At 64.4% G+C, this 43029-nt stretch carries 46 protein-coding genes and 2 pseudogenes (1 of these 48 running past the window's edge); 25 read left to right on the plus strand and 23 right to left on the minus strand.

Annotated features, from left to right (window positions below; all coding sequences use genetic code 11):
- Positions 1 to 23, plus strand: the final stretch of a protein-coding gene (locus P0R31_RS24235; RefSeq protein ID WP_036022780.1) for a DUF2735 domain-containing protein. The gene continues 181 nt to the left of window position 1, outside the view; the window shows 23 of its 204 coding nt (coding positions 182-204); its start codon lies off the left edge, out of view; its stop codon occupies positions 21 to 23.
- A gap of 110 nt (positions 24 to 133) precedes the next feature.
- Here P0R31_RS24235 and P0R31_RS24240 read toward each other — a convergent pair whose 3' ends face one another.
- Entirely contained in the window at positions 134 to 460 is a 327-nt protein-coding gene (locus P0R31_RS24240) for an MliC family protein (protein ID WP_275516730.1), read from the minus strand.
- A gap of 70 nt (positions 461 to 530) precedes the next feature.
- Here P0R31_RS24240 and P0R31_RS24245 point away from each other — a divergent pair, with 70 nt between their 5' ends.
- Positions 531 to 1289: a tyrosine-protein phosphatase gene (locus tag P0R31_RS24245; RefSeq protein ID WP_275516731.1), complete on the plus strand. Its 759-nt coding sequence runs from the start codon at positions 531 to 533 to the stop codon at positions 1287 to 1289.
- Here P0R31_RS24245 and P0R31_RS24250 read toward each other — a convergent pair whose 3' ends face one another.
- A complete protein-coding gene (locus tag P0R31_RS24250; RefSeq protein ID WP_275516732.1) occupies positions 1290 to 2027 on the minus strand; it encodes an SGNH/GDSL hydrolase family protein in 738 nt (245 codons plus the stop codon).
- A 119-nt stretch (positions 2028 to 2146) separates the two neighbouring features.
- Here P0R31_RS24250 and P0R31_RS24255 point away from each other — a divergent pair, with 119 nt between their 5' ends.
- The 3 genes from P0R31_RS24255 (at position 2147) to P0R31_RS24265 (ending at position 4007) form a co-directional block, all read left to right on the plus strand.
- Positions 2147 to 2827, plus strand: a complete 681-nt coding sequence (locus P0R31_RS24255; protein WP_275516733.1) for an SDR family oxidoreductase — start codon at positions 2147 to 2149, stop codon at positions 2825 to 2827.
- A gap of 98 nt (positions 2828 to 2925) precedes the next feature.
- Positions 2926 to 3612, plus strand: coding sequence for a DUF2161 domain-containing phosphodiesterase (locus P0R31_RS24260; protein ID WP_275516735.1), 687 nt, complete (start codon positions 2926 to 2928; stop codon positions 3610 to 3612).
- Between the two features lie 95 nt (positions 3613 to 3707).
- The gene (locus P0R31_RS24265; protein ID WP_275516736.1) at positions 3708 to 4007 is read left to right on the plus strand and encodes a hypothetical protein; all 300 of its coding nucleotides are present in this window, start codon (positions 3708 to 3710) and stop codon (positions 4005 to 4007) included.
- An 80-nt stretch (positions 4008 to 4087) separates the two neighbouring features.
- Here P0R31_RS24265 and P0R31_RS24270 read toward each other — a convergent pair whose 3' ends face one another.
- The 7 genes from P0R31_RS24270 to P0R31_RS24300 form a co-directional block, all read right to left on the minus strand.
- Positions 4088 to 4693 (minus strand): GNAT family N-acetyltransferase, encoded by a 606-nt coding sequence (locus P0R31_RS24270; RefSeq protein WP_275516738.1) that lies wholly within the window; start codon positions 4691 to 4693, stop codon positions 4088 to 4090.
- Positions 4694 to 4843: 150 nt separating this feature from the next.
- Positions 4844 to 5242, minus strand: coding sequence for a PaaI family thioesterase (locus P0R31_RS24275; RefSeq protein ID WP_275516739.1), 399 nt, complete (start codon positions 5240 to 5242; stop codon positions 4844 to 4846).
- Between the two features lie 139 nt (positions 5243 to 5381).
- On the minus strand, positions 5382 to 6584 hold the full coding sequence (gene kynU, locus P0R31_RS24280) for a kynureninase (RefSeq protein WP_275516741.1): 1203 nt from the start codon (positions 6582 to 6584) through the stop codon (positions 5382 to 5384).
- 8 nt (positions 6585 to 6592) lie between these two features.
- Entirely contained in the window at positions 6593 to 7432 is an 840-nt protein-coding gene (kynA, locus tag P0R31_RS24285; RefSeq protein ID WP_036033884.1) for a tryptophan 2,3-dioxygenase, read from the minus strand.
- A gap of 31 nt (positions 7433 to 7463) precedes the next feature.
- The gene (locus P0R31_RS24290; RefSeq protein WP_275516743.1) at positions 7464 to 8276 is read right to left on the minus strand and encodes an alpha/beta hydrolase; all 813 of its coding nucleotides are present in this window, start codon (positions 8274 to 8276) and stop codon (positions 7464 to 7466) included.
- A 321-nt stretch (positions 8277 to 8597) separates the two neighbouring features.
- Complete coding sequence (locus P0R31_RS24295; protein WP_275516745.1) at positions 8598 to 9875, minus strand: ArgE/DapE family deacylase; 1278 nt, start codon at positions 9873 to 9875, stop codon at positions 8598 to 8600.
- 54 nt (positions 9876 to 9929) lie between these two features.
- On the minus strand, positions 9930 to 10655 hold the full coding sequence (locus P0R31_RS24300) for a pyridoxamine 5'-phosphate oxidase family protein (RefSeq protein WP_275516746.1): 726 nt from the start codon (positions 10653 to 10655) through the stop codon (positions 9930 to 9932).
- Between the two features lie 74 nt (positions 10656 to 10729).
- Here P0R31_RS24300 and P0R31_RS24305 point away from each other — a divergent pair, with 74 nt between their 5' ends.
- Positions 10730 to 12235: a PLP-dependent aminotransferase family protein gene (locus tag P0R31_RS24305; protein WP_275516747.1), complete on the plus strand. Its 1506-nt coding sequence runs from the start codon at positions 10730 to 10732 to the stop codon at positions 12233 to 12235.
- Between the two features lie 30 nt (positions 12236 to 12265).
- Complete coding sequence (locus P0R31_RS24310; RefSeq protein WP_275516749.1) at positions 12266 to 12511, plus strand: DUF6719 family protein; 246 nt, start codon at positions 12266 to 12268, stop codon at positions 12509 to 12511.
- Positions 12512 to 12523: 12 nt separating this feature from the next.
- Here the strand turns inward: P0R31_RS24310 and P0R31_RS24315 are convergent, their stop codons facing one another.
- Both P0R31_RS24315 and P0R31_RS24320 read right to left on the minus strand, forming a co-directional pair.
- The gene (locus P0R31_RS24315) at positions 12524 to 12886 is read right to left on the minus strand and encodes a hypothetical protein (RefSeq protein ID WP_275516750.1); all 363 of its coding nucleotides are present in this window, start codon (positions 12884 to 12886) and stop codon (positions 12524 to 12526) included.
- Positions 12887 to 12919: 33 nt separating this feature from the next.
- On the minus strand, positions 12920 to 13084 hold the full coding sequence (locus P0R31_RS24320) for a hypothetical protein (protein WP_275516752.1): 165 nt from the start codon (positions 13082 to 13084) through the stop codon (positions 12920 to 12922).
- A 405-nt stretch (positions 13085 to 13489) separates the two neighbouring features.
- On the opposite strand from P0R31_RS24320, the gene P0R31_RS24325 reads away from it, so the two are divergent.
- Positions 13490 to 13708, plus strand: a complete 219-nt coding sequence (locus P0R31_RS24325; protein ID WP_343299336.1) for a hypothetical protein — start codon at positions 13490 to 13492, stop codon at positions 13706 to 13708.
- A gap of 12 nt (positions 13709 to 13720) precedes the next feature.
- On the opposite strand, the gene P0R31_RS24330 is transcribed toward P0R31_RS24325, so the two are convergent.
- A complete protein-coding gene (locus tag P0R31_RS24330; RefSeq protein ID WP_275516754.1) occupies positions 13721 to 14269 on the minus strand; it encodes a CreA family protein in 549 nt (182 codons plus the stop codon).
- A gap of 205 nt (positions 14270 to 14474) precedes the next feature.
- Here P0R31_RS24330 and P0R31_RS24335 point away from each other — a divergent pair, with 205 nt between their 5' ends.
- The 5 genes and pseudogenes from P0R31_RS24335 (at position 14475) to P0R31_RS24355 (ending at position 19802) form a co-directional block, all read left to right on the plus strand.
- A complete protein-coding gene (locus P0R31_RS24335; RefSeq protein WP_275516755.1) occupies positions 14475 to 15998 on the plus strand; it encodes a L,D-transpeptidase in 1524 nt (507 codons plus the stop codon).
- Positions 15999 to 16087: 89 nt separating this feature from the next.
- The gene (locus P0R31_RS24340) at positions 16088 to 16657 is read left to right on the plus strand and encodes a glutathione peroxidase (protein WP_275516757.1); all 570 of its coding nucleotides are present in this window, start codon (positions 16088 to 16090) and stop codon (positions 16655 to 16657) included.
- Positions 16658 to 16822: 165 nt separating this feature from the next.
- Entirely contained in the window at positions 16823 to 17833 is a 1011-nt protein-coding gene (locus P0R31_RS24345; protein ID WP_275516758.1) for a polysaccharide deacetylase family protein, read from the plus strand.
- 9 nt (positions 17834 to 17842) lie between these two features.
- Positions 17843 to 18394: a dihydrofolate reductase gene (locus P0R31_RS24350; protein ID WP_275516760.1), complete on the plus strand. Its 552-nt coding sequence runs from the start codon at positions 17843 to 17845 to the stop codon at positions 18392 to 18394.
- A 291-nt stretch (positions 18395 to 18685) separates the two neighbouring features.
- A pseudogene (locus tag P0R31_RS24355) lies at positions 18686 to 19802 on the plus strand (helix-turn-helix domain-containing protein).
- A gap of 3 nt (positions 19803 to 19805) precedes the next feature.
- On the opposite strand, the gene P0R31_RS24360 reads toward P0R31_RS24355, so the two are convergent.
- Both P0R31_RS24360 and P0R31_RS24365 read right to left on the minus strand, forming a co-directional pair.
- Positions 19806 to 20258, minus strand: a complete 453-nt coding sequence (locus tag P0R31_RS24360; protein WP_275516762.1) for a DoxX family membrane protein — start codon at positions 20256 to 20258, stop codon at positions 19806 to 19808.
- A 270-nt stretch (positions 20259 to 20528) separates the two neighbouring features.
- Positions 20529 to 22838 (minus strand): NADP-dependent malic enzyme, encoded by a 2310-nt coding sequence (locus P0R31_RS24365; RefSeq protein WP_225140286.1) that lies wholly within the window; start codon positions 22836 to 22838, stop codon positions 20529 to 20531.
- Between the two features lie 241 nt (positions 22839 to 23079).
- Here P0R31_RS24365 and P0R31_RS24370 point away from each other — a divergent pair, with 241 nt between their 5' ends.
- Entirely contained in the window at positions 23080 to 25053 is a 1974-nt protein-coding gene (locus P0R31_RS24370; protein ID WP_275516765.1) for a hypothetical protein, read from the plus strand.
- 143 nt (positions 25054 to 25196) lie between these two features.
- Here the strand turns inward: P0R31_RS24370 and aspS are convergent, their stop codons facing one another.
- A complete protein-coding gene (gene aspS / locus P0R31_RS24375; RefSeq protein WP_275516766.1) occupies positions 25197 to 26969 on the minus strand; it encodes an aspartate--tRNA ligase in 1773 nt (590 codons plus the stop codon).
- 196 nt (positions 26970 to 27165) lie between these two features.
- Here aspS and P0R31_RS24380 point away from each other — a divergent pair, with 196 nt between their 5' ends.
- Positions 27166 to 28638, plus strand: coding sequence for a protein adenylyltransferase SelO (locus P0R31_RS24380; RefSeq protein WP_275516767.1), 1473 nt, complete (start codon positions 27166 to 27168; stop codon positions 28636 to 28638).
- A 119-nt stretch (positions 28639 to 28757) separates the two neighbouring features.
- Here P0R31_RS24380 and P0R31_RS24385 read toward each other — a convergent pair whose 3' ends face one another.
- The gene (locus P0R31_RS24385; RefSeq protein WP_275516768.1) at positions 28758 to 29291 is read right to left on the minus strand and encodes an REP-associated tyrosine transposase; all 534 of its coding nucleotides are present in this window, start codon (positions 29289 to 29291) and stop codon (positions 28758 to 28760) included.
- Between the two features lie 188 nt (positions 29292 to 29479).
- Between P0R31_RS24385 and P0R31_RS24390 the strand changes: the two genes are divergently transcribed.
- The 5 genes from P0R31_RS24390 (at position 29480) to rnd (ending at position 35049) form a co-directional block, all read left to right on the plus strand.
- Positions 29480 to 30331 carry a phosphodiesterase gene (locus P0R31_RS24390; RefSeq protein ID WP_275516769.1) on the plus strand — a complete coding sequence of 284 codons (852 nt, stop codon included), beginning with the start codon at positions 29480 to 29482 and terminating at the stop codon, positions 30329 to 30331.
- 1 nt (position 30332) lies between these two features.
- On the plus strand, positions 30333 to 31283 hold the full coding sequence (locus P0R31_RS24395; RefSeq protein ID WP_275516770.1) for a carbohydrate ABC transporter permease: 951 nt from the start codon (positions 30333 to 30335) through the stop codon (positions 31281 to 31283).
- The gene (locus P0R31_RS24400) at positions 31280 to 32149 is read left to right on the plus strand and encodes a carbohydrate ABC transporter permease (protein WP_225140280.1); all 870 of its coding nucleotides are present in this window, start codon (positions 31280 to 31282) and stop codon (positions 32147 to 32149) included. Before P0R31_RS24395 ends, P0R31_RS24400 begins: the two co-directional genes overlap by 4 nt.
- Before the next feature lie 11 nt (positions 32150 to 32160).
- Positions 32161 to 33492 carry an ABC transporter substrate-binding protein gene (locus P0R31_RS24405; RefSeq protein ID WP_275516772.1) on the plus strand — a complete coding sequence of 444 codons (1332 nt, stop codon included), beginning with the start codon at positions 32161 to 32163 and terminating at the stop codon, positions 33490 to 33492.
- A gap of 408 nt (positions 33493 to 33900) precedes the next feature.
- Positions 33901 to 35049, plus strand: a complete 1149-nt coding sequence (gene rnd / locus P0R31_RS24410) for a ribonuclease D (protein WP_036000537.1) — start codon at positions 33901 to 33903, stop codon at positions 35047 to 35049.
- 188 nt (positions 35050 to 35237) lie between these two features.
- Here the strand turns inward: rnd and P0R31_RS24415 are convergent, their stop codons facing one another.
- The 5 genes from P0R31_RS24415 to P0R31_RS24435 form a co-directional block, all read right to left on the minus strand.
- Positions 35238 to 36620: an aspartate aminotransferase family protein gene (locus P0R31_RS24415; protein WP_275516774.1), complete on the minus strand. Its 1383-nt coding sequence runs from the start codon at positions 36618 to 36620 to the stop codon at positions 35238 to 35240.
- Between the two features lie 196 nt (positions 36621 to 36816).
- On the minus strand, positions 36817 to 36987 hold the full coding sequence (locus tag P0R31_RS24420) for a hypothetical protein (RefSeq protein WP_275516776.1): 171 nt from the start codon (positions 36985 to 36987) through the stop codon (positions 36817 to 36819).
- A gap of 30 nt (positions 36988 to 37017) precedes the next feature.
- A complete protein-coding gene (locus P0R31_RS24425) occupies positions 37018 to 37581 on the minus strand; it encodes an isochorismatase family protein (RefSeq protein WP_275516778.1) in 564 nt (187 codons plus the stop codon).
- 25 nt (positions 37582 to 37606) lie between these two features.
- Positions 37607 to 38227 carry a GNAT family N-acetyltransferase gene (locus P0R31_RS24430; RefSeq protein WP_275516779.1) on the minus strand — a complete coding sequence of 207 codons (621 nt, stop codon included), beginning with the start codon at positions 38225 to 38227 and terminating at the stop codon, positions 37607 to 37609.
- On the minus strand, positions 38214 to 38831 hold the full coding sequence (locus P0R31_RS24435) for a hypothetical protein (RefSeq protein ID WP_275516780.1): 618 nt from the start codon (positions 38829 to 38831) through the stop codon (positions 38214 to 38216). Before P0R31_RS24435 ends, P0R31_RS24430 begins: the two co-directional genes overlap by 14 nt.
- Before the next feature lie 71 nt (positions 38832 to 38902).
- Between P0R31_RS24435 and P0R31_RS24440 the strand changes: the two genes are divergently transcribed.
- Positions 38903 to 39943 carry a LysR family transcriptional regulator gene (locus P0R31_RS24440; RefSeq protein WP_275516781.1) on the plus strand — a complete coding sequence of 347 codons (1041 nt, stop codon included), beginning with the start codon at positions 38903 to 38905 and terminating at the stop codon, positions 39941 to 39943.
- A 17-nt stretch (positions 39944 to 39960) separates the two neighbouring features.
- Here P0R31_RS24440 and P0R31_RS24445 read toward each other — a convergent pair whose 3' ends face one another.
- Complete coding sequence (locus P0R31_RS24445; RefSeq protein ID WP_275516782.1) at positions 39961 to 41127, minus strand: autotransporter outer membrane beta-barrel domain-containing protein; 1167 nt, start codon at positions 41125 to 41127, stop codon at positions 39961 to 39963.
- A 378-nt stretch (positions 41128 to 41505) separates the two neighbouring features.
- Between P0R31_RS24445 and P0R31_RS24450 the strand changes: the two genes are divergently transcribed.
- The 4 genes from P0R31_RS24450 (at position 41506) to P0R31_RS41105 (ending at position 42911) form a co-directional block, all read left to right on the plus strand.
- Positions 41506 to 41712: a cold-shock protein gene (locus P0R31_RS24450; RefSeq protein WP_027576280.1), complete on the plus strand. Its 207-nt coding sequence runs from the start codon at positions 41506 to 41508 to the stop codon at positions 41710 to 41712.
- Positions 41713 to 41844: 132 nt separating this feature from the next.
- Complete coding sequence (locus P0R31_RS24455; protein WP_275516783.1) at positions 41845 to 42147, plus strand: hypothetical protein; 303 nt, start codon at positions 41845 to 41847, stop codon at positions 42145 to 42147.
- Entirely contained in the window at positions 42144 to 42560 is a 417-nt protein-coding gene (locus P0R31_RS24460) for a type II toxin-antitoxin system VapC family toxin (RefSeq protein ID WP_275516784.1), read from the plus strand. Before P0R31_RS24455 ends, P0R31_RS24460 begins: the two co-directional genes overlap by 4 nt.
- A 57-nt stretch (positions 42561 to 42617) precedes the next feature.
- Complete coding sequence (locus P0R31_RS41105) at positions 42618 to 42911, plus strand: hypothetical protein (protein WP_430516857.1); 294 nt, start codon at positions 42618 to 42620, stop codon at positions 42909 to 42911.
- A gap of 20 nt (positions 42912 to 42931) precedes the next feature.
- Here the strand turns inward: P0R31_RS41105 and P0R31_RS24465 are convergent.
- Positions 42932 to 43029, minus strand: a pseudogene (locus P0R31_RS24465) (IS5/IS1182 family transposase); the annotation flags it as partial.

The raw sequence follows: 43029 nt of genomic DNA on the forward strand, positions 1-43029 counted from the left end.
CCAAGCCCAAATGGGAACGCTGATGCCAGCTGCTGGTCTGACAGTGCCGGGCTTTCGCAAGCGGCCGGCGGCAGTTTGAAAAAGGGTCGAAACAACGGCGTTTCGGCCCTTTTTGATTCCGGGCGTGCCCGGCCTAGATCCCGGGCTTTTCGACCACCGCGCAGGCCGTAACCGGCCGCTTCAGGTGCTTGACCGTAGCGGGGCCGGTCTTGGGAATCCTCAGTGTGATTCCCGCCCCCGAATAGCGCGTCCCCGAAACCGCCAGCCGCTTCGCGAGCGTGACCGGCTGGCCATCGATCTGGACGAAGGCCCGCTTGTCGTAGTCATAAAAGCCCAGGATGAACTGCGTACCATCGGCGCAGCGGTAGGTTTGGAAGGTCTGCGCATCGGCGTGCCGCGCGCCGAGCATTGCGCCCGCCAGCATACTGACCGTCAAAACAATGGCCTTGTGCCGGCCCATGATCGCCCCCTGTAATAGACCGAAGGACGCCAAACGTGCATCCGGTGGAACCATAACCCAAGCTGATCCCATGCAAGACTCCTCCCCGAAGGACTCCCCTGCCCGTCATCTCGCCCTGCAGGGTGCGAGCAATTTCCGCGACCTCGGCGGCTATCCGACCATGGATGGCCGCACCACGCGCTGGCGGCATATTTTCCGCTCCAACCATCTCGGCCAGCTCACCGCTGCCGACATCGAGGTCGTCCGCGCGCTTGGCGTGCGCAGCGCCTTCGATTTCCGCGGGGTCGAGGAGCGCGCGGCCGGCATCTGCGTCGTGGACGAGATTGCCGTGCATTCGCTGCCGATCGAACCGACTGTCGTGGCCGGGCTGCGCGCCGAGCTCGCGAAGGGCACGCTGACGGCGGCCGTGGCGCTCGAGCTCATGCGCGAGTCCTATCGCAATTATGTTCGCCACAACACGCACAGCTTCCGCGCGCTGTTCGGTCATTTGCTGGAAGATCGCGCGCCGCTCGTGATCCACTGCACCGCCGGCAAGGACCGCACCGGCTTCGCCAGCGCGCTGATCCTGCATGCGCTCGGCGTGGCGGACGAGGTCATCGCCGAGGATTATCTCTTGACCAACCGGCACTACAAGCGCGACCCGTCGAACGTCTCCGATCTGCCCGCCGACGTCCTCGACGCGATCGGCAGCGTCGAGGCCTCGTACCTTGCGGCCGCTTTCGAAGCGGTCGGCAGCGAATATGGCGATCTCGAAACCTATTTGCGCGACGGGCTCAAGCTCGGCACGGCAGAGCGAGACGCGCTGAAGGCGCGCTATCTGCAGGCGTGATCAGGATTTCCATTCGGCAGGCAACCAACTGGCGGCGATCGTTGCATCAACGATCGAATTGCACAGCGCCCTGGACACCTGGAGCGTGCTCCAGTCGCTTTGGTGGAGCTTGTCGCCATCCGTGGGATCAAGGAATTGCTCGAATGTCGCGTTGTTGTTCACGTGCCAATGCCGCATCAGAGCCCAGCGCTGAAATACGCTTATCTTCGCATCGTCCGCAATCCTGCGGATCTCCGAGACCATCTTTTCGGACAGCTCCGCCTTATCGTCGCGAAGCATGGCCGTCACATATTGCGGGTCGATCAGCACGACATCCATCGTGTGCTTGGCAAGCAGACGTACACCCTCGGCAATTTTGTCGACCACCTCGTTGAAGTCGAATTCCTGCTTGCGAAAGACCGCGTTGGTTCCCACCTGCCAAAGCACGACAGTCGGTTTGTCATCGAAGATATCGGCGTCAAAGCGATCCACTTCCTGCGGCGCCTCTTCTCCGCCTTTGCCCCGATTCAAGACGTCGATCCGAACCTTCGGCAAATGCTCGGCGTAGCTCTGCCTTAGATACATCTCGAGGCGAGATGGATAAGGCACGACATCCGCGCGACCGGCGGTCGATGATGACCCCATTGCCACGATCCGAACCGGACCTTCCCTTCGCAATGCCTCGACGAAGTTTCGCAGCGGTTGCTTCAATTTGATGATGTCTCTGGGGAAGTCTACTGCCGGCAGACTCTCGGACATATCGCCCCCTCCCGCCATCCAAGGTTGCAGCGACCATTCAGCCTTGAAGCCGCCGCCATTGCAAGTCCAATTCGGACCGCGCAGTAGTCGGCGCAGTTTTAGACGAACGGAGAAGCACCGTGCAGGGAAAAGTCATCATCGTGACCGGCGCGCTCGGCGCACTCGGCAAGGTCGTTGCCGAGGCCGCGCGGTCGCGCGGCGCGCGGATCGCCGGCATCGATCACGCGCCTTCGCAAGCGCCCGCAAGCGCCGACCGTATCGAGATCGGCGGCGTCGACCTGTCCGACGCAGCGCAAGCGAACAACGCCGTCGATGCGGCCGCAAAGCATTTCGGCCGGCTCGATGCGCTGATCAACATTGCCGGCGGCTTCGCCTTCGAGACCATTGGCGACGGCGACATCAAGACGTGGCAGCGCATGCATGCGCTCAACGTGCTCACCGCGCTCAACGCCTCGCGCGCCGCGCTGCCGCACCTCGCCGCGTCCAAGGCCGGCCGCATCGTCAATATCGGCGCGATGGGCGCGCTCCAGGCGGGCAGCGGCATGGGGCCCTATGCGGCCTCGAAGGCCGGCGTGCATCGCCTCACCGAGGCACTCGCCAACGAATGGAAAGGCAAGGTCACCGTGAATGCCGTGCTGCCCTCGATCATCGACACCGCGGCCAATCGCGCCGACATGCCGAAGGCCGATTTCTCCAAATGGGTGACGCCGCAGGAACTCGCCGAGGTCATCCTGTTCCTCGCCAGCGACGCCGCGAGCGGCGTCACCGGTGCGCTGATTCCGGTAGGTGGTCGGGTGTGATTGCGTTTTGATCGGATCGTCCGAACACCGGCTTGATTCAATCGGAGACGAGAAGGCACTAGACTGGTGCCGCAACTGATTCTCCGATCGGAACCGCCTTGGAAACCGCGCTTTACCTGCCCGTCAAACGCTTCCTCGAAGAGCTCGGCTTCACGGTCAAGGGCGAGATCGGCGGCTGCGATCTCGTCGGCCTCAGCGCCGGCGATCCGCCGGTCGTGGTGATCGGCGAGCTCAAGCTCGCCTTTAATCTCGAGCTGATCCTGCAGGCGGTCGATCGCGCGCCGGCCGGTGACGAGGTCTGGATCGCAGCGAAGATGTCCGCGCGCGGCAAGGGACGCGAGAGCGACGCACGCTATCGCAATCTCTGCCGCCGCCTCGGCTTCGGCATGCTCGGCGTGACCGATCGCGGCCAGGTCGAAGTGCTGGTGAAGCCGCCGACCGCGGCGCCGCGCCGCGAGCCGAAGGTGCGCTCGCGTCTCGTCGCCGAACATCAGCGCCGGCAGGGCGATCCCGTGCTCGGCGGCAGCACCCGCGCACCGATCATGACGGCCTATCGCCAGCAGGCGCTGGCCTGCGCGTCGACCCTTGCCGACGGACCGAAGCCGGTGCGGGAGCTGCGCGAACGCTGCCCCGATGCCGGCAAGATCTTGCTTAACAATGTGTATGGCTGGTTCGAACGCACCGAGCGGGGGATCTATCGGCTCACCGAAGCCGGACACGCCGCCCTGAAGCGTTGGCCTCAGCAACGGGTGGAGGTCGGCGCAGGTGCTGCGTCACCGCTGTGACACCAGACCGGTGCATAGCTGAGATGCCGCACCGATTTCATATTGCAATGCAACATTGGCGGCACTAGGTATCCCGGCATCAAGATGAGGCCGTTATGAGCGCAGACTGGAATACCAAATATGGCACGCGGCGCGTCCGCCACGATCCCCCGACTCTGGACGAGGCGATCTTCGCCGCTGTCGGCATCACCGACGACCAGGCGCAGCAGGCCGAGATCGCCGCAGCCTTGATGGGGATGCCGCTCGACGTCGTCCAGGCCGAGGTGAAGAAGCAGGCCCGCGCCAACAGCCGCATCACCGCCACCCGCGTGATCGCCGGCGAACAGGGCGCGCAGCGCTCCGTCGTGGTCGAACGCCGCGTCGTCCGCCGCTTCGGCGCTAGCACGCGCAGCTGAGCATTCGTTTCATCGCACCGAACACGAAAGCGGACCGGCCTTGCCGGTCCGCTTTGTGATTCCTGTCCGCTATTTCCGGGTTATGCGGCGCGATTGCCGTACATGCTGGAGATGAGCTTCCAGCATGTGCTGTTGAAGCTGAGAAGCGCGCGCCCGGCCGTGAACGGCGAGGCCGCGAGATCAGCAAGCTCGGCCTCGGGCGTCTTGGCGAGGTCGATCGTGCCGGTCGATTCACCGTGGCGGAAAGCCAGGTGGGCTCCGAACTTCCTGGCGAGCGCCCGCATCGCATGATTGTCCGCGCCTGTCGTGATGCGCAGCTGCTTGTAGCCCTTCCAGCGGGCCTCTGCGATCAGGCGGCGGAACAGCACGGTGCCGACGCCCTGGCGGCGTGCGGAGGCTTCCACGCTGAAGGCGACCTCCGGCAAGCAACCGCCCTCCGGCGGGTGCAGCTCGGCCGCGCCGCGCACCATGCCATCGACGATATAGGCAACGATCACGGTGCCGTCCTCGGCGCAGCGGGCGGCGTAACGCTCGATGAAGCTGTCGTCGAGAAAGCCGTTGAAACGGTCATGCCGGCTGCCGGCATCAAGCCTCAGCAGGTGATCGCGCAGGAGCGGCAGTTCCTCCTGCTGGATCAGGGTCCGCACATAGCCGGGAACGGTACGGACGGCGTCTTCAAGTACCACGTCAGAACTCCTCTTGGTGTTCCCTCGAGGAGGCGTTCGAATCCCTAGGCCTCCTATATTGTGCATCGCACCATGATTTTCAAGACGGAGACCTGCCCAAGTTTCGGGCACCGAAGACCAATTCGTTAATAAAATCAAAGTCCCGTAGTTTCACAGGACCAGCTGGGTCTGGATCACCACCGCAACCAATTTGCCGTCCTCGGTTTCCAATCTTGTGGTCCAGACCTGGGTCCGCCGACCCCTGTGCACCGGGGTGGCGGTGGCGATGACCGTGGCCCCCTCCTTGGCCCCGCCGATGAAATTGGTCTTGCTCTCCAGCGTGGTCGTCCCCTTGGCGTCCTCGGGCAGATTGATCACGGTCGCCGCCGCGCCGACGGAATCGGCCAGCGCCATCACGGCCCCGCCGTGGATGGTGTGGTGAAGCGTGCAGAGTTCGGGCCGGACTGTCATCCGCGCCACCACGCGGTCCTTCTCCGCCTCGACAAACTCGACGCCCTTGAGCTCGGCGAACGGCATCTTCATCGCTTTAAGCTTCTCGAGCGGCGTCATCGGATCTCCTCCCAACTTCTTGTTGGCTCAACGTGAATTGCTTCAAGCCACAAAGCAATGACGTCCGAGGTAATGGCGATGCTGACATCGGCGGGCAGAACCGGGAGCGCTGGGCTGCGTCCGGGGCACGAGACCGCCCTCACGTCACTGCATGCACGACCTGATATTCCGGCCGTCGCCACACCTCCCCTGAAATCACCTCCTCGATGATCTCCGCGGCCCGCACGATCTCGCTCTCGCCGATGTACAGCGGCGTAATCCCGAACCTCATGATGTCGGGCGCGCGGAAATCACCGATGACGCCGCGCGCGATCAGGGCCTGCATCGCGGCGTAGCCGCCCTCGAATGCGAAGGAGACTTGCGAGCCGCGCCGCTCATGGTCGCGCGGGGTCACGAGCTTGAGTTGCGGACAACGGCGCTCGACTTCACCGATCAGGAGATCGCCCAGCGCCAGCGAACGCGCACGAACCTCTGCGATATCGACCGTGTCCCAGATATCGAGCGAGGCCTCCAACGCCGCCATGGCGAGCACCGGTGGGGTGCCGACGCGCATGCGCTCGACGCCGCCCGCGGACGCATAGGCAAGCTCGAACGCGAACGGTTTTGCGTGGCCCATCCACCCCGACAGCGCGGCGCGCGCGCCGTCGGAATGGCGCGGTGCGACATAGAGGAAGGCCGGCGCGCCGGGGCCGGCGTTGAGATATTTGTAGGTACATCCCGCCGCGAAATCGGCGCCGCTCCCGGCGAGATCGACCGGCAGCGCGCCGGCGGAATGGGCGAGATCCCAGACCGTGACGATACCGAGCGCATGCGCTTTCGCGGTCAACTTCGCCAGATCGTGGCGGCGGCCGGTGCGGTAGTCGACCTCGGTGATGTAGAGCACCGCAACGTCCTCCGACAATGCGGCCTCGATCTTCTCCGGTGCCACCAGGCGCAATTGATGGCCGCGCCCGAGCGTTTCGATCAGGCCCTCGGCCATGTAGAGGTCAGTCGGGAAGTTACCGGTATCCGACAGGATCACCTTGCGCGAGACGTTCATGTCGAGCGCGGCAGCGAGCGCCTGATAGACCTTGAGCGACAGCGTGTCGCCGACCATCACGGAGCCTTCATCCGCGCCGATCAACCGCGCGATGCGGTCGCCGACATGGCGCGGCTGCACATACCAGCCTGCACTATTCCAGGCGCGGATCAGCTCGTTGCCCCATTCCTCGGTGATCACGCGGTTGACACGCTCGGCAACGCCCAGCGGCAGCGCACCCAGCGAGTTGCCGTCGAGATAGATCACGCCGTCAGGCAAATGGAACAAGGCTCTGGTATCGTCGTAGACGCGAAGCCGGGTCATGGACATCCCTACAGAATCGTACGCACGCGCCAGAGTTCGGGAAACAGTTCGACCTCGAGCATGCGCTTGAGATAACTGACGCCGCCAGTGCCGCCGGTACCACGCTTGAAGCCGATGACGCGCTCGACCGTGGTGACGTGGTTGAAGCGCCAGCGCCGGAAATAGTCCTCGAAATCGACCAGCTTCTCGGCCAGTTCGTAGAGCATCCAGTGGGTTTCCGGCGCCTCGTAGACGATACGCCAGGCCTGCAGCACGCCTTCGTTGAAGCTGTGGGTTTCGCGAACGTCGCGCGCCAGCACCGCAGCAGGCATCTTGAGCCCGTTGCGGTCGGCAAGCCGCAGCACCTCGTCATAGAGGCTGGGCGTTGCGAGCTCGGCTTCGAGCAGCTTGATCGTCTCCGCATCGTGCGCGTGCGGCTTCAGCATGGCGTGGTTGCGGTTGCCGAGCAGAAATTCGATCAGCCGGTATTGCCGCGACTGAAAGCCCGAGGATTGTCCGAGTTGCGAGCGGAAGCGGGTATACTCGCTGGGGGTCATCGTGCGCAGCACGTCCCAGGCGCCGTTGAGCTGCTCGAAGATACGCGACATCCGGGCCAGCATCTTCATCGCGGGTTGCACCTCATCCCGTGAGATCGCACGGCGCGCAGCGGCGAGCTCGTGGATGGCGAGCCGCATCCACAGTTCCGTGGTCTGATGCTGGATGATGAACAGCATCTCGTCATGCGCCTCCGACAGCGGATGCTGCGCGCCGAGGATCGCGTCCAGCGCGAGATAGTCACCGTAGGACATGCGCCGGGTGAAATCGGTCTCGGCGCCTTCGCTTGTGGGATCGTAATCGCTGGACGTCATGGCTGGCCCTCTCGATCGATCGTCCCTGGCCTCATCCGTCGAGGCCGATCAGGCGCGCGGTGATCTGTGACGACGGATCCTTGAGCCCGTCGATCACCGTGAAATGGTTGAGGCCGGGCTCGACGACGAGGTGCGTCGGCACGTCGAAGCCGGTCCAGATATTGGCCATCAGATCGGACTGGCGGATGAATTCGGGCCGCTCGCTGCCGCCGACCCAGGCCGTTACGGGCGAATGCCCCCGCGGCAGATGCAGCGCCGCGCTTTCCAGCGTCGCCTCCTCCATCGTCATGCGCAGCGTCTCGTTCATCGCCGTCTTCAGGAGCGGACGCAAGTCGTGCAGGCCGCTGATCGAGAGCGTACCGGCGATGCGGTTGTAGACGGCGGACTCGAGCCGGCTGTCGCCGCACAGCATACGTGTGACGAGATGGCCGCCGGCGGAGTGGCCGGCGAGCCGGATCGGCCCCGAGACGAGCGATGCCGCTTTGGCGATCGCGGCGGTGATCTCCGCGGTGATATCGGAGATGCGGGCAGCCGGTGCCAGTGTGTAGCTCGGCAGCGCCACCGTCCAGCCATGGTGCCGCGCACCTTCGGCGAGATCGGTCCAGGTCGATTTGTCGAAGCGCATCCAGTAGCCGCCATGGACGAAGACGACGAGACCCTTGCTGTCGCCGTCAGGCAGGATCAGATCGAGCTTCTGGCGCTCGCCGGCGCCGTAGGCGACGTCGGGGCGAAATTCCCTCAGCCCGACGCGGTAGGCCGCCGCCCGCTCCGCCCACAGCGCCGGCAGCTTGTCCGAGCCCGGGATGTGGGCCGAATTCGCGTAAGCGTCATCCCAATCGCGCATCGTTGCTCCCGAGGACTCGTCCGACGAACCGAACGTCAGTCTGCCACCGGTCAGGGCGGCATCCTAGTCTTTCTTTTAAGCTTAAAGGATTGAGGGAGCCGGTGGATTGGGCAGCGACCGCTGTGAGTTAAGTGTCGTAGGATGGGCAAAAGCGGGGCATGCCCACCAGTTCATTCGGGCGAGGAACAAGTGGGCGTCCCTGCCCATCTACAGGACTATCATCCGTCATTGCGAGCGCAGCGAAGCAATCCAGTCTGTCTTCGCGGCAACAGCCTGGATTTGCTTCGTCGCAAGGGCTCCTCGCAATGACGGCGGAGAGGCCTACGCCTCCTCCACCCCGCACCATTCCGCGATGAACAGCGCCATCGCCTTTGTCGTCTTCTTCAATGACTCCAGATCGACGAACTCGTTGAAGCCGTGCATCTCGCCTCCGCTGGCACCAAAGCAGAGGCTCGGGATACCGTGGTTGAGGCCGTAGAAGCGCGTATCGGTCAGTGCCGTGAAGACGAGATCCTCCGGCGTGCCGCCATAGACTCTGTTGAAGGCCTTCCCGAACGCAGCCTCGGGCTCCGCGGCATTGGTCAGCTCATAGCCTTCCGACAGGAAGCCGGACCATTCGACCTCGGGCGGATTGTTGGCGAGGAAGCGGTGGTTGCGCGAAGCGGCGGCGACGCAAGCCATGATCTCCTTCTGGTGATCGGAGATCGACCAGCCCGGCAACACCGCAATCCGACAGTCGACATCGCACCAGGCCGGCACGCTCGAGGCCCAGTCACCGCCCTTGATGATGCCGGCGTTGAAGTTGACGGGATGGTCGAGCGTCTTGAAGTGACGGTCGGCCTTGGCCCGCTCGTTCCATTCGATCTCGAGCTTCTGCAGCGCCTGGATCAGATGATACGCCGCCATGATCGCGTTCGCGCCGGAGCCCGCGAAGGCAACGTGGGTCGGATACCCCTTCACGCGGAGGCGGAACCAGATCACGCCGACCTGGGAGCGGACCATCTTGCCGCCGGTCGGCTCCGGAATGAAGCAGGCGTCCGCGCGATAGCCGCGTTGCAGCGTCGAGAGTGCGCCGACACCGGTGCTCTCCTCCTCGATCACCGATTGGAAATGGATCCGCGCCGTCGGCCTGAAGCCCGCGGCCTTGATCGCGTCCAGCGCATAGAGCGCACCGATCGTCCCGGACTTCATGTCGCAGGCACCGCGGCCGAACATCTTGCCGTCCTTGATGACGGGCGCGAATGGCGGCGTTTCCCACAATTCCAGCGGACCGGCCGGCACCACATCGCAGTGCCCCTGCAGGATCAGCGACTTGCCGCCATTGGTTCGCGGACGATAAGTTCCCACCACGGATCGCGCCTTCGAGAAGTCGTGCTCGATCGGACCGAAGCCGCGCAGATCCTTCAAATCCTCGACGTCGATATGCCAGTCGTCGACCTCGTAGCCGCGTTCGCGCAGGAGATCGCCGATCATGTCCTGGCATGGTCCCTCCGCCCCGCGGGTCGAAGGGATCGCGACGAAATCGCGGGTGGTTGCAAGCTGAGCCTCGAAGCCGCTGTCGACGGCGTCAAGAATCCTCTGCTGCGTTTCGGCATTCATTCGGGCGACTCCAGACATTCCAATGGTCCCAGGGAGCGCGCAAACTAGCCGATTTCAGCCGTTCGGGTACTCCAGAAAATATGCATCCCGCAATGCATCTTCGAGCAGCCGGCCTTCGGAATAGACGTTCAGAGTCGCAGGCCGACTCACACCATCGAGCAGGCGCGGGCACGGTTCGGGGGCGCCGAGCACGGTGCGGACCGGAATGCGCTCCGCATAGATCGGCAGCGCATAGTCCTCGTCGTCGTCGGCGACGCCCTTGGCGCGGATCTTGGCCGAGGCTTCCTCGATTTCCATTGCGATGAAGGACGTCGCCTTGATTTCCTGCGTGGTGCTCTGTCGCAGGCCGGCGGTGCGATCCGGGAAGAAGCGATCGACCATCGCGATCACCGCCCGCTCCTTCTCATCGGGATCGGTGACGAGATAGGCTGTGCCGAACGCCATCACGGCGCGGTAGTCGGCGGAATGGTTGAAGCCGCAGCGTGCCAGCACGAGGCTGTCGAGATGGGCGACCGTCAGGCAGACGCGCTCGCCCTTGCTCTGGTTGCGTAGCATGCGGCTGGCGCTCGATCCGTGCCAGTACAGCCTGGTGCCCTCGCGCCAGAAGAAGGTCGGCGTGCAATAGGGCTGGCCGTCGATTGCGTAGGAGACGTGGCACAGCATCGAGGAATCCAAGATGCGATGAACCGTGTCGTGATCATAGAAGCCGCGGTCGTGCCGGCGCTTCACCTGGTTGCGTGCCGATGTCGGATAGGAATTCGAGGTCTCGGTCTGGCTCACGGCCGCTCCTGTTCGGATGGAAGAAATTCGGAGCAGTTGTAGCGGCGCATTTGGTCTGCGATAGTTCCAATTCCATGCAAAAAATTCCGACCAATTCGTCCTCCCGAACCAAGCCCGAGCTTCCGCTCGACCTCAGCGGCCCTCACGTCACGGCCGGCGCTTCCGCGGCGCACCGGCTCTATCAGGCGCTGTGCGAGATGATCGTCTCCGGCCTGGTCAGGCCGGGCGAGCCGCTGCCGCCATCGCGGACGCTGGCGAGGCAGACCGGCTTCCGCCGCAACGCCATCGTCACCGCCTATGAGCGCCTGATCGCCGACGGCTTTGCCGACGCAACGGTCGGCTCCGGAACGTTCGTCGCGGCGCGTATCCCCAAGCGCGCCGCCGAGCCGAATAAGCCGAAGGTCGTTCTCGAAGCTCCAAAGCAAGGCGCGTTTGCGCTTGGCTGCACCCATATCGACGAACGCGCCGTGCAGAGCTTTCGCGCTTTCGTGGGCCGCCGCATGCGCGCATTCGGGCCCGAGCACCTGCATTATGGCGACCCTCGCGGCAGCCGCGAGCTGCGCGTGGCGATCGCCGACCATCTGTTGTCGGCGCGGGGGCTGCGTTGCGATCCCGACCAGATCATGCTGACCTCGGGCACGCTGCACGCGCTGCGCATCGTGCTGAGCGCGATCCTGAAATCCAGCGACCAGGTCTGGTGCGAGGACCCGGGCTATCCCGCCGCGCGAAAAACCATTGCCCATTGCGGCTATCGCACCGTGCCTGTCGCGGTGGACGAGCACGGGATGCGCGTCGCCAAAGGCCGCATCGCGGCGCCGTCCGCGCGCGCGGCCTACGTTACGCCGTCGCACCAGTTTCCGCTTGGCGTGCAGATGTCGATGCCGCGACGGCTTGAGCTTCTGGACTGGGCCAAACAGGCCGGCGCATTCGTGCTCGAGGACGATTACGACAGCGAGTTCCGCTATGACGGCGCGCCGCTGATGTCACTCGCCGGCATCGATCGCCTCCAGCGCGTGATCTATCTCGGCACCTTTGCCAAGACGCTGTTTCCGGGCCTGCGCATCGGTTATTGCGCCCTGCCCGAACGTCTGATCGCGGACGTGACGGCAGCGCGCGCGGCGCTCGACCGCTTCCCCGGCACGCTGATGGAGGGCGCGGTGGCGGACATGCTCAATTCGGGCGCCTTCGCCGCGAATCTGAAGCGCGTGCGGAAACTCTATCGCGAGGCGCGCGACGTGCTCGCCGAGAGGCTGGAAGTCGCATCCGGTGGCGCGCTTTCGGTGCCGGTGCCCTCACAAGGCCTGCATCTTGTCGCCCGGTTCGATCCTGCCGTCGATCCGGCGGTGGCGGCGCATGCCAAGCAAGCGGCCGGCGCCGAAGGCTGGCTATTGGCCGACACTTATTCGGGCGGGCGTCCCATGCCCGGCTTCGTGCTGGGATTTTCGGGGCATCCCGTGCCGCAGCTCGTGGCCTCTGCGGAACGTCTCGCGAGGGAATCGCGCGCAGCCTTGGCCGCAAAGGAAAACCGGCCCGCCGGGCCTGACGAAGCTTCACTATCAGAATCGCCCGCCGCTCCCTAGATTGCGGCATCGATTCCGGGACCTCACATCATGCTGCTGCGCCGTGCGACCTGCCTCTCGCTGCTGATCTCCATCGCGCTAGCCTCGTCGGCACGCGCCGCCACCATCGGGCGCGAGCAGGACATCGGCGATCTGAAGCTCGGCCAGCGCGTGCTCGTGGATGACGGAACCTGCCCCGCCGGTCAGCTCAGGGAAGTGCGCGGCGCGAAGATGACCGACAAGGGAGTCTCGCGCACGAGCTCCTGCGTGCCGCGGCACGGACCGAAAACGAAGTAAGGATCCGGGAAGCTATTTCGCCGGATCGAACATGCACTGTAAGGTCGGTTTGGCGATCTTGGTGAAGGTCGGGCCGATCTCGCTGTGCTTGGAGGCCGGTACCCAATCGGTCTCGATGGTGGGCACGCCGGTCTCGCTGATGCCGCGCAGCAGCGCTTCGCGCAGATCGCGATCCTCGACGGCCGCGGCGGCGTGATCGTGCAGGCAGCTGCAGACCGCTTCCGGATGCTCCCAGCGCCCGAGCATGCGCGGCGCACACTGGCGCACGAACTCGCCACGCGGATCGGGTAGCCTGGAAGGTGAGCGGACCTGCGCCTGAACGGAGCTGATCGTCAGAAGGGACACGAACGCTGCGGCGCAGAGACGAAGCAACATGATGGGCTTTGCCGGCTGTTTTGTTGTGTGCGGTCAGAAGCGCGCGGCGACCATGATCGGCTGAGCGGCCGGAACCGCAACGGGCGAGCCGCTGTACTGGAAAGTTCCGACTCCAGGGAGATTGCCGTCGGGCACACCCGCCAACGAGGAGCCGGCGAGCACGAAACCGAAAACAAGGATGAAGCTGAGCGCGCGCATGATCTGTGTCCCAATTCGGTGGCCGGCGGTGCGCCGTCGTCGTTATGAGCCTGATAACCATGGGCGGTTTCGCGCGTGATGCGCGAAAAGCTGAAAATGGTTTCGTCTTCGTGAGAATTGTTTCGTCCCGGCCGCGGCGACGAAACAATTCTCGGAAAATGCCAGTTATTTCAGACAGGTCTCGCGGCAGGCCAAAGTCGCCTGCCAAGTTCCGGCGCCGGCACGGATATGCCCCCGCCCGGGCATCGTCACGCGGTCGCCGCGCGCGCTTCACATGCATTTTACGTTTTTCTGCTGAAAGGGCGGCAAAAGAAGGCTGGATCCGGTCGAACCGGAATTGGTTCAACAACGACCCAAGCCATCGAAACCGAGACGCCCGGATCATCGGGCGCATTCACGTGAGGGATGGCCATGATGGCGGGAAATCGCGCAACGCCGCGCGATGAAAATCCACCGACGGAGCGCGCAGATCAACCGATCATTCGCGGCAGCACCGGCGCAATGGCGCTGCAATCGAGCCGCGGCCTCGAGGCGGCGCCGCAGACGTTCGTGCGACTGACCGGATCGCGCCTTGCGACGCCGCGCGATCGCCACCGAGTGAACGCGAACGCGTCGCAGGAGTGAACGCGGAGCGCCTCATTGCGTGAAGAACTCGCCGCACTTCTGGACGTTTGCGTCCGCCGGTCCCCACGGCATGATCGGCACGGTCGAGGTCGAGTTCTTGGGCGAGCCTTCGATCAGCTTGTCTGAATAGACCATGTAGACCAGCACGTTGCGCTTGGCGTCGCAGCCGCGCACGATCTGCATCTTCTTGAAGAACAGCGACCGGCGCTGGCGGAACATGTCGTCGCCCTGCTCCATCTTGTGCTTGAACTTGATCGGACCGACCTGCCGGCAGGCCAGCGAGATGTCCGAGACCTCCTCGGCAAGGCCGAGCCAGCCCTTGAAGCCGCCCTTCTCCGGCACCGTGAAATGACAGGCGACGCCCTCGACTTCGGGATCGTCGAGACCATAGGTCGCGAGCTTGTCGTTCGGGCTCATCCATTTGAACACGGTGGAGCGTCGGAAGATCAGATCGGGCTCGTCGGCCGCAGATGCCGACGCCATTGGCGCGGTCAGGGCCAGGAGGAATAAAGCGAGGCCTTTCAGACGGATGCTGGAAAGACCAGGGAAACGAGATGACATGAAGTTCTCCGGTAACAAGTCCCCGCAATGTAGGAACGCAAGCGGCGCTCAGGAAGGCGGCGGAGGGAGCGGACGCGGCCGCCGTTTACCGCTCCGTGAGGCTTTTTTGCTACGCCTTGGACAAAAGTAGCTGCTGGCAGAACCGCGCTGCTGGTGAACGCGTATCCCCTTTGCGAGACTAACGTCTGATTTGGATTATTCGAGGATGAACAGCGTGAACGGGTGGGGTTCCTCTGCCAAGCCGGCACGGCTGTGGCAGGTCGTCATTTTGACGGCGGCGGGTGCAATCGGCGCGACCAGCGAGGCGAACGCAGCATTTTATTACTGGACGGACTATTCCGACGGATCCTACTACGCCCGGCAGGATCGGCTTCCCGCAATACCGCGCCAGAAGCCGCAAAAGAGCGGCGCCGCAAGCAAGAAGAACGTCGTCGTCGAGAAGGAAGCGGGCACCAAGCCGCAAGGGCCGCTCGTCATCGTCGTCTCGATCGAGCGGCAGCAGGTGACGGTCTACGACAAAACCGGCGTGTTCGCTGAATCACCGGTGTCGACGGGCATGAAGGGCCACTCGACGCCGATGGGCGTGTTCAGCATCATCCAGAAGCACAAATTCCACCGTTCCAACCTCTATAGCGGCGCGCCGATGCCGTATATGCAGCGGATCACCTGGTCCGGCGTCGCGATGCATGCCGGCGCGCTGCCGGGCTATCCGGCCTCGCATGGCTGCATCCGAATGCCCATGGCGTTCGCGATGAAGATGTGGAACTGGACCAGGATGGGCGCGCGCGTGATCGTGGCGCCCGGCCAGGTGTCGCCGCAAAGCTTCTCCCATCCCGTGCTCGCCTCCATGCGCGTTCCGCCGCAGCCCGCCGTGAGCCTCGCGCCGCAGACCAATGTCGCTGACAAGGCCGATAAGGGCGCGACCGAAGCCAAGCCGGTCGAGACCAAGACGGCCAGCGCCGACAGCGTGGTCGAGCTGCGCACCTCGGTCGGCCACGCCGTGTTGTCGGACGTGACCACCGGCCATGCGGCTGCGCGCGAGGAAGCCGCGGCGACGGCCGACGAGGTCAAGACGGCCGAAGCGGCCAAGCCGGCGTCCGAAGACGCCGCCAAGCCGGCGAGCGAGAACAAGCCTGCCGACAAGGTCGACCCGGTCAAAACGGAAGCCGCGAAGGCGCCCGATGCGCCGGCGCTCGCCATCGCACCCGATGCAAAGAAGGACGAGGGCCGCCTCACCGATCCTGCGCCGGCGGCAAAGCCGGACACACCCAAGCGGGCCGGCCAGATTGCCGTCTTCATCAGCCGCAAGGATTCCAAGCTCTATGTGCGGCAGAATTTTGCGCCGCTGTTCGAGGTGCCCGTCACGATCGCGGCGAGCGACCGGCCGCTCGGCACCCATGTCTTCACCGCCGAACTCGACAAGGCCGATGCCAACACGCTGCACTGGTCGGTGGTGTCGCTGCCCGTGTCCGCCCGTTCCGCGGCGCGTGAGGACGACAGCCGCGTGGCGCGCCGCCAGCGCGGTACCGCCGTAATCCCCGTCGCCGCAAAACCGGTGGTGACGCCGGACAGCCCGGCCGAAGCCCTCAACCGCATCTCGGTCCCCACTGAGACCATGGCGAAAATCAACGAGATGCTGACGTCAGGCGGATCGATCATCGTCTCCGACCAGGGCATCAACCAGGGCGAGACCGGCGAAGGCACCGACTTCATCGTCCGCCTGTACTAGCTCTCTCGCAGGACCGATAACGCGGTGTTGACGCGCGAGGCCGCAGTGGCGGAGTAATCTGACCTCGGATCATCTCGGGGGACGCCGTCATGATGAATCGTAGAACCGTGCTGAGCGTCACGCTTGCGGGCGCGTTCGCGCCCGTCACGCGCGCCCTCGCTGATGGCGCCATGAGCCGGATCTCGGCCTACGCCTTCTCGTTCCCCGCATTGTCAGGCGACGACATCCGCCTCGCCACGTTCACCGGCAAACCGCTGCTGGTGGTGAACACGGCCTCGCTCTGTGGCTACACGCCGCAATATGCCGGCCTGCAGGAAATCTGGAACGAGTTTCGCGGGCGCGGGCTCACCGTGATCGGCGTGCCGTCCAACGATTTCGGTGGCCAGGAGCCCGGTGGCAGCGGCGAGATCACGCAGACCGCACACCACCAATATCGCGTTACCTTCCCGATCACGGCCAAGGCTGCGGTGGTCGGTGCCAGGGCGCATCCCTTCTACAAATGGGCCGCGGAAGCCCGACCGAAGGAAGTTCCGCGCTGGAACTTCCACAAATACCTGATCGGCCGCGACGGCTATATCGCCGAGGTATTTCCATCCGCCGTCGAGCCGGCCGACACGCGGATCAAGACCGCCATTGCAAGGGCCCTGGCCGACACTTGACTCAGGTGCACGCCATCCGGCTGGGCACAATTGCGGCGCGGCATCAAACAGCCGTTGCAATGGCGATGGCCCACCATCTAGGCTAGGATTGTTTTGGGCAGGACGGTTTTTGCCGCAGGCGAAAAGCCACGGCGGAACAACGGGATCAATCTCGAGGACAACACCATGCGCGTGGCGGCAGGACTGATTTTAGCAGGTGCGATGTCGGTGGCGCTGACCGGCGCCGCATGGTCGCAGACGCCGGCCGCGAAGCCCGCGGCCGCACCGGCGACAACACCGGCGGCTGCAACGTCCCCTGCAGCTCCAGCGCCCGCAGCAGCGGCCGCGGCGCCGGCGGGTTTCGTCAATCCGCCTCCGCCAAAACAGCCGCCGCAGCCGGCCCGCGCGGCCTGCAACACGCCGGGCGCGCTCGGCGTCGCCCGCACCGTCGAGATCGACACCACGGGCGGTCCCGGCTTCGGCTTCGAGCATTTCAAGGAGCTCGACTTCCTGCGTGACAAGGAGGTCGTGCTGACCTTCGACGACGGCCCCTGGCCGCGCAACACGCCCGCGGTGCTGAAGGCGCTCGCGGACGAATGCACCACCGGCATCTTCTTCATCATCGGCAAGCACGCGACGTATGAGCCGGAGATCCTGAAGCAGGTCTACGCAGCCGGCCACACCGTCGGCGCGCACACCTGGTCGCACGCGAACCTCAACAACAAGAAGCTCAACGAAGCGCAGCGCAAGGACGAGATCGAGAAGGGCTTTGCGGCGGTGAAGTGGGCGCTCGGCGGCATCTCGCCCGCGCCGTTCTTCCGCTTCCCGGCGCTGCAGCATCCGCCGGAGATGGTCACCTATCTCGGCAACCGCAATGTCGCGAGCTTCTCCTGCGACATCGACTCGTTCGACTTCAAGGCCTCCAAGCCCGAGAAGATCGTCGAGACCGTGATGAAGAAGCTCGACGCCAAGGGCAAGGGCATCATCCTGATGCACGACTTCCAGAAGCACACCGCGGAGGCCCTGCCCGAGCTGCTCAAGCGGCTGAAGGCCGGCGGCTACAAGGTGGTGGCGATGCGCGCCAAGTTCCCGGCCTCGACGCTTCCGGAATACGATCAGGAGCTGCTCAAGGACCTCAAGCTGCCGACAGTGAGCCAGCGCCCGGTCAATTCGGTGGTGACCACCGTTTCCGAATAGCCATCGCACTTGTCTTTCCGTATCGAAGGCTACGTCATCGTCTCCGCGGACGGCATGCTTGCCGATCCGTCGCACATCATGCCTGAGACGTTGAAATTCGAAGGCGACAAGCGGTTCTTCGAGCAGGCGCTCGATCGCGCCGCGCTGGTCGTGCACGGCCGCAACTCGCACGAGCAGCAGCCGAATTCGGCCAGGCGCAAGCGGCTGATCCTAACCCGCAAAATCAGGGACCTCACCGTCGATCCGGAGATGCCGAACGCGACGCTGTGGAATCCTGAGCATGCGAGCTTCGAGGAAGCCTGCGCCTTCGCCGACGTCGCATCCGGCATGGTCGCCGTCATCGGCGGACCGGTCGTGTTCGACCTGTTCATGGACCGCTACGACACGTTCTGGCTGTCGGAGGCTCCGCATGTGCGGCTGCCCGGCGGTGAAGGCTGCTTCGTCGGCGTACCCCAGCGGACGCCTCACGAGGTGCTGGCTGCCCACGGGATGAGGCCGGCTGCGCCCTACCTCCTCGACGCGGCGCATGAAGTGACCGTGACCCTGTGGCGGCGGGGGTAGCCTGCCGGCAGTGCTGGCGGCGCTCCGACTCAAACTGGAAAAACAACCCCATGCACAGTACCGGCAACATCATACCGTTCCGCATAATGCTGGTGTGCCGTGATAAAATTGGTCCCGCCGCCGGCCAGCGCAAAGCCGGCTAGCATATTTGCCGAGACCCGAAAATCGGCCCCGACGGCGGTCGTGGCGCTATAGCCAACGTCCGAGGCGCGGCGTCAATACGAGCGGGCGGCTGCGACACACCGCATCAATAGACTGAGACAAAAGAGCAAAAACTAACCCACGGCCAGAATGAGCGACGACTGCACGACGACTAGTCCGACGGACGCTTCCGGATTGAATGACGATGTCGCCCCTATATCGTCCCTGCTGCCGGCATTCGGCTTCAGCGCCGATCAGATGGAGACGGAGGCGAACATCGCAGCGTGGCGGGAAGCCGTCGCCACGCTGTTCGAGGTGGACGAGCTCGCCGCCGGCGAACCGGGCCCGTTTCGCGCCGACCTCAGCTCCTACGCCATGGGACCGGTGCTGATCGGGCTGAGCCGCGCTAGCGGCCAGCGCTTCCGCCGGACGGCCGAAACGATCGCGCGCAGCGGCGTCGACCACATCATCCTGCAGCTCTATCTGAAGGGCGGCTATGACGGCGTTGCCGGCATACGGCCGATGCGCGTGCGCGCCGGCGACATCTGCCTGTTCGATCTCGCCCAGACGCTGGAGACCAAGGCCACGGCGTTCGAGAATGTCACGCTGGTCGTGCCGCGCCCGATGTTCGGCGCCCATCTCTTGCGGGTCGATGATTTGCATGGCCTGGTCCTGCCGGGCAGCAGCGTGATCGCACGATTGCTGGCGGGGCATCTCACCGCCCTGTTCGAATTTGCGCCGCGCATGAGCCTCGACGAATGCCAATCGGTAGTCGAGGGCACGGGTGTCGCTGCTGGCCGCGTGCCTTCGCAATGAAATCGAACGTGGCGAGGCCGATGCCGACCATAGCGTCGCGGCAAGCCCGTCCTTGATGCGGATCCGCCAATACATCGAGGCTGGCCTTGCCAGCGAGGATCTGTCGGCCAATTCGATCGCCGCCCATTTCGGCCTGTCCCGGGCCTCGCTGTACCGGCTGTTCGCGCCGGTCGGCGGCATCGCCGACTACATCCGCAGCCGCCGGCTGCACCGCGCCTTCTTCGACCTCGCCAATTCGGGCGCGCGGGGCCCCCGGATCAGCGAGGTGGCACGGCGCTGGCAGCTCGGCACCGACGCGCACTTCACGCGCTCGTTCAAGGCCGCCTACGGCATCACGCCCCGCGCCGCACGGGAGGCCGCCCTGCTCGGCCGACAGCGCGGCAGCGATGGAGCGAGCAGCGCGACGATTTCCCGCTGGATGCGCGAGATCGCGCCGCCGAGAGCGGAGTGACCGCTAGACGTCGCCGTAGGCCGCCTCGGCCGGGCGCGTGGTGCGGCCATAGCCGATGATCATGCAGAGCGCGCCGATGATCGAGAGGTTCTTGAGCGCGTCGACCAGCATCTTGGCGTTGTCGGGCGCCGCCATGTTCCAGAAATCGTAGAACAGGACGGTCGCGACGGCGACGTAGACGATCAGCAGCATCGCGAAGAAACGCGCGCCGAAGTTCAGCGCGATCATCAGCCCTGCAATGATCTCGAGCCCGCCGATCGCGATCGCCAAGAGTTGCGGCGTGGTCATGGCGGTCGCCGTCTCGACCTGCTGGGCATAAGGCGCGACGACATCGGGCACCACGAGCTTGGTTGCGATGACGTCGGCGGTGGCCTGCATGGCAAAGAGCTTGGTCGCGCCCGTGTAGATGAACAGCACGGCGAACAGGATTCGCCCGAAAGTCACGAACGCTGGCATGATCGGCCTCTTGGCAAGCTCAAAGCGCGGAACGCTTGAAGGGGATTATGGAGAGTCGTGCGCCGGTTTACAAACGGGGAAATGGCGAACTGATAGGAATTCAAAGTTGGCGCTCCCTAGCGGAATCGAACCAGCTGGGATGAGCTGAGTACTACTCTCTCGGCGTCATGGCCGGGCTTGACCCGGCCATCCACGAGCTGTCCCACCGCACAAAGAACGTGGATGCCCGGGACAAGCCCGGGCATGACGACTTCGTGGGACGTTGAGGCCTTACGTAAACAACGTCGGCTGCTGCCGCGAGGCGCGTTCCTGCGCTTCCACCACGGCGACAGCGGTCATGTTGAGGATCCCGCGTGCCGTCACCGAGGGGGTGAGGATGTGCGCCGGGCGCGCCGGGCCGACCAGGATCGGGCCGACGGGCAGCGCGTCCGCCAGCGACTTGATCATCTGATAGGCGACGTTGGCGGTGTCCAGGGTCGGCATGATCAGGATGTTGGCCTCGCCCTCCAGCTTGGAATGCGGCAGCACCATCCTTCGCGCAGCGGCGGAGAGAGCGGTGTCGCCCTGCATTTCGCCGTCGGCCTCGATCTCCGGATGCTTGTCCTTCAGAAGCTGGGTCGCCAGCCGCATCTTGCGCGAGGAATCGGTGTCGTAGCTGCCGAAATCCGAATGCGAGACGAAGGCGATCTTCGGCTTGATGTTGAAGCGCTGAACGTGGACCGCGGCGAGCGATGCGATCTCGGCAAGCTCCTCCGCGCTCGGATTGGGGCGAACTTGCGTGTCGGCGATGAAGAAGGCGCCCTTGCTGGTGATCAATAGCGCCAGCGCCGCATAGTCGCTGATTCCAGGCGAGAAGCCGACGATCTCGCGGACATGGCGCAGATGGCTCATGTAGCGGCCCTCAACGCCGCAGAGCATGGCGTCCGCTTCCCCGCGCGTGACCGCGAGCGCGGCGATCACCGTATTGTTGGTGCGCACCACGGTGCGGGCCGCATCCGGCGTCACGCCGCGGCGACCAGCGACCTCGACATAGGACTGCACGTAGGAGCGGTAGCGCGGATCGTCCTCGGGATTGACGAGGTCGAAATCCTTGCCGGCGCGGATCGAGAGGCCGAAGCGCTTGATGCGCGCCTCCACGACCGACGGACGGCCGACCAGGATCGGCCGAGCCAGCTTTTCCTCCAGCACGACTTGCGTGGCGCGCAGCACGCGCTCGTCCTCGCCTTCGGCATAGATCACGCGCACCGGCTGGGTCTTGGCTTTGGCGAACATCGGCTTCATGACGAGGCCGGAGCGGAAGGCGAAGCGCTCGAGCAGCGCGGTGTATTCGTCGAAATTGGTGATGGGGCGCGTTGCGACGCCCGATTCCATCGCCGCCTTCGCCACGGCCGGCGCGATGCGCAAGATCAACCTGGGATCAAAGGGGCTCGGGATCAGCGAGCCCGGACCGAAGCCCTGCGTCTCGCCGGTGTCGAAACCCTGCGCAACGGCATCCGACGGCGCCTCGCGCGCGAGCTGCGCGATGGCCTCGACGGCGGCCTGCTTCATCTCCTCGTTGATCGCGGTGGCGCCGACGTCGAGCGCCCCACGGAAGATGAAGGGAAAGCAGAGGACGTTGTTGACCTGGTTCGGGTAGTCGGAACGGCCGGTGCAGATCATGGCGTCGGGGCGCGCCTTGCGCGCCTCTTCCGGCATGATTTCCGGCACCGGATTGGCGAGCGCCATGATCAAAGGCTTGTCGGCCATCGCCTTGGCCATCTCCGGCTTGAGCACGCCCGGCGCCGAGAGTCCGATGAAGATGTCGGCGCCGCCGATGACGTCGGCGAGCGTGCGCTTGTCGGTCTTCTGCGCATAGACCGCCTTCCAGCGGTCCATCGAGGTGTTGCGGCCCTCGTGCACGAGGCCGTCGATGTCGCAGACCCAGATGTTCTTGCGCTGCGCGCCCATCGAGACCAGGAGATTGAGTGTCGCAATCGCCGCGGCCCCTGCCCCCGACGCGACGATCTTGACCTCGGACAGCTTCTTGCCGTTCAGCCTCAGACCATTGGTGATGGCGGCGGCGACGATGATCGCAGTGCCGTGCTGGTCGTCGTGGAAGACCGGAATCTTCATGCGCTCCTTCAAGCGCGCTTCGATCTCGAAGCATTCCGGCCCGCGGATGTCCTCCAGATTGATGCCGCCGAAGGTCGGCTCCAGCGCGGCCACGGTCTCGACCACACGGTCGATGGTGTCGGCGGCGATCTCGATGTCGAATACGTCGATGCCGGCGAATTTTTTGAACAGGACCGCCTTGCCTTCCATCACCGGCTTGGAGGCCAGCGGACCGATATTGCCGAGGCCGAGCACCGCGGTGCCGTTGGAGACCACGGCAACCAGGTTGGCGCGCGTGGTGAGCGTGGCCGCCTCGGCCGGGTTCTTGGCGATCTCGGTGCACGCCGCGGCGACGCCCGGCGAGTAGGCCAGCGCGAGGTCGCGCTGGTTGGCAAGCGGCTTGCTTGCCTGGATCTCAAGCTTTCCAGGGCGCGGCAGACGGTGGTAGGCGAGCGCCGCCTGGTGGAGATCATCAGAATAGGACGACATGCGGTGTCTCGCCTCGCGTTACCGGCCTCAAAAATGCACGATTCGACGGCCCAAGCGGACCGTATTTCCGGGTCATGGAAACGGGATGAAGCACGGCCGAAGGCCCGGTGGCAACATCCGATTGCATCCCCGTCAACAGGGCGCGCCGTCAAATATTTGAAACCATAGCTTTCTCTGGACCGCGCGGCGTTTCGCGAATATGGCAGGTTGCGTGGTGCGAAACGAGCAACTGGAGCTGGGAATGAAGCGAATCCTGATCGGCCTGATCGTGGCTGCCGTGCTCGCCACGGGCGGATGGTTCGGCTTCAACCTCTATGTCCAGCATCGGGCGACCAGCGAGGTCGAGGCGGCGTTCGAGCGTCTCCGCGCAGACGGCGGCAAGGCGAGCCATGGCAAGATCACGTTCGAGCTCGCGACCCGGACGCTGACGATCGAGGACATTGCAATCATACCAGCCGGCCAGCCGCAAGCGCAGGTCAAGATCGCCGGCATCAAGGGCACCGGCGTTCGCCTGATCGACGATGCCAGCTTCTCGGCCGACAGTATCGACATCGGCGGCTTCGAAGTCGCCCTGGACCAGGTCGCCGCCGCGAAGCTGAAGGCATCCTACAAGATCCCGCAGCTCACTCTGCGGGACTATGCCGGCCCCCTTCGCGGCGGCAATCCACCTGCGGGCGGTACCTTGTTCGACATTTATCGTTATGTGCTCGAACAATACGCGAGCATCACGGCATCATCAGTCGCGGCTCCGACGCTGACGATGACCTTCGACGCGAGCGGCAGCGCCGCTGGAAGCGGCGAAATCACCTATTCCGGGCTGGCGATCCAGAATCTCAAGCGCGGCAAGCTGGAGGCGATGAAGGTCGATCGCGCCGTCTTCACCATCGACGTGCCGCAGCCGGGTAAACCGGACAAGCTGACCGGCGACCTCTCCAACATCGTCGTCAACGATTTCGACACGACCGCAATTGCTGCGGCGCTCGCCCCGCTGAAGGCCGGCGACGACAGCTATCACCGCATCTACCGGCAGATCTCGGCGGGCCGCTACGTGCTCAAATCCAGTCAGGGCATGCGGATGGAGATCGACGGGATCAGTTTCGAGGACATCGCGGTGCAGCCCTCCAAATTCCGGCCGGCCGAGATCGTGGCGCTCTTGCCGACCGACCGGTCGGTGGTCGCGACCGCCGCGCAATCGCGCGAGATGATGGAGAAGCTCGCCGAATACTATGAGGGTCTTCGCATTGGTCGGATCGAGATCGGCAAGGCGTCGATGGGCCTTCCGCAAGGAACGGCCAGCATCAAGGCGGTCAGGTACCAGGACGGCGAATTTGCGATCGAAGGCGTCGACGCGCCGTCTCCGAAAGGGCCGTTCAAGATGGAGCGCTTCGCGCTGAAATCGTTCAGCGCGGCAAACCTGATGCGATGGGCCGCCGGCATGAGCAGGCACGGCCAGCCGCCCCCGCCCGAAGAGATGCTGGGCCTGTTCCGCGTGCTCGAAGGCGCCGAGATCAGGGGCGTGGTGGCGCCCCACAACACCGCGCGGCAGCCCATCACCGTCGACACGATCCGCCTGAACTGGGGCCAGCTGGTGGGATCGATCCCCAGCAAGGCAAATCTCGTCGTGAAGATGGTCACACCGACCGATCCCGCCAATCCGGCGCTGCAGCCGCTGATCGTGGCAGGCGTGGACAAGCTCGCGATCGACCTCGATCTCGGTGCGGCCTGGACGGAATCGTCGGGCGCATTCGCGCTCGCCCCCGCCACGCTCGATCTCGGCAATCTCGCCAGGGCGCAGCTGAGCGTGGCCCTCGCCAAGGTGCCACGCGACCTCTTCACCACGATGGACCCGTCCGAGGCGATGGGTCAGTTGGCACAGGTCGAGACCGGCGCAATCGAGCTGTCCTTGCGCGATCGCGGCGTGGTCGATCTGATCGTGGCCCAATTCGCTCGCATGCAGAATGTCAGCCGCGATGCCGCGCGGAGCGCCATCGTCGCGATGATCCGGGCCCAGGGCGAGAAGGTCGCGGCCTCCAATCTCGACGCCAAGGTCGCGGTCGATGCACTCGCCGGCTTCGTCGAGACCTCGGGGCAAACGCTGAGCATCAGGCTGACACCGCTCGGCAATCTGCCGGTACTTCAGCTGATGGATGTCCTCGACCAGGAACCGATCATCGCGCTGGCGCAGTTCAGGATCGAGGCTTCGACGGGGCTGTAGTCGTCGTTGCTGCGAATGAGCTGGCGGCTGGCCTGGCGAGAATCCACCCTGTCATTGCGAGCGCAGCGAAGCAATCCAGAGTCCCTCCGCGGAAAGATTCTGGATTGCTTCGCTACGCTCGCAATGACGCTGCAAGGGCAGCGTCACTTCTGCGGCAGGTTCACCCGCACATGCAGCTCGCGTAGCTGCTTCGTGGTGGCTTCCGACGGGGCGCCCATCAGGAGGTCCATGGCCTGCTGGTTCATCGGGAACAGCGAGATCTCGCGCAAATTCGTGGTGCCGCAGAGCAGCATCACGATGCGGTCGACGCCCGCGGCCATGCCGCCATGTGGCGGGGCGCCGTACTGGAAGGCGCGGTACATGCCGCCGAAACGCTCGACCACTTCCTGCTCGCCATAGCCTGCGATCTCGAACGCCTTCACCATGGCTTCCGGCACATGGTTGCGGATGCCGCCCGAGGCGATCTCGTAGCCGTTGCAGGTGATGTCGTACTGGAACGCCTTGATCGTCAGCGGATCCTGCGACTTCAGCGCATCGAGCCCGCCTTGCGGCATCGAGAACGGGTTGTGCGAGAAGTCGACCTTCTTGTCGTCCTCGTTATACTCGTACATCGGGAAGTCGACGATCCAGGCGAGCTCGAAGCGTTCCTTGTCGGTGAGGTTCAGTTCCTCGCCAACCTTGTTGCGGGCAAGGCCTGAGAACTTCCAGAACTTATCGGGGTCGCCGGCGACGAAGAAGGCGGCATCGCCTTCCTTGACGCCGAGCTGTGCGCGGATCGCGGCGGTGCGCTCAGGCCCGATGTTGTTGGCGAGAGGACCTGCGCCCTCGCCGCCTTCGCGCCACATGATGTAGCCGAGGCCGGGCTGCCCCTCGCCTTGCGCCCACGAGTTCATGCGGTCGCAGAAGGCGCGGCTGCCGCCGCCAGGCGCCGGGATCGCCCAGACCTGGTTCTTGGGATCTTCGAGCATGCGCGCGAACACCTTGAAGCCGGAGCCGCGGAAATGCTCGGAGACGTCCTGCATCTCGATGGGATTACGCAAATCAGGCTTGTCGCTGCCGTATTTGCGCAACGCTTCGGCGAACGGAATCCGGCGCCAGCCCTTAGTGACCGGCTTGCCTTTCGCGAACTCCTCGAACACGCCGGTGATGACGGGCTCCATCGCCGCGAACACGTCTTCCTGAGTCACAAAACTCATCTCGACGTCGAGCTGGTAGAACTCGCCGGGCAGACGGTCGGCGCGCGGGTCCTCGTCGCGGAAGCAGGGCGCGATCTGGAAGTAGCGGTCGAAGCCCGACATCATCAAGAGCTGCTTGTACTGCTGCGGCGCCTGCGGCAGCGCGTAGAACTTGCCGGGATGGATGCGCGACGGAACGAGGAAGTCGCGGGCGCCTTCCGGCGAGGATGCGGTCAGGATCGGGGTGTTGAACTCGAAGAAGCCCTGCCCCTCCATGCGCCGGCGCATCGACTTGATGATCTCGACGCGGGTCATGATGTTCTGGTGCAGCTTCTCGCGGCGCAGGTCGAGGAAGCGGTACTTGAGACGGATGTCTTCGGGATATTCCTGGTCGCCGAACACCGGCAGCGGCAGGTCACCGGCCGGTCCCAGCACCTCGATCTCGCTGATGTAGACCTCGACCTTGCCGGTCGGCAGATCGTCATTGTCGGTGCCCTCGGGGCGGCGGCGGACCTTGCCGTCCATCTTGACCACGAATTCCGAGCGCAGCTTTTCGGCCAGCGAGAACGCCGCCGAATCCGGATCGACCACGCATTGGGTCAGGCCGTAATGGTCGCGCAGGTCGATGAACAGCACGCCGCCATGGTCGCGGACGCGATGGACCCAGCCGGAGAGGCGGATGGTCTCGCCGATGTTGCTCTCGCGGAGCGCGCCGCATGTATGTGACCGGTAGCGATGCATGGTCGTCCCAAAATCGATGTCGAAGGAGGCGAATCGAACGGCCTGAAACGACCGGTCCGAAGTTGCGGCAGGGTTTACCCGACGAGGACCAAGGCGGCAACCAAGGGAACGCCCTGTTTTGGACCCGAAGGGCCCATTTTTGGCTTATCACAGACCGAGCCTTTGCCATCAGGCGTTCCAGCCCTATCTTGAGCCCATGACGGTCCATTTCCCCTTCCAGAACTCCTATTCGGCGCTGCCGGACAGCTTCTTCGCCCGCGTCGCGCCGACCCCGGTGGCCGCCCCCAGGCTGATCAAGCTGAACCGGCCGCTCGCGGTCCAGCTCGGGCTTGACCCTGATGTGCTGGAGACCCCTGATGGGGCCGAGATCCTGGCCGGCAAGACGGTTCCCGCCGGAGCGGATCCGATCGCCATGGCCTATGCCGGGCACCAGTTCGGGCATTTCGTGCCGCAGCTCGGCGATGGCCGCGCCATCCTGCTCGGCGAGGTCATCGACAAAGACGGCGTCCGCCGCGACATCCAGCTCAAGGGAAGCGGCCCGACCCCGTTCTCCCGCGGCGGCGACGGCCGCGCGGCGCTCGGCCCGGTCTTGCGCGAATACATTGTCAGCGAGGCCATGCATGCGCTGGGCATTCCCACCACACGCTCGCTCGCCGCGGTCGTCACCGGCGAGCACGTCATCCGCGAGACCGCGCTGCCCGGCGCGGTGCTGACCCGCGTCGCCTCCAGCCATATCCGCGTCGGCACCTTCCAGTTCTTCGCCGTCCGCCGCGACACCGAGGCGATCCGCGCCCTCGCCGATCACGTCATCACGCGCCATTATCCGGACCTGCTCCACGCCGAGCGGCCGTATCACGCCCTGCTCGCCGCTGTGGTCGCGCGCCAGGCCGAGCTGATCGCGCGCTGGCTGCTGGTTGGCTTCATTCACGGCGTGATGAACACCGACAACTCATCGATCTCGGGCGAGACCATCGATTATGGCCCGTGCGCCTTCATGGATTCCTACAATCCTGCCCAGGTGTTCTCCTCGATCGACGAGATGGGCCGCTACGCCTATGCCAACCAGCCGCGCATCGGCTTGTGGAATCTGACGCGCCTCGCCGAATGCCTGCTGCCGCTGTTCTCGGACGAGCAGGAGAAGGCGGTGGCCGAGGCGCAGGACATTCTCGGCGCGTTCTCCGATCAGTTCAGCGCCGCCTATCAAGCAGGCCTGCGACGCAAGGTCGGCCTGTTCGCGGAGCGAGACGGCGACGAGGCGCTGATCCAGGACCTGCTCGATGCCATGGCCAAGAACCAGGCCGACTTCACCCTCACCTTCCGCAAGCTCGGCGAGGCGGCCGGCGATGAGGCTGCGGACGTGCGTGCCCAGTTCATGGAGCCCGCAGCCTTCGACGAATGGGCTGGCCGCTGGCGCGCGCGCATCGCGCTGGAGCCGCAAGGCGCAGCCGAGCGGCAGGCGGCCATGCACGCGGTCAATCCGATGTTCATCCCGCGCAACCACCGCGTCGAGGCCGTGATCCAGGCCGCGGTGAACGATGACGACTACGCGCCGTTCGAGGAATTGGTGAAGGTGCTGGCGAAGCCGTTCGAGGATCAGCCGGAGTATGCGGCCTACGCCGATCCGCCGCTGCCGGACCAGCGGGTGTTGCAGACGTTCTGCGGGACGTAGCCGCAAACTCAGTGCGTAGGGTGGATTAGCCGCAGGCGTAATCCACCATTTCTGTCAACACGCAGTTAGAAAGAGGTGGATTGCGCTTCGCTAATCCACCCGACGAGCTGTCGCACCAATCACGCCCGTTCTCCGAAGTCGCCGACTGCCTTCACGTCACCGCCCCAATCCTCGGGAAACAATCCCGCGCGGACGTCACGGTGAAACGACGAGTATGGCCACTCGCAGACCCGCGACACATGCCCGTGCTTGACGGGATTATAATAACAATACTCGACGTGGCGGGCATAGTCGGCCTCGTCGCGGATCAGATGCTCCCAGAACCGCCGCTGCCAGATGCCGCGTTCATTCCGAGCGAAACGAACAGCGCTCAGCCGCTCCGTCGCCGGAAGTGCTTTGGCAAAACGGGTCTTGATCAACCGCCAGCGCACCGAAAAATCGGCGTCACCGGACGGCAGTTTCCAGATTGCGTGCATATGATCCGGCAGGACCACGAACGCATCGATCTCGAACGGATGGCTCCGGCGCGTTGCTGCGACCGCGTCCCGCAGGATTTCGATCCGGTCGGTCAAAAGACCCTTCCGTCGATCGAGCAAGTTTACGGTGAAGAACCAGCATCCTCCGGGGACGAATGCGCGGCGATAGTCGGACATGAGCCATCAATAGCACAACTGGAAGTTGGCTCACAGGAGGTGGATTACGCTTCGCTAATCCACCCTACGACATCGGCGCTTGTGGACGCCGGAACCGCTGTCATCAAACTGAAACACACGCGCTCTAACCGCCTGTCAGGGTCGTCTTGCCGGAGACGTCCATCCTCCAACCGTCCCGACAGCGCGCCATGCCTTTCAAATTCATCCACCTCACCGACACGCATCTGGCGAATCCCGGCGCGACGCTCTACGGGCTCGATCCGCGCGACCGGCTGGACGCCGCGATCGCCGACATCAACAAGCACCAGTCCGACGCTGCCTTTGCGGTCGTGACCGGCGACCTCACCCATTGGGGCGAGGCTCAATCCTACGCCAACTTCGCCGAAGCGATGGCGGCGCTGAAAATTCCCTACATCGCGATGGTCGGCAATCACGACAAGCGCGTCACCTGCCTCGACGCGCTGAAGGCGGCGCCGCGCGATGCAAACGGCTTCGTGCAGGGCACGCGCACCACCGAGCATGGCCTGTTCGTCTTCCTCGACACGCTGGACGAGACCAGCCATGCCGGCGAGATGTGCGAAAGGCGTCTCGGCTGGCTGGCGAGCACGCTCGCTGCCGCGCCCGACGACCAGGAATTCGTCGTGTTCATGCACCATCCGCCGTTCCCGGTCGGCGTCCACGCCATGGACGAGATCGCGCTGAAGCAGAGCGCCGAATTCGCGGAAGTCATCGCGCCCTATCGCGCGCGGATCCGCCACCTGTTCTTCGGCCATGTGCACCGGCCGATCTTCGGCAGCTACGGCAAGATCCCGTTCTCGACGCTGCGCGGCACCAACCACCAGGTCTGGTTCGAGCTCGACGTCGCGGCCAACGAGCATCTCGCCAGCCACGAGCCGCCGGCCTATGGCGTCGTGCTGATCGACGATGAGAACATCGTCGTGCACAGCCATGACTTCCTCGACCAGAGCCTGCGCTTCCCCTTCGAGCCGCCAGCAGGAGTGGACGGCCGCGACTACGCGCTCAATTTCCGGGCGCGATGAGATGAGCCTCGCTGAGCCCGCGGCTCTCCCGGTCGCGACGTCGGCGGCACCGCGTCTGCACCTTCTGAAGCGCTTCACGAGCCGCTTCAAGGCCTCGCTGCCGGCCTATCTGCTGCTCCTGCCCTCGCTGGTCTTCCTCGCGCTGTTCACCTATGGCGCGATGGGGCGCGTGCTGATCGATGCGCTCTATCAGCGCGCCACACCGAAGGCGCCGGTCCGCTTCGTCGGCCTTGAGAACATCAGCGCGGTGCTCGCCGACCCCGCCTTCGCCGGCGCCGTCGTCAACAATTTGATCTACGCCTTCGGCACGGCGGTGCCGAGCATCGCGCTTGCCCTGTTGTTCGCGCTGGCGCTGTCGCGCACCCATGCGGTGACCAGCGCGCTGCGCGCCGCGCTGTTCCTGCCGGTGCTGATCCCGATGGTCGCGGCCTCGGCGCTGTTCCTGTTCATCTTCCTGCCCAATGTCGGCCTGCTCGACTATTACATCGGCCGGCTGCTGCCGGTGCTGCCGAACTGGCTCGGCGACGGTGACATCGCGCTCTACGCGATCATGGTCATCACAGTCTGGAAGAACGCCGGCTATTACATGCTGTTCTTCCTCGCCGGCCTGCAGGCCGTGCCCGAGGATGTGATGGAGGCCGCGCATCTCGACGGCGCCGGGCCGTATCGGCGACTGCGCCACATCATCCTGCCGGAGCTCAAGCCGACCTTCCTGTTCGTCACCGTCATCGCCACGCTGAATGCGGTGACGCAGGTCGACCACGTCTTCGTCATGACCCAGGGCGGACCATCCAACGCGACCAACCTCGTGCTGTTCTACATCTACCAGCAAGCGGTCGAGCATTACGACATCGGCAAGGCCTCGGCCGCGACGCTGCTGACGCTGGCCGTGCTGATGGCCCTCACCGCGCTGTCCTTCCGCACCCTGGCGAACCGCGAGGGCGGGCCATGAAGCTGATCGATACGCTGTGGAAGGACGCCCCGCTCGCCACCCGCGGCGAGATCACGCCCAAGCTCGGCTTCGCCCTGACCGTGCTGCTCGCGATGGTCTGGCTGATCCCCTTCCTGTGGATGGTCGTCGCGACGCTGCGCCCGGCCTCCGACGGCATCAACGCCATGGCCGAGCTGATGCCGAGCCTCAAGCCCACGCTCGACAATGTCAGGGATGCCTGGGAGATCGGCGATTTCCCGCGCTACACGCTCAACACCACGATCATCTGCACCGGCATCCTCCTGGTGCAGTTCGTCACGATCACGCTGGCCGGCTTTGCCTTCGCGCGCCTGGATTTCGCCGGCAAGACGCCGATCTTCTACCTGTTCCTGATGCAGCTGATGCTGGTGCCGGTGCTGCTGATCGTGCCGAACCTGTCGCTGGTGGCGCAGCTCGGTCTCTACGACACGCTCACCGGGGTGATGATGCCGTTCTTCGCCTCGGCCTTCGGCACCTTCCTGATGCGGCAGGCGTTCGAAGCCATTCCGACCGAGCTGGAAGATGCCGCCCTGATCGACGGCGCCGGTCTGTTCCAGCGCATCCGCCACATCTACGTGCCGCTGTCGATGCCGAGCTTCTCGGCCTTCGCCATCATCTCCGTGACCAGCCACTGGAACGACTTCCTGTGGCCGCTGATGGTGATCAATTCGCCGGACAAGCGCCCGCTCACGATCGGCCTCTCCGTCTTCACCAAGACCGCCGAAGGCACGCAGGCCTGGGGCACGATCGCCGCGGGTACGCTCATGGTGATCGCGCCGCTGCTCGTCGCCTTCCTGATCTTCCAGAAACGCTTCATCAGCTCTTTCGTCACCTCAGGCATCAAATAGGAGATTTTCCGATGCTGTTCTCCCGCAGGCTCATGCTCGGCCTTGCCATGGTAGGCACCATGGCAGGCGCCCTCGCCGTTCCGGCCAAGGCCGAAGGTCCGACCGAGGTCGACCTGTTCTTCCCCGTCCCCGTCGACGGCAAGCTCGCCCGCGACATGGGTACCCTGATCAAGGAGTTCAACGAGACTCATCCGGCGATCAAGGCGACGGCCGTCTACACCGGCTCCTATGACGACACGCTGATCAAGACCCGCGCCGCGATCAAGGCCGGCAAGCCGCCGGCCGCCGTGATCATGTCGGCGAACTTCCTGCTGGACATGCAGATCGAGAACGAGCTCACCAATCTCGATGCGCTGATCAAGGCCGACGGCACCACCAAGGAGCAGTTCCTCGGCCAGTTCTTCCCGGCGCTGCACGGCAATGCCGTGATCAACCGCTCGGTCTACGGCGTGCCGTTCCACAATTCGACGCCGCTGCTCTACATCAACGCCGACAAGGCCAAGGAAGCCGGCCTTGATCCGAGCAAGCCGCCGCAGACCTGGGCCGAGCTCACCGACTGGGCCAAGAAGCTGACCAAGCGCGAGGGCGACAAGGTGACCCAATGGGGCATCGCGATCCCCTGCGCCTACGATTATTGCGGCTGGATGATGGAAACGCTCACCATGAGCAATGGCGGGCGCTACTACAACGAGGAGTTCGGCGGCGAGGTCTATTACGACACGCCCTCGATGCTGGGTGCACTGACCTGGTGGAACGACCTGATCCACAAGCACAAGGTCCACACGCCCGGCGCCACGCCTGGCCCCGCCGTCAGCACCTCCTTCATCTCGGGCAATGCCGCGATGATGATGCTGTCGACGGGCTCGCTCACCTATGTGCGCGACAATGCCAAGTTCAACTACAAGGTCGCCTTCATTCCGCGCAACGTCCGCAACGCGGTGCCGATCGGCGGCGCCTCCCTGATCATGCCGGCCGGGTTAGATGCCGACAAGCAGAAGGCCGCCTGGACGCTGATCAAGTGGATGACCTCGCCGGAGAAGAGCGGCTGGTGGAGCCGCGCCACCGGCTATTTCGCGCCGAACATGGCCACCTACAAGACGCCGGAGATGGTCGAATTCCTGGGCAAGAACCCGGACGCCAAGACCGCCGTCGAGCAGCTCGACGTCGCAAAGCCGTGGTTTGCGACCTACAAGACCGTCCCGGTCCGCAAGAACCTCGAGGACGAGGTGATGCTGGTCCTCAACGGCAAGAAGCAGCCGAAGGAAGCCCTCGCCGCCGCCCAGAAGGCCGCCGACGAGACGCTGAAGCCGTACAATGCGGAGACCTCGCTGAAGCTGCCGTAAAACCGGCAGTCCATCGCACGCACATCATTCGGCGCTCCGCCAAGCGGGGCGCCGAAATCGTTGGGGGCGCCCCATTAACCCCCCGTCCACCATCCGGGCCGGCCTGCCCACGGTAACCATCGCAATTAACAGACCCTCAACGCACCCCCGACAAATCTATCAATGTTTCTGGAGATTTCGCCGTGGATCTATTGGTTATCGAGTTCCTGGGGCTGGCGCTGGTCGCCATGTGTGTCCTTGTGGTGGCGCTGCCTTGCGCGCGAAAATCCTCGCAGCGGGTTCGCTACGAATAGGAATTTGGTCGGAAAGAGACGATTCCGGCCAGATGCAAGGCTCGAATTCGCTTAGAGCCCCTTGACATCACAGCACTTTCGGCAGAACGGCTGATGTACTTGTCATGGGCCGTTCATGGATTTGATTACCACCACCGCTGACCTCGCGGCTGCCTGCAGCCGGCTGGCCAAGCACCCCGTCATCACAGTCGATACCGAGTTCCTTCGCGAGACCACCTATTACCCGCTGCTGTGCGTGGTGCAGATGGCGAGCGCCGAGGAAGCCGTGGTCATCGACACCCTGGCCGAGGGGATCGATCTCAAGCCGTTCTTCGAGCTGATGGGCAACGAGGGCGTGCTCAAGGTGTTTCACGCCGCCCGCCAGGACATTGAGATCATCTGGCACCAGGCGGGCATCATCCCGCACCCGGTGTTCGACACCCAGGTGGCTGCGATGGTGCTCGGTTACGGCGACAGCATCGCCTATGACGCGCTGGTCGAGAAGGTCACCGGCCACCGCCCGGACAAGACCCACCGCTTCACCGACTGGTCGCGCCGGCCGCTGACCAAGGAGCAGATGCATTACGCGGTCTCCGACGTCACCCATCTGCGCGACGTGTTCGCCGCGCTCGACGCCGACCTGAAGAAGCGCCGCCGCAGCGAATGGGTCTCCATCGAGATGGAGGTCCTGACCTCGCCCCGCACCTATGATTTCCATCCCGAGCGCGCCTGGGAGCGCCTGAAGACGCGGGTCCGCAAGCCCAAGGACCTCGCGGTGCTGATGGAGGTCGCGGCCTGGCGCGAACAGGAGGCGCAGAGCCGCGACGTGCCGCGCGGCCGCGTGCTGCGCGACGAAGCCGTCACCGACATCGCGACCCACGCGCCGACCACGCTGGAGAAGCTCGCCCACCTTCGCTCGGTGCCGAAGGGGTTTGAGAAATCCAAATGGGGCGCCGACATCATCGCCGCGGTCGAGCGCGGGCTGGCGCGAGACTTCTCGAAGCTGCCCAAGCTGGAGAAACCGCGCAACAATTCCAACGGCGCCGCCATCGTCGAGCTGTTGAAGGTGCTGTTGCGGATGACCGCCGAGCGCCACGCGGTCGCAAGCAAGGTGATCGCGACCGTCGACGATCTCGAAGAGATCGCCGCGGACGATGAGGCCGACGTGCCCGCCTTGCGCGGTTGGCGCCGCGAGCTGTTCGGCGACGCCGCGCTGAAGCTCAAGCGCGGCGAGCTCGCGCTCGCGATCGAGAAAGGCCGTGTGATCGGGGTGCAGCGGGCGTAGGGCTTCGTCGCTTCCGCAGCGTCATTGCAAGCCAACGGGTCCGCGCGGCGCGCGGCCCGATGACAGGCTCCGCGAAGCAATCCAGAGTCCTTTTCCGCGGAAACAGTCTGGATTGCTTCGTCGCCACCGCAAAATCGCTTCGCGATTTCGCGCGGGCTCCTCGCAATGACGAGGAGAGAGCGAGGCCCTTACGCCGGCGTCAGCTTCGCGACTTCGCTCTTCATGTCGTTCAGCACGCCGGAGATCGCGTCCACCAGCTCGTCGATCTGGGCCTTGGTCGTGATCAGCGGCGGGCAGATGGCGATGGCGTCGAGCATGTTGCGCGAGATCACGCCGCGCTCCTGGAGCATGCGGCTGGCGATGCCGCCGACGGCGCCCGGCGTAGTGGCTGCGGTCTTGCGCGCCTTGTCGAGCACGAGCTCGAGCGCTGCGATCATGCCGACGCCGCGAACCTCGCCGACCAGCGGGTGGCTGGCGAGTTCACGCAAGCGGCCCTGCATGTACGCACCGAGCTCGGCCGCATGTGCGACGAGGCCGCGCTCCTCGATGATCTTGAGGTTCTCCAGCGCAATCGCCGAGCCGACCGGATGGCCGCCCGCGGTGAAGCCGTGGCCGAGCACGCCGATCTTGTTGCTCTCGTCCGCGATCGGCTCGAACATGCGGTCGTTCAGGATGATCGCCGAGAGCGGGAAATAGCTCGATGTGATCTGCTTGGAGACGACGATCGCATCGGGCTTGATGCCGTAGGTCTCGCAGCCGAACATCTTGCCAGTGCGGCCGAAACCGCAGATCACCTCGTCGGCGACCAGGAGAATGTCGTACTTCTTCAGGACCTTCTGGATCTTGTCCCAATAGGTCGCCGGCGGCACCACGACACCGCCCGCCCCCATCACCGGCTCGCCGAAGAACGCCGCGATCGTATCCGGCCCTTCCTTCTGGATCAGGGCGTCGAGCTCCTCGGCCCGGCGCGTGGCGAAGGCTTCCTCGCTCTCGCCGGGGGCGCCGTCCTTGTAGAAGTGCGGCGAGCCCGTATGCAGGATGTTCGGCAGCGGCAGGTCGAACGAGCGGTGGTTGTTCGGCAGGCCCGTGAGGCTGGCGGATGCGATGGTGACGCCGTGATAGGCACGCAGGCGGCTGATCACCTTCTTGCGCTGCGGTTGGCCGAGCGCGTTGGAGCGATAGGCGATCAGCTTCAACACGGTGTCGTTCGCTTCCGAGCCGGAATTGGTGAAGAACACCTTGCTCATGGGCACCGGCGCGAGCGCGACCAGCTTCTCGGCGAGGTCGATCGAGGGACCGTGCGATTTGGCGGAGAACGTATGGTAGAACGGCAGCGCCTGCATCTGCTTGTGCGCCGCCTCGACCAGTCGCTTCTCGTTGAAGCCGAGCCCGACGCTCCACAGGCCCGCCATCGCTTCGAAATAGCGCTTGCCCGACGCGTCGAAGACGTAAGGCCCCTCGCCGCGCTCGATCACCAGTGGACCGGCCTGCTGATGCGTGCGCGCATTGGTGTAGGGATGGAGCTGATAGGCCACATCCCGGGCCTCTTGCGAATTGGGCAGCATGGACATTTGCGATGATCCCTAAAAGCGTCATGACGCCGGCGGGCCGGCGTCATCACTCGATGGCGAGTACTTGTCTCAAGTACTTGGCTATTGCCACGACGCAAAACTTGCAATGCCAATTCGTCGGCGGCAAGCGCTCAGCAGCGATGCACAAAGCCGCACATGACAGGACCGCGGATCGCAGAATCCGGCTGGGCAGCTCTCACGCCGCGCCGTCGTCGTCCGCTTCGTCGGTGGCGGAAACGGCTTCCCTCACCTCCATCAGCGCCATCGAGAGCAAGTAGACCGTCGTGGGCAGCCCAAGCCTGCGCGCCTTCTCGGCGGCATGCGACAGATCGCTCGCCAGCTCCTTGAGCTCGTCTCCCCGCGACAATTCTCAACCCCATCGACCGGCCGCGGCCGCCTACACCGCAACGGCGCCGCTGGTTCTGATCAGTTCGGCGCTGGACTGGATTGTAGCAAAATTCGCAATGACATCCACTACCGCATGCCGGTAGGCCGCAGCATCGTCCGTGCCCGGCTGCCGGCAAGCCACCGCGTCGGTGATCACATGGTAGCGATGACTGCGGTGAAATCCCTCGACGGCAGTGGCCAGGATGGTCTCGTCCAGGGAAAAGCCGATCAGGATGCAGCGTGTGGTGCGGATAGCGGACATGTGGCCGACAAACCGCGACGAGCTGTAGGCGGACGGCAGCGGGTGCTCGAACGTCATCTCGCCCGGTTGTGGCCTGGTCTCCGCGATCCAATCGGTCAGCCTGGATGACGGATTGAACCAGGCCGCCTGCGCGATGCGCTTCAGATGCATCACCGGCCATAGATTGCTGCGCCACAGCGTCAGGAGTTCCAGGCAGCGCGCCGTCGTCGCATCGCCGTCGCGGATAACGTGACGGCGGCCGGGGGTCAGGTACTCGACCTGAAGATCCGCACAGACCAGGATCGGCGGATCATCGTGCATCGAAACCAGCATCGAGTTGCGCGCAGCTGCACCTGTTTCAGCGGTCGGCGAGCGCGAGGTCCCGCAGCGGCGAGGTCACCGCCCGCCCGGCCGAGGCATCGAGCACGCCAGGACGGTCCCAATCGCCCTCGGGACGAATGATCACATAGGGATCGCTGTCCAGCGTGATGGCGTCCGGGCCCGGCTCGATCTCCAGCAGCATCTCCGTGTAGGAGAAATCCGAGAACGTGATCTTGCGGTTGTGACCGAGCGGCTTGGCGCCGAAATGGGCCCAGAAATCGACCAGCCGGTCCTGCGCCTGGCCGTAGATCTTGCGAAAGCCCTTGCGCTTCACATAATCGACACTGGCCTGCACCAGCTTGAAGGAGACGCGCGAGCGACGATATTGGTGACGCACCGCAAGCCGCTCCACCTTGGCGAAATCGCCGAAGAAGCGCACCCGCAGGCAGCCCGCAGGCTCGTTGCCGACGAAGCCGATGAAATGCGCCGCGACCATATCGTTGCCGTCGAACTCCTCCTCGAACGGACAATCCTGCTCGGCGAGGTAGACCGCCGAGCGGATGGCGGTCACCAGCATGAGATCGCTTGGGTCGCGCGCGAGGCGGATGGTGACGGCGCGGGAACAGGGCTTGGCGACTGGAATCCTAGTACCGTGCATCTGCAAAGCTCCTTGATTGGATGATCGCTCCCGGCATGCGCATCGGCTGTCGATGCCAGGGCCGCTCGTAGCACCAAAGGTCGGGTTGGAAGCTCGGGACGGGCGCAAAGCCTGTCGCCTTCATGATGTCGCGTCCGGCCACCGTTGACGGCTGCGCATAGCAATCCGCACCGCGAAATCTTATCTGCCGCAGATGAGCCGCGGCCTTGCCGAGACCGGCGATGCCGCGGCCCGTCGCCGCGATCGCCCAGATGTAGATGGCTGCAACCTCTTCGTTCGCCGATGCGAGGTAACGCATTTCGGGCGCGGTGAGGCAAATCTCGTCGAGCAACAGCGCATCATGTCCGCAGTCATTGAGAAACAGGAAGGCCATGCCGCCGACGAGCTTGCCTTTCCGACTGAACGTCAGGATGCTCTGCGGATCGAGCGTGAAGTATCTGGCAAGCCCCGCTGCGCCGATCTCCACGCCGGGCACCAGCCGGTGCGCCATCTCCGAAAGCGCTGCAATTTCGGAAAATTGCGCGCACCTGACGTCGACGTCCGGGCTCAGCGGCAAGGCATCGAAATCATGCCTTGCGGCAAACGAGCCCCTTTCCATCCTCATATCACGCCTCTATCGTTCGAGGCTTTCGTGCCCCGCTATGACGATCAGCTTAGCGGTTGGGGATCAGGAGTATGCAACAGTTATTGCACCGGGGTGCTGCGATGATGCAGCACCGTGAAGAAGTCCTGGATGCGTCCTGGGACGATTTGAAGCTGTTTTTAGCCTGCGCAAAATATAAGAGTTTTCGGAATGCCGCCGAAGAGCTCGGCCTCACCTCCACCACGCTGATGCGCCGCATCGACCGGCTCGAGGAGAGCATCGGCTGCAAGTTGTTCCTGCGCGACCAGAGCGGGCTCACGCTCAGCGATGAAGGCACCGCGATGATCGCCGACGTCACCCATATGGAGCGTCATGCCTTCAACGTCTTCCGCCGCGCCGCGCGATCCTCGAACGACACCTCGGGCACCGTGCGCGTCGCGGTGACGGAAGGCCCCGGCAATTTCTGGATCCTGCCGCGGCTGATCGACTTCCAGAAGACCTACCGCAAGATCACGGTCGATCTGCGCTGCGCGATGGAGCAGGCCGACGTCGCGCGGCTCGAATCCGATATCGCGATCCAGCTCGAGCCGCCGACCAATCCCGATCTGATCGTCGCTAAGCTCGGCCGCCTCCACATCTATCCCTTCGTCTCCAAGGAGTATGAAAGCCTCTACGGCGTGCCGGCAACGCTCGCCGAATTGAACAATCACCGCATCATCAAGCAGAGCGCGCCGCAGGTCGACGACGGCGCCTATGCCCGCGTGCTCGGGCTGAAGTCGCTCGAAGGCATCGTCGGGATCAAGACCAATTCGTCGGTGGGCGTGCTCTACGCGGTGGAGCGCGGCGCCGGCATCGGCTTCCTGCCGACGGTGTCGATCGCGCTCGGTGCGCCGCTCGTTGCGGTCGATCTCGGCGTCAGCCACCACGCCGATCTCTGGCTCACCTATCACAAGGAGTTCCGCAGCTCCGAGCGGCACAAGATCGTGGTCGACTGGCTGAAGAAGATCTTCGACGCCAGGACCTATCCCTGCTTCCGCGACGAGTTCATCCATCCGAACGCGCTGGTGCCGATGATGACGGCGGCGCGCGAAGGCTTTGGCCTGGCGGGATACGTGGCGACGGCGCCGACTTAACGCAGGCGAGCGTCAACTCACCATTTGTACTCGAAGCCGAGCGTGCCCTGGTGCGAGGTGAGCTCGTTGCGAAATTTGCCGTCGTAATTGACGTAGAGCCTCGCCACATTGGTCAGGCTGAGCGAAGCCGAGGCGCCGGCATCCGCGCCGTAACGGCTCTCGCCGATGCCGGGAACGATGATGTTCTGGGCGCCCAGGCTGACCTGGATGGTTCCGAGGTCCTGGTGGAAATTGTCGACGAACTTGCCGTAGGCCGAGAGGTCCAGGATCTTCTGGTCGATGATGAAGTAGCGGCCGACCTCGGCCCCGAGCATGATGCGCGCGCGCGAGAGCGCCGACGCGCCGACGTTGAGCGGATCGAGCCCGCCGGTCTCCTGGAACGCAGCGCTGGTGGCGCGCACATATTCCAGCGCGCCCTTGGGCACGATGCGCATCTCGTCCTTGGTCCAGTAATAGCTGATTTCGGTCAGCGCGCCGTCCACGGCGGCGCGATAGCCCGCGGTCGCAAGGCCAAGGCCGGTATCGCGGCTGGAATGGACCTTGCCGAAGCCGTGCACCACCGCAAAGGCCCAGGTCCACGGGCCCTTGTCGACCGAGCCGCTGAAGCCGAGCTGGGTGAGATCGAGGGTTGCGGATTGTAGCGCCAGCGGCACGTCGATGTCGGTGTGGCTGTGGTCGACGGAGAATCCGATGTTGACGCCGGGTGCGAGCCGCGCGCCGAAGCCGGCAACGCCGCCGAAGGTCTTGCGCTTGTCGCCGACGAAGTCGCCTTGCGCCTCGGTGCGGACCGACAGGCCGTAGCCCTCGAACCAGGTGCGGTAGCGCGGATCTTCCGCAGCCGCCGAGGCGCCGCCGCCGCCCGGATTGGTGCGGAACGCCCGGTTGACGCCGCCGGAGGCCTGATTGCCAAGCCGCTCCAGGAAGCCCGCGCTGAAATTGAGCATGCTGTTGCCGGCTGACTGACTTTGATTGGTCGAGGTCGGCGACGGAATCGGGGTCGGTGACGGCGTGGGTGTCGGCGTCGGGGTCGGCGTGGGCGTCGGCGTGCTTTGCGCGAAGGCGGGCGTTGCGGCCGCCATCGTCACGACCAGGGCAAACGCCATCGCAAGCGCAGCCGCGATCTGGCGGACGCGGTCCAGCCCGATCGTCTGCCGTGTCCCGGAGAGCTGCGCGGCGCAGCGCATGACGATGAATCCCGAAAGCGAAGTGGCGGCGCGCAAAAATGCAACACGGTCTGCGGCGCTTGCGGCGATTTGGGCCGAACTGCCACGAGGGGTCAACCGGTCGGCGCATGACGGCCGAGGCTATTGCACCGATTGTGGTTCTGCTGCCACAGGTCGCAAATTGCGCTTGAAGGCACCTGGCTTGCTCTTGAAATCCGCGCGCGGCTTGCTAGCCGGCGAATTTCATGTTGCAATAACGTTCACAATCGGAATTGGCCGTTTGCTGTGCGTTTCGCGACATTGCGCCTCAAGACTCGAACAGACTTCCGGAAGCCCGTTTGTGGCGTGGCACGCGAAAAGCGGCCGCGTCGTTTTTATATCTAGTGGAGGAGACGAGCGATGCCGCAAAAGGGCACCGTCAAATGGTTCAACCCGACCAAGGGCTATGGGTTCATCAAGCCGAACGGCAGCGACAAGGACGTGTTCGTCCACATCTCCGCCGTCGAGCGTGCCGGACTTTCCACCCTCAACGAGAACCAGGTGGTTGAATTCGACCTTGTGGAGAACCGCGGCAAGTCGTCCGCAGAGAACCTCAAGGTCTCCTGATGTCTCTCGCGGCCTTCGAGCGATCATGACGTTGCCCCCGGCTCTGCCGGGGGATTTTGTTTGTGGCGCCGAAACGGCGATTGCCCCGTCGACAATTTCCGGTTATATTACCGGAAATTGATCGAGAGAACCGTGGGAACCAAATCGCAGCGAAAGGCCACCCGTACCCACCGACGCCGTGCTGCGGCGCGCGGTTTGGTGCGCGTTGAAGTACAGGCCGCCAAGAACGATGCGAGCCTCATCCGCGCACTGGCGGAAACCCTGCGCGACAAGCCGGAGCGAGCAGCGGTACTCCGGTCGACGCTCGCCAACGCCCTTCTCAATCCCGAGGTCAAGACAGCCTTCGACGTCTTCGGATCCGAGCTACCCGATGAAGTCTTCGACGGTGTGTTCAATCGGCCGCGACGTGATGGATGGCGCGAGGTCGATTTGTGAGATTTCTCCTCGACACCAACGTCATTTCCGAGATCCGCAAGCGCGAGCGCGCTGACCCGAATGTCGTTCGCTGGGTCAATGAGACGCCGGCGGAACATATCGGAACCAGCGTGTTGGTGCTGGCCGAAATTCGCCGAGGCATCGAATTGAAAAGGCGAAGCGATCCGCGCCAGGCGAAGTCCCTCGACCGATGGTTTTCGCAAATGAGGACCAGGCTCGCTGACCGGGTTCTTCCCATCGATGAGACCGTTGCAGAGACCTGGGCTCTTCTTGGAATTCCTAATCCGCTGCCGCTTATTGACAGCCTACTCGCCGCCACAGCGAAGGTCCACGGCCTGACACTGGTGACGCGCAACATCGCCGATATTGAATCGACCGGGGTAGCTCTGCTCGATCCGTTTGCCACGCCATGAGAGATGATTCAGCGGTCGGAATATTTTTCTGTTGCCAATGACACCTAGTGGCGCGAACTGCGGGAGGCCGTGCTCGATCTTGCTGCGCCCGATCGACCCCGCTTTCGCTGCAAGAATCTTGAAGCCGGAAATCTCAGCCAGTGGGATGGCGAATGGTTCTATCACTGGACCAGCGGTGGATGGGATTGGGTGGGGTGGGCTGAGCCATGTACGGAGACTGAGCATCAACGTGAGCTCGTCCGCACAATCCTACGCCGCATCCGGTTTGCTGGCAGGGCTATCGCATTTGAAAGTTTTTCCCTGCGGCCATCCTTCGAGACGCCCGCTGGAGGCGGGCTCCTCAGAGCCTGACTCAAAAAGCGTAGACCTCTTCAAGGTCGGGCCAAGCGGCGAGTTAGAAGCCTCAGATGGGCGACGAGCAGCCAAGCAAGCTCGGTGGCGGCAGACCCCTCAAAGTCTTTGGAGAGAC

The sequence above is a fragment of the Bradyrhizobium yuanmingense genome, from assembly GCF_029167105.1.
Lineage (GTDB): Bacteria > Pseudomonadota > Alphaproteobacteria > Rhizobiales > Xanthobacteraceae > Bradyrhizobium > Bradyrhizobium yuanmingense_A.

What these genes read in the sequence shown, in the direction of transcription:
- P0R31_RS24310 (WP_275516749.1), top strand. Translation starts at nt 12,266, where the DNA reads ATGCTGCTGCGCCGTGCGACCTGCCTCTCGCTGCTGATCTCCATCGCG.
- P0R31_RS24245 (WP_275516731.1), top strand. Translation starts at nt 531, where the DNA reads ATGCAAGACTCCTCCCCGAAGGACTCCCCTGCCCGTCATCTCGCCCTG.
- P0R31_RS24275 (WP_275516739.1), bottom strand. Translation starts at nt 5,242, where the DNA reads ATGACGCCGCTCGAGAAGCTTAAAGCGATGAAGATGCCGTTCGCCGAG.
- P0R31_RS24290 (WP_275516743.1), bottom strand. Translation starts at nt 8,276, where the DNA reads ATGCGCGATTGGGATGACGCTTACGCGAATTCGGCCCACATCCCGGGC.
- P0R31_RS24385 (WP_275516768.1), bottom strand. Translation starts at nt 29,291, where the DNA reads ATGTCCGACTATCGCCGCGCATTCGTCCCCGGAGGATGCTGGTTCTTC.
- P0R31_RS24425 (WP_275516778.1), bottom strand. Translation starts at nt 37,581, where the DNA reads ATGCTGGTTTCGATGCACGATGATCCGCCGATCCTGGTCTGTGCGGAT.
- P0R31_RS24295 (WP_275516745.1), bottom strand. Translation starts at nt 9,875, where the DNA reads ATGAATGCCGAAACGCAGCAGAGGATTCTTGACGCCGTCGACAGCGGC.
- P0R31_RS24450 (WP_027576280.1), top strand. Translation starts at nt 41,506, where the DNA reads ATGCCGCAAAAGGGCACCGTCAAATGGTTCAACCCGACCAAGGGCTAT.
- P0R31_RS24415 (WP_275516774.1), bottom strand. Translation starts at nt 36,620, where the DNA reads ATGTCCATGCTGCCCAATTCGCAAGAGGCCCGGGATGTGGCCTATCAG.
- P0R31_RS24435 (WP_275516780.1), bottom strand. Translation starts at nt 38,831, where the DNA reads ATGAGGATGGAAAGGGGCTCGTTTGCCGCAAGGCATGATTTCGATGCC.
- P0R31_RS24445 (WP_275516782.1), bottom strand. Translation starts at nt 41,127, where the DNA reads ATGCGCTGCGCCGCGCAGCTCTCCGGGACACGGCAGACGATCGGGCTG.
- P0R31_RS24360 (WP_275516762.1), bottom strand. Translation starts at nt 20,258, where the DNA reads ATGCCAGCGTTCGTGACTTTCGGGCGAATCCTGTTCGCCGTGCTGTTC.
- P0R31_RS24390 (WP_275516769.1), top strand. Translation starts at nt 29,480, where the DNA reads ATGCCTTTCAAATTCATCCACCTCACCGACACGCATCTGGCGAATCCC.
- kynU (WP_275516741.1), bottom strand. Translation starts at nt 6,584, where the DNA reads ATGACCCGGCTTCGCGTCTACGACGATACCAGAGCCTTGTTCCATTTG.
- P0R31_RS24370 (WP_275516765.1), top strand. Translation starts at nt 23,080, where the DNA reads ATGAAGCGAATCCTGATCGGCCTGATCGTGGCTGCCGTGCTCGCCACG.
- P0R31_RS24395 (WP_275516770.1), top strand. Translation starts at nt 30,333, where the DNA reads ATGAGCCTCGCTGAGCCCGCGGCTCTCCCGGTCGCGACGTCGGCGGCA.
- P0R31_RS24315 (WP_275516750.1), bottom strand. Translation starts at nt 12,886, where the DNA reads ATGTTGCTTCGTCTCTGCGCCGCAGCGTTCGTGTCCCTTCTGACGATC.
- rnd (WP_036000537.1), top strand. Translation starts at nt 33,901, where the DNA reads ATGGATTTGATTACCACCACCGCTGACCTCGCGGCTGCCTGCAGCCGG.
- P0R31_RS24365 (WP_225140286.1), bottom strand. Translation starts at nt 22,838, where the DNA reads ATGTCGTCCTATTCTGATGATCTCCACCAGGCGGCGCTCGCCTACCAC.
- P0R31_RS24440 (WP_275516781.1), top strand. Translation starts at nt 38,903, where the DNA reads ATGCAACAGTTATTGCACCGGGGTGCTGCGATGATGCAGCACCGTGAA.
- P0R31_RS24250 (WP_275516732.1), bottom strand. Translation starts at nt 2,027, where the DNA reads ATGTCCGAGAGTCTGCCGGCAGTAGACTTCCCCAGAGACATCATCAAA.
- P0R31_RS24265 (WP_275516736.1), top strand. Translation starts at nt 3,708, where the DNA reads ATGAGCGCAGACTGGAATACCAAATATGGCACGCGGCGCGTCCGCCAC.
- aspS (WP_275516766.1), bottom strand. Translation starts at nt 26,969, where the DNA reads ATGCATCGCTACCGGTCACATACATGCGGCGCGCTCCGCGAGAGCAAC.
- P0R31_RS24335 (WP_275516755.1), top strand. Translation starts at nt 14,475, where the DNA reads ATGAACAGCGTGAACGGGTGGGGTTCCTCTGCCAAGCCGGCACGGCTG.
- P0R31_RS24330 (WP_275516754.1), bottom strand. Translation starts at nt 14,269, where the DNA reads ATGTCATCTCGTTTCCCTGGTCTTTCCAGCATCCGTCTGAAAGGCCTC.
- P0R31_RS24340 (WP_275516757.1), top strand. Translation starts at nt 16,088, where the DNA reads ATGATGAATCGTAGAACCGTGCTGAGCGTCACGCTTGCGGGCGCGTTC.
- P0R31_RS24400 (WP_225140280.1), top strand. Translation starts at nt 31,280, where the DNA reads ATGAAGCTGATCGATACGCTGTGGAAGGACGCCCCGCTCGCCACCCGC.
- kynA (WP_036033884.1), bottom strand. Translation starts at nt 7,432, where the DNA reads ATGACGTCCAGCGATTACGATCCCACAAGCGAAGGCGCCGAGACCGAT.
- P0R31_RS24405 (WP_275516772.1), top strand. Translation starts at nt 32,161, where the DNA reads ATGCTGTTCTCCCGCAGGCTCATGCTCGGCCTTGCCATGGTAGGCACC.
- P0R31_RS24240 (WP_275516730.1), bottom strand. Translation starts at nt 460, where the DNA reads ATGGGCCGGCACAAGGCCATTGTTTTGACGGTCAGTATGCTGGCGGGC.
- P0R31_RS24430 (WP_275516779.1), bottom strand. Translation starts at nt 38,227, where the DNA reads ATGCACGGTACTAGGATTCCAGTCGCCAAGCCCTGTTCCCGCGCCGTC.
- P0R31_RS24325 (WP_343299336.1), top strand. Translation starts at nt 13,490, where the DNA reads ATGGCCATGATGGCGGGAAATCGCGCAACGCCGCGCGATGAAAATCCA.
- P0R31_RS24305 (WP_275516747.1), top strand. Translation starts at nt 10,730, where the DNA reads ATGCAAAAAATTCCGACCAATTCGTCCTCCCGAACCAAGCCCGAGCTT.
- P0R31_RS24380 (WP_275516767.1), top strand. Translation starts at nt 27,166, where the DNA reads ATGACGGTCCATTTCCCCTTCCAGAACTCCTATTCGGCGCTGCCGGAC.
- P0R31_RS24345 (WP_275516758.1), top strand. Translation starts at nt 16,823, where the DNA reads ATGCGCGTGGCGGCAGGACTGATTTTAGCAGGTGCGATGTCGGTGGCG.
- P0R31_RS24320 (WP_275516752.1), bottom strand. Translation starts at nt 13,084, where the DNA reads ATGCGCGCGCTCAGCTTCATCCTTGTTTTCGGTTTCGTGCTCGCCGGC.